The sequence below is a fragment of the Allosphingosinicella sp. genome (assembly GCF_046295735.1).
In the GTDB taxonomy this organism is placed as follows: Bacteria; Pseudomonadota; Alphaproteobacteria; order Sphingomonadales; family Sphingomonadaceae; genus Allosphingosinicella.
Map to the genome: position 1 here is coordinate 51,977 of NZ_JBKBMQ010000009.1, position 52,368 is coordinate 104,344.

Genomic DNA, 52,368 nt, shown 5'->3' on the forward strand with positions numbered 1-52,368 from the left:
CTTGGTCTGCGTGACGATGCGGTAGGACAGCGGATGCGGGCCGAGACCGCCGGGGGGGTGGAGGCGGTTGCTGGAGTGTTCAGCGCGTGGAAGTCCGCCGGCAAGCTGTCCGTCGAAGCCGATCCCGACCAGCTTGCGGCGCTGCTCGCTGCGATCGTTCGCGGGCTTGCTGTGCTCGCTCGGGCCAGCCCCGACCGCGATGTGATCGCGCACGCAGTTGACGGCGCGGTCGCGGCGCTCAGTCCTTTCCTCACGCAAACGCCCGAACCTGAGGGGTCCAGCTGATGAACTTACGAAACCGCATGCTTTTGCTCGCTCTGATCCTCGGACTTCCCGCTGCTGCCCAGCCGAGCACGTCGGCTCCTGCCACAACACAGCCGTCTGTGGCCCGGATCAGCATCGGCACCTATGCCTCGCAGCCCGCACTCGTCGACTCGGTCAACACGCACTGGATCGAGACGCCGTCCGGTATCATCGTCATCGACACACAACGGATCGTTCCCGAGGCGATGCGCGCGATCGGGCACATCCGGGCGGTCGGAAAGCCAGTCCTGGCGATCTTTGTCACCCATCCGCACACCGACCACTATGGCGGGCTCCCGCTCTTTCGCGAGGCTTTCCCCAGCGCGACGGTCTATGCGTCGGCCGACACGATCCGCTCGATGCGCGAGGACAGTAAAGGTTACAACGCAGCGCGCCGACAGCGCCATGGCGAGATATTCGTCACGCAGCAACAAATCGCGGACTCGCTTCCAAACGCCGTGCTCCGCGACGGGCAGGAGCTTGATATCGGCGGCGTGATGCTAAGTATCGCCGAGCTTCGGGGCAGCGAGGCAGAAGTCACGACCTTGCTCCACATCCCCGAAGCCAATGCCTTGTTCGTCGGCGACTTAGTGAACGATGGATATGTTCCGGTGCCGTTCGAAAGCACCAGCGCATGGCTGCGCCAGCTCGACACGATCAGCGCCGGCTACTCTGGCATGACCACGGTTTACATGGGCCACGGTCGACCCGGCCCGCTGCGCGAGCGCGTTGCCGCCCAGCGGGCTTATCTGAGCGATCTCCTCACGTCCGTGCGCGCAAGGATCGGCGATGGCAGTCTTTCGAAGGCCGACGCGGAGCAGGTTTCGGTCGAAATCGAGCGGCTCTGGCCGTTCTGGCATGGAGTGGGCGGGCAGCCGAGGCAGGAGGTGATTCGCTTCGTCGCCGGCCTCATTGCCAAGCAGGAAGGAGCGACGGTCGAGGGACAGGCACAGTTCAGATGACCGCAGAAGACGACGCCCTGCAACACCTCTTTTTAACCAATCAGCTTCCGAGCCGAAGGCCAGCTCCCCGCCCAGCCTTTGCTCCACCTAAGTTCAGTGGTGCCATAGCGCGGCGCAGGTCGGTTGGTGGCGCTAAGTGGCGGTTTGATAGTAGTGCAAAGGGCGAACATATTCGGTATGATTGTCTGGTGCGGGGTGCCGTTTCCGTTCCGTCGCCCTAACCTTGCCCGGTGCAGATCGGAAGAAGGCCCGCTGCTGTAAGCCTTCGCAGACGAGCTAATGTCGTTCCGCCGTGAGGGTGACCGATTGGTGCATGCCCGAGCGCCCGGCCGACAACGCGTCACGCTCCGAAGACTTTGCGGGCTATTGTTGTAGACGCGCTGGATTCAAAATCCAGTTCCGAAAGGAGTGCCGGTTCGACCGCGGCCACCAGCACCAGACTTTGAGGCTAGATCAAGCACCCTGAAGGACGGTGATGAGCGCGCGAAGAGCGGCGGGGGTGTGTCGTCGGCTCGGATAGTACAGGAAGAACCCCGGAAAGGGCGGACACCAGTCCTTGAGCACCTGAACAAGCCGTCCGTCCTCAATGTACGGCGCCAGAATACCCGCCCCTGTAAAAGCCAACCCTACCCCGTCGAGCGCTGCTTGGATCGACAACTCTGGGTCGTTCAGGATTGGGGCTCCGGCCGGCGCGACCTCGATAGCTATACCGTCCTTCTCCAACTCCCATCGGTAGAGAACGCCGCTAGTGGGTAAACGAAAACCGATGCACGGGTGGTGCCTGAGATCTTGCGGCGAGATGGGCTTGGGACGATCTTCGAAATAGGCCGGTGATCCGACGACAGCGAAGCGCTGATCCGGGCTCACGCGCACCGCAATCATATCGCGCTCTACCGCTTCGCCGAACCGAATGCCCGCGTCGTAGCGTCCATCGACGATGTTAACGACGCCGTCATCCACCGTCACTTCTAGGCGCACTTCGGGAAATTCCGCGGTGAAGCGCGCGAGCATGGGCGCAATGACGGTCGCTGCCGCAAGCCGCGGCACGTTGATCCGGACCGAGCCTGCCGGACGATCGCGAAAGCTGTTTACGCCATCGACGGCGGTCGCGACGTCCTCAAATGCGGGTAGAAGTCGTGCGTAGAGTTGCTCGCCTGCTTCAGTGAGGCTGACGCTGCGGGTCGTGCGGTTGAGCAGCCGCACGCCAAGCCGCTCCTCCAAGGCGCGAAGGGCGTGGCTGAGGGCCGATGCGGTGACCCCGAGTTCGGCCGCGGCCCGTCGAAAGCTGCCGAGACGCGCTACCGCCACGAAGGCGGAGAGGTCGGCGAGGTCGCGGCGCATTGATGAACCCTGCTCAGTAGTCCGTAGAACATAGAGTGGCTTATCCGCTGCGAAGCAAGGGGCCATTTGCCGTGTCGCAGCAGGAAAAGGCGAATCGAGAGCCCATGCAACACCAGCAATCTCAAGAGTTTCATGGCAAAACTGTCCTGGTGACCGGTGCCGGTAGCGGTATGGGCGAGGCCGCGGCCCGGCTATTCGCTGCCCGGGGGGCCTCCGTGGTATTGGCAGGGCGGCGATCACCAGAATTGGAGCGCGTGGCGGCTCAGATCTCCGCTGACGGAGGTGAGGCGCTGGCCGTGACCGCCGATGTATCGGACGAAGCGCATGTCCAATCGCTCGTGGCTCAAGCCGTCGCCCGCTTCGGCCGGCTAGATGCCGCATTCAACAACGCTGGCACTGAGGGCGCCTTCGCGCCGATCACCGAGCTGAGCGCAGCCGACTTTGACGCCACCATGGCCGTGAATCTTCGGGGCGTGTGGCTCTGCGCAAAATACGAGATCGAAGAGATGCTGCGGCTCGGAAACGGCGGCGCGATCGTCAACACCTCATCTTGGCTGGCTCATGGTGCCTTCCCCGGCTCGTCAATCTATTCGGCATCGAAGGCGGCGCTCGACGGCATGATCCGGGCGCTTGCCCAGGAAGTTGCGGACCAGGGTCTGAGGGTTAACAATGTAAACCCCGGCATCATCGACACGCCGATGCTCCGCCGGTTCGGCGACGACGCAGCCATGCGCCGTTTCATCGAGCACACGCCAGCGCGGCGGCTCGGAACTCCGGAAGATGTAGCGGAGGTGGTGGCCTGGCTGTGCTCGGACGGTGCGCACTTCATTACCGGCCAGAACATCCTCGTGGACGGCGGGTACGCGATCCCGGGGCACCGTGCTTGGACGGGGGGCGCGGTCTCGGCGAACGGCCGTGCGGCGGCGACCGGCGCGCCCTTGAAGCCATGAGACACCGCAATGTCGCGGCGCGTGATGGCGCAGGCCTGCTAACGCTCAGCTTAACCCTGATCGTAGCCCCCAGCGCGAGCGCGCAGCGGTTGCCCGATGGCTTTTCCCCGAAAAGCATCACCGCGTCTCGCGATGGCGCGCCCTTCGTCGGAAGCGCCGTCGAAGGTACGATCGTGAAAGTCCCTCCCGGAGCTGACGCAGCCCTGCCGCTCGTAATGGCGGGCACCGGCGGTTCGCCGCGCGACCGTCTCGCAGGTGAGCAGTACCTGCCGGAAGGTACGCGCTATCCGAACGGGATCGCCCGTGGGCGGGACGGGACGTTCTACATTGGGCAGGTGACCAGCGGGCGCGTACTGCGAAAGCGGGCCGGTCAGGACTGGGACGTGCTGTTTCCTGGATCAGCCGAGATTTATGCTGGCACTAGCCTGCGGCTCGACGAAACACGTGGCCTGCTCTGGGGTGCCTCACCCGATTTCCTGCCCGGGGCCGACGCGCGTCCGCACCGGATCTTCGCTCTCGATGTCCGGACGGGTGCTGTGCGGCAAACGCTCACCTTGCCGGAGGGCGGCTTCGGCAACGACCTCGCGTTGGCGCCCGACGGGACGCTCTACATCACCGACAGTCGGCTTGGCCGGGTCCTGCGCGTCCGGCCCGGCGCGCAAACCTTTGACGTGGTGGTGGAAGATCAGCGCCTGTCGCATGTTGACGGCATCGGGGCAGGCGGAATCGCGCGGGCCGCCGACGGTACGCTGGTTATCGGCAACTACGGCGCCGGCAACCTTTACGTGCTCGAAGGGCCCGAGACAGCGCGACCCAGCCTGCGCGCGCTTCCCTTGCCGCGCCCGCTGGAGAACCCTGACGGTATGGCCTTTGCGCCCGGCGGTGCGCTGATCGTCCTCGAGGGCGCCGTCACCAGCGGGGACGGCAAGGTGCTGCGGATCGCCGATCCGCTCGCGCCCGGGATGCGAACCCTTGAAACCCTGCTGTCGGGGCTGGAGTCGCCGGTCAACCTGACCCTCGCGCCGGATGGTCGCGCCTGGGTCACCGAGGCGCGCATCCGCCACCGCCTGATTGCCGGGCGCGAGCAGGATGTGCCGACCAGCTTCCGCGTCGTCGAACTCGACCTCGAAATAGGAGACCAACAATGAAGCGTCGCGCACTCGGCCGCTCCGGCCTGACCGTCTCCGCGCTCGGCCTCGGGTGCATGGGCATGAGCGAATTCTACGGCCCCTCCGACGACGCGCAGAACCTGCGCGTCCTCGACCGGGCGCTCGAACTGGGCATCGACTTTCTCGACACGGCTGACATGTACGGACCTTATATCAATGAGGAACTGCTGGGCCGCTTCGTCAAGGGCCGTCGCGATCGGCTCACGATTGCGACGAAGTTCGGCATCGTGCGGGCCGGCGACCCAGCGGTCCGGGGCGTCGACAATCGCCCCGAGTACATGCGGGCGAGCGTGGAAGGATCGCTCAAGCGCCTGGGGGTCGACACGATCGACCTCTATTATGTTCACCGGGTCGATCGCGAGGTGCCGATCGAGGATACGGTCGGTGCGATGGCCGACCTCGTGCGGGCCGGGAAGATCCGCGCCATCGGTCTGTCCGAGGTGTCCGGCGCGACCCTCCGGCGCGCGGCATCTGTTCATCCGATCGCGGCCGTCCAGAGCGAATACTCGCTGTGGTCGCGCGAGCCCGAGGATGCGGTTCTGCCTGCCTGCCGCGAACTCGGCATCGCCTTCGTAGCCTATTCGCCGCTAGGGCGTGGCATGCTGACTGGCGCACTCGGTGCGCCGGAAGCACTCGATCCGAACGACTTCCGCCGCTGCATTCCCCGCTTCCATTCCGACGCCTATGCCGCAAACCTGCCGCTGGTCGAGGTCGTGCGCGCTGTCGCTGACAAGGTTGGAGCGACACCAGCGCAGGTGGCGCTCGCGTGGCTGCTGAGCCGGGGCGACGGCGTCGTGCCGATTCCAGGGACGCGCCGGGTCCAGCGTCTTGACGAGAATGCGGGCGCGGTGGACCTGACTCTACCGGCGGATCAACTTGCCCGCCTCGACCTCGCCTTCCGTCCAGGCGTCGCTGCTGGGGAGCGCTCATCGCCCCAGGGCATGCTGCTTCTCAACGCTTGATTTGAAAGACCTCTGCAAGCCTGTTGCCGCAGCCAAACTTGTCTACCGACGAAACCGTGCAAAACACGCATCCCGGCCACCCGCACCATAAGCTTGATGCTTACTTTCGATCGGGAGCTGGTCCGAATTCTGGTTGCGGGAGAAATGCAGGTTCGAGTCCGACCCCGGGCAGCATCTCTTTCGGCAGTTTCGCAAGGAGTATCGGTTCGAGCGTGACCGCCCGCACCACCAAGTAACCGCGGCGGTGGCCTGGAGCAGCTCGAGCAGGTGGGTGCCGAGCGCTTCGGGGTCCTCTGGCGGATGCCTCCCGATCCAGTCGTAAAGGGCGTCGTTCTGCCGCTCCATCAATCGTCGGGCGAGCGCCTCGAGGAGTGCGAACTTGTCGCAGAAGTAGCGGTAGAGCGTAGGCGGCACTTCATCTCGTCCAGGCCCTCGATCAGCTGGAGGAAGGTGCCGTCGGGAGGGCGAAAGGCAAAGCTCCGAACACCGCGTCGTCGACGCGGAAGGCGAGCCGGTTAAGTCCAAGGCTGTTGAGCGACGCGTAGGCCGCTCCTTCGGGAGGCGGGTCCAGCTACTGGACGAGGTCGATGAGCACCGGCCCGTCCGTGCCCGGCGGCGCGAGATGGACGACCGTAAGATGGCCCCGCGGCAGACCGAAGGCGGCCGCGACGCCGTGGCTGTCCAGCACACCGATGCGGCGGACCACCTGAAGCCCGATCTTCTCGTAGAATGGCACCGAGCGCCCCAGGTCCGAGCAGCTGATCGTGACGTGGGAGAAGTCCCGGATCATCGCCGCTCTCCTGCTCCGCCCGCCGCGAGCGGCGATGGGAGGAGCGTGCAGAGGGTGGGCGGATCCATCGGTCTTGCCGTTATGGTCGGTCTCCACCAGGAAAGGCTTCATCCGCCGTTCGATGTGATCGTCGAAGTGCATCCTCGTCGGCCAGCGTTCGTAGGCGAAGAAGCTCAGGCCGTCCTGCCATTGCGAAATCTCGAAGATGTCAGGACCGTCCTCGCCTACCGCGGCGACGGCATAAGCCGCCAGCCGTCGCCGATACTCACCAGTCCGCTCCGTGATGGCGACCTGGCGTCAGGCGCCGGTCGGCCGCGCGGCACGGGTTGCGGTTACCCGAGAGGGATTGCTGCGGAATCAGCTCCGCTAATGGCGCGTGCCGTCAGGGCCTTGCGCACTGCGTCTCAGGTCGATGACCACGCGACCGCGGAGCTCGCCCCGCCCGCAGCGCACGCGAGGCTTTGATCGCATGCTCCAGCGCCACGATCGTGACGAGCAGCTCGAGAGCCGGTGCCGGGCTTCTGGTGAGCAGGCTCGCCCATCGCTCCCAGGCGTCAAGCCGGCGTGATCGTCCGGGCCCCACGGCATCGATGCCGACCAGCGTGAGACGGCGGTCGGTCAGGATGACGACATTGCCGGCCATTGTTGCACCGCTAACGTCGCCGATGACCGCCACTACGCCCGAGCGGCTGGTCGTGGCGATCAGGGCCGCGAGCACGTCTCCTCCCGGGCTGTCCACGGCGCCCGCCCATTGCTCGGAGCTGAGCACGGCGGGTGGCTGGAGCGTCTGGCGGGAGATAACGTCCGTCGCTCCGAGTGCGCGCAGGTAGCCTTCAAGGTGTGGACGTCCGGTGGCGGCGGTGACCGCGAAGCCTGCATCCTTCAGCGCGACGATGGCGAGCGAGCCGACGCCGCCGGCGGCGCCCGTGACGATCACGGGGCCGGCCTCGGGCGCAACGCCGTGATCCTTGAGCGCGATCACCGCCTGCATGGCCGCCAGTGCCGCGGTGCCGATGGCCATCGCGGACCTGGGGCTTATCCCCCGAGGCTGCGCGAGCAGCCAGGCGCCCGGCACCCGGGCGCGCTCGGCCCAACCACCGTGATGCGTGCGGCCCAGCCGGTGATCGGTGGCCAGCACCGCATCGCCCGGTCCCCAGCGCGCGTCCGGGGAGGCGAGCACAGTGCCGGCCAGGTCCATCCCGAGAATAACCCTGGGTACGTCCTGCTGAAGTAAACCCGAGGTTAGAAGCGCGTCACCGCGACCGATGGCGCTGAATTCGACAGCGACCACGACGCCCTCCTCGGTGAGATCATCCGCGGCCATCGCAAGCATGCGCGCGCCGCCGTCGCAATCGTGGCGAATGGCGCGGAAGGTAGGCATGATCAGACCTTCTCGGCACGACGAGGCGAGTCGTCGGACGTTCCGGCCGTCTGACCGCTCGGGTCTACGCTCTTGCCGAGCGTGATTCTGGTAACCGATTGCTGTCGTTCGAGACGGATTGCTCCGAAACAGCCGCTGCGGCCCATCCTTGGAAGTCATTCAGGAATAGTTGCGCTACAGTGCAAGCGCGACATGCGATGCGTTGACGCAAAGGGAGCTGACTGGGCTGAGAGACCGGGCGATGCACCGAGGGTGGAAGGACGCGGTTGTGAAGATAATCGGCGACGGTGGCCGAAGGGGCTGCAGCGCCGGTCGTTTGACGCTCTTTGAGCACGTTGAGGATCCGCGATCATGAGACATCAATGGATTGGCAGCTTCGGCAAGTTGCATGTCCAGCTGTTCGAGGATCCGCTGATCCGCGCATCGACGACGCGATTGTGGGACGAGGCGGCCAACGGCTCGCCCGAGGAGGCATTATTCGGAGATAGCGCTATTGAGACCATTATACTCGCCCTGCTGTCCATATCGGGAGAGCGGATCGATGGAGGCCGCGCGCGCGGCGGCTTGGCACCGCGGCAGGTCCGTCACGTCATGCGGTATCTCGATGAACGTCTTGCGGAGGACGTCACGCTCTCCGATCTGGCCACGCTCACGGGGTTAAGTACCTTCCACCTCTGCCGCACGGTTAAGAAGTCGACCGGCCTGCCGCCGCATCGGTGGCGGCATCAGCGCCGCATCGAGCGCGCGCGCGAGCTCCAAGAAGATACGAACCTGCCGATCACAGAGATGGCGGCGGCGGTCGGCTACGACGACCCCAGCCAACTCGCCGCGGCGTTCCGTAAGGCGCTGGGTGTGAGCCCCAGCAAGTACCGGCGAGAGCGCCTGTCGTGAGCATCCGCCTCAATGAGCTGGGCTACCGTAGTTATGCCGAGTTTTATCGCCATACCTATGGACAATCAATCGTCCAGACGGTCGAGTTTGCCCGCGGCGCCTTGCTTGAGTCGGCGCAGTCCGCAGGCGACTGGTCGGACGCTGCGACACCTGACCTGTCGTTCGCCTGGCTCGCGCGGGGAGACGCCCGGTTAAGTTGTGATCTCGGCGCGGGTCGGTTCAAGCAAACCATGCGGCGCGGCGATGTGGTCCTGACGTCCCCTGGGGCAGGTTCCTTTCTCGAGATCGCCGATCCTCATCTCGTCCGAATACTCGCCGTTCCGTACCAATCGTTGATCGCCCTCGCCAATTCAAACGACCTGCCATCAGACGGGTCCTTTGGCCGGCTACACGCCGGTCTTCTCCGCGAGCCGAACTTAATTCGCTTGCTCGAAATGCTCTGGGCTGAGGCCGTCGGAAGCGAACCCCACTGTGCGCTATCTACGGACGGCCTGTTGCTGCAGATCGCAGCTGTGCTGCTTCGTTCGCGCGATCGGACAGACGTAGTGGTGGCGCGTGGCGGCCTGGCCCCTTGGCAGGTCAAGCGAGCGGCCGAGTATATGGCTGATCGACTCGCCGAGGACGTCAGCCTCGATGACCTATCGCGCCTGCTCGGCCTGTCTACTTTCCACCTCTGCCGCGCGTTCAAACAGTCCACTGGTCTGCCGCCGCACCGCTGGCGCCATCAGCGCCGGATCGAGCGCGCCCGGGAGCTACTGGAGGAAACGGAGCTGCCGATCACGGAAGTGGCGGCGGCGGTCGGTTACGACGACCCGAGCCAGCTCGCGGCGGCGTTCCGCAAGGCGCTCGGCGTCAGCCCGAGCCAGTACCGGCGGGAGCGGCGCAGCTGAGCCGATTGCAGCAATCTGCCTCGGATCAGCGCAACCGATTGCGAGATGAAAAGACGGCCGGCGCGTAGAGCAGGAGAGCACCTAGCCTTCAAGGATCTCGGCCCATGCTCGATGAAAGGACGGCCGTCTCCGAGTTTCGCCACCGGGTGGCCAAAGATTTTGCGCTCATCATCGCCGTTTTGTCCCGGCGTCGCCGCCAGATGCACGTTCTCAGCTCCGGCGAAATCCTGGACGAGGCGATCGACGCGGTGGGCAGCCTTTCGCTTCTTTATCGGCAGCTTCACGAGCGTTCATGCAACGACGATCTCGTTGACGTCGGCCGGCACCTTGCGCGCATCGAGTCGCGCATGGACACTGGCTACCTGTCGGGGTTCGGGATCGCGCTCTATGTTAAGGCTCCTGCGGCGCTCGTCCTATCGTCGCTGGCCCATGACCTTGCTTTGATCGTGCTTGAGCTCGTCACGAAGGCCGCGCGGCACAGCGAGGCGCGGCGCGTCGGTGTCGAGCTTTCCACGCAGGGCGAACGCTGGAACTGCTCGGTCCCGGACGGCGGAATCGGGCTGGGCATCGTAGAGCACCGAGAAGCCATCACGATGAAGCAGCCGGATACGGTGCCGTCGCTCCACGCCGCTGGTCGGGGTCGCCGAAAGCGCAAGGTCGGCGTCACCGGAGTCGAGGCGGCCGAGAAGCGTTCGGAAGTCGGATGGAAGTACGACGAGGCGGATGCTGGGCGCCTCGGTCTCGAGCCGCTCGCGAAACCGCGGCACGAGCACGAACTCCAGTTCGTCGGGTGCCGCGAACCGGATGATCGCCTGCGCCGTCGCGGGATCGAAGGTGCGATGACCCCGCACCGCGATCTCGATCGAGCTAAGCGCCAGCTCCAGTTCGGACCAAAGCGCGGGGGATCGCGGCGTCGGTTCCATTCCCGTGCCCGCGCGCACGAAGAGCGGGTCGCCGAGCGTGTCGCGCAAACGTGTGAGCGCCACGCTGACTGCGGATGGTCCAATGAATAGACGACCTGAGGCACGGCTGACACTCCGCTCGCGCATCAGCGCCGAGAACACCAGGAGCAGGTTAAGATCCAGGCGCCGAAGCTCAATTTCGCTGAATTCATCCTTCATGAGGACCAACTTGGATGAAGCCGCCCGAGAATTTCACCTTCCAACCGTCAACAAAGGAGGCCCGCCATGTACCGCCGCAATCTTCTCCTCTCCGCCGTAGCGGCGCTGCTGGTGAGCACCATCGCCCCTGTGGGCCCCGCGCTCGCACAGTCGGGCGATCGGACCGGCCTGTACACCTACCCGGGTCCGGGCACCGTCAACACGCACTGGATCGAGACACCTGGCGGCGGGCTCGTGGTCATCGACGTGCAGCGCGACCTGGCACACGCCCGTGAGGCGCTCGCCGCCGCCAGGGCCACCGGCAAGCCGGTGCGCGCGATCCTTGTTACCCACGGCCACCCCGATCACTACGTGGGTCTGGGTGTCTTCAAAGAGGCGTTCCCGAACGCGGTGATCTGGTCGTCGGAGACGACGTCCGAGACGATCCGCACCGACCCGTACGGCTTCAACAAGCTTGTCCAGGAGTTCGACCCGGCGAACGCCCCGACGGTGTTCACGCTGCCTGATCGCACCTTTGGTGGCGACACGACCCTGGAGATCGACGGGCTGCAGATCGTCGCCCGCGAGATGGGCAAAGCGGAAGCGAACTCCGGCACAGCGTATTACGTGCCATCGACCGGCGACCTCTACGTGGGGGACCTCGTACTCAATCGCCTGCACGCGCTCTTCGGCGAATCGTCGACGAGCGAGTGGCTGACGGCCCTCGACCGGCTCGACATTCTATTCCCGAACGCCCGCGTCGTGCACCCCGGCCACGGCGCGTCGGGACCGAAGGAGCGCCTGCTCGCAGACCAGCGCGACTACATCGTGACGACCCGCCGTCTGGCTCTCGCCGAGTATGTGCGAGCGGGCGACACGCCGGCCGCAAAGGCGGCTGCGAACAGGGCGATCATCGCACGCTTTCCCTACGAAAACCCGGCCGGCCTGCGCGACATCGTCGCCATCAGCGTCGACGGGCTCTTCGCCGAGTTCGCCAAGCCCGCGCTCGCGCCGGTCAAGTGAGGGGGGCTCGCCATGAACGACCATCCCTTCTCGCTCGCCGGCCAGACCGTGCTCGTGGTCGGCGCCTCCTCGGGCATCGGCGCTGCCACGTCGGCGCTCGCCAATCGCCTTGGCGCCCGCGTGATCCTCTCTAGCCGCTCTGCCGACGCGCTCGCCAAGGTGCAGGCCGAACTCGACCACCCAGCTGAGGCGGACGTGGTCGCGTTCGACTACCGCGACGTGGAGGCCGTACGCTTAGCACTCTCGCCGTTCGAGCGGATCGATCATGTCGTGATCCCGGCGGTCGCCGACGAGAACAAGAAGCGCGGCGCCTTCCTTGAGCTCGACGATGCCACGATGCGCGCGAGCTTCGATAAATTCTGGGGGCAAGTGAACGTGCTGCGCGCGGCCGTCCCGAAGATGCCCGCGGGCGGCTCGGCGACGCTCTTCGCCAGCATCGCGGGGCTGAAGCCCACCGGCAAGGACGCGGGCCTGTCAGTGATGAACGGCGTGCAGGCCGCCGTCATCCAGACGGGACGCTCGCTCGCGGTCGAGCTGGCACCCGTACGCGTCAACGTGATCGCGCCAGGTGTGGTGCTAACCAATGTCTGGAATGATGTAGAGCGCGCCAATCTCGCGGATTGGATGGAGCGCACGCTCCCTGCGCGCCGCGCCGGACTTCCGGAGGATCTCGCGAAGGCCGCTGTGTCTTTGATTGCGAACCCCTACGTCACCGGCGCCGTGCTGACAGTCGACGGCGGCCTCCACCTCGTTTGAGGGAGATAGGCAATGACAAACCTCACGACTCAGAAGGTGCTGATCCTCGGCGGCTCGGGTGCGATGGGCTCCGCGGTCGCGAGACTCGTCGCAGCGGCGGGCGGCGACACGATCATCGTCGGGCGCGACGAGGCGAAGCTCGCCGGTGCCGCCGTCGGGCTCGGCTCCCGTGCCCGTGCGCTGGTCGGCGACTTCGCAATAGAGGCGGAGGCGGCGCGTATCTACGCACTCGCCGGGCGGGTAGACCATGTCGTCGTCGCGTTGTCGACGGGCGGTAGCCGGGCGTCTTCCATTCCAGGCACCGATCTGGCCGGCTTCAAGAGCGCGCACGCGAGGTTATGGGCCTCATACAACGCGTTGCACCTCGCGCAGCGCTTCGTTGCGCCGGGCGGCTCCATTGTGCTGGTGTCGGGATCAAGCGGGCGACGCCCCACCCACGGCTTCGGCGTCTGGACGACGCTTCACGGCGGCATTGAGGCGCTTGCGCGCGCCGCCGCGGTCGAACTCGCGCCCATTCGCGTCAACGTCGTCTCGCCGGGCGGGATCGGGATGCGACCCGACCGTCAACTCGCCGCCCATGCTGGCACCCCTGAAGACGTCGCCACGGCCATTCTGGCGCTCATCACCAACCCTGCGGTCACGAACGCGGTGCTCGACGTCGACGGCGGCGAGCGGCTCGGCCGCTGGTCGGGCGGCGCTCGTGCCGCCTGACAGAAGGAGCACTCAGATGAAGATCGGGATTATCGGTTCGGGCAACATGGGTCGTGCGCTGGGGGTTCGCTTGGCCGCAGTCGGTCACGACGTCATGTTCGGCGCGCGCCGGCCCGAGCAGTCGCAGGCGGCGGTCGAGCGCGTCAGCGGCGGCGCACAGGCGGGCAGCAACGATGAAGCGGCCGCGTTTGGTGAGGTGCTCGTCTGGACGATGCGCGAGCCCGATCCGGCCGCTGTGCTTGCCAATCCTGCGCTGCTCGACGGCAAGGTCGTCATCGAGATCAACAACCGCGACTACGCCAACGAGGCTCGTGCCGGAGTCTGGTTCGAGAAGGCAATCGCGGAGCGGCTGCAGGACAACGCGCCGGCGGCGCGGGTCGTGAAGGCGTTCAATACGATTGCGATGGAGAGCTTCGACACCACTCCCGAGGCGCTTCGGGAGTCGAGCGCTCAGACCTTTGTCGCCGGTGGGGATGGCGATGCGAAGGCGGCGGTCGCCAAGCTCGCCGGAGATCTTGGATTCCAAGCGGTCGACGTCGGGTCCGGCCCGGCGGCATTCCGTGGGGTCGAGGCGCTCGGGGATGTCATCCGCATCATCATGATTGATGCAGGTCGCGGTGGGCGGGCTCACCTGAGCCTTAACACCCTACCTGAGCCTAACCTTCAATCTGTAGGTGCCCGCGAGGCGTCCACTTACAGGTGATTTGATCGGCGAAGATGCTTGCAGCCATAGTCATAAGACAACGATGCGGGGAACCTGCGTAAGCGCAGCGGATCCAGAGTCCGCCGTAGCAATACGTTTCGGTTCGAGCCCGACCGCCCGCACCACCTGATATAGCGGCCGTAATGCGCTTTCGCGATCAGGTTGTGCTCGGCTACTGGACCGGCCACGCGCTGGCCAGATCGACGGAGAGGCCGAGTACCGCGACCGCGAGCGCTTCAGGCCACGAGGTGTATATGCCGTCCGCGAGCAGCGCCATCGAGCCGAACAGGGTGCCCGCAACGATCTCGGCGAGCATGGTGACGCCGGTCAGCACCACCACCAGCCAGACGCCGCGGCTGTTCCGGTCATGATCGGCGGGTAAGAAGTCGTGGCTGTGGACGTGACGCTCGAAGTCGTGGACCATCCTGTTCCTCCTACTCGGCAGGCTGCAGAACAGCGGGAGGCTCCCGCCGCCGCTGGCCCAAGCGCCGGACGAGCACGTAGCAGACCGGCGTCAGAAGAAGTCCGAACACAGTTACGCCGAGCATGCCGGTGAACACCGCCGCTCCCATGGCGCGGCGCATCTCCGCTCCGGCGCCGGTCGCGAGCACGAGCGGCACCACGCCCGCGATGAACGCGACAGAGGTCATCAGGATGGGCCGGAGGCGCAGGCGGGCGGCCTCGATCACCGCAGGCAGGGTCGGCGCGCCTCCCGCTTCCCTGTCGCGTGCGAACTCGACGATGAGGATCGCGTTCTTCGCGGCCAGCCCGACCAGCACGATGAAGCCGATCTGGGTGAAGATGTTGTTGTCACCGCCCGAGAGCCAAACGCCGACAAGCGCGCCGAGTACAGCCAGCGGCGCGATCAGCAGCACCGCGAGCGGCAGCGACCAGCTGTTGTACTGGGCGGCCAGAAACAGGAAGGCGAGCAGCACCGAGAGGGGGAAGATGAGCAGCGCCGTATTGCCGGCCTGCTTCTCCTGATAGGCGAGTTCAGTCCACTCGTAGGTGAAGCCCGGCGGGAGAGCGGTGGCCAGCACCTGCTCCATCGCCCGTGTCGCCTGGCCCGAGCTGACGCCGGGAGCGGCGTTGCCGGCGACGTCGGCAGACGGGTAGCCGTTGTACCGCGTGACGCGGTCGGGTCCGGCGCCCTGCTCGACGCGGACGAGCGCACTCAAGGGCACCATGTCGCCCGCGGCGTTCTTCACCTGCAGCGCCCCGACCGCGCTCGCGTCCTGGCGGAAGCGCGCGTCGGCTTGGAGGATCACCTTGTAGGTGCGGCCGAACCGGTTGAAGTCGTTGGCATAGATCGAGCCGAGGTTCGCCTGCAGCGTCTCGAACACGGCCGCTATCGGCACACCCTGCGCGTTCGCTCGGTCACGGTCGAGCTTCAGATCGAGCCGCGGCCCATTCGCCTCGAAGCTGCCCAGGAGGCCGACGAGTTCCGGCCGCTTGGCGGCTTCGCCCAAAACGGCCGCGGTCGCGGCAGCCAACGCCGCAGGGCCGGCGCCCTCGCGGTCCTGAATCTGCAGCCTGAACCCACCCGTGTTGCCAAGGCCCGGCACCGGTGGCGGCGGGAACACGCCGAGGAAGCCGTCCGGTATCTGCGAAAGCTTGCCCATAAGGCGGCCAGCGATGGCGTCGGCGCGAAGCTCGGGCGAGGTTCGCTCCTCAAACGGATCGAGGATGGCAAACACCACGGCGGCGTTGGGCAAGTTCGCGAAGCCGTTCACCGACACACCGGGAAAGGCGACCACGTTCGACACGCCCGGCTCCGCGAGCATCACCTCCGACATGCGCTGCACGACGGCGTCCGTGCGATCGAGGGACGCGCCAGCGGGCAGCTGTGCGATCCCGACGAGGTAGTATTTGTCTTGGGCCGGCACGAAGCCGGTCGGCGTCTGGCTGAAACCGAAGGCGGTGAAGGCGAGAAAGCCAGCGTAGAAGATCATCACCAGAGCGCCGACGCGGACCAGACGTCCGACGAGCCGGCCATACCCCTCCGCGGCGCGTGCGAATCCGCGGTTGAAGGCGCGGAATAGGAACCCGAAGAGCCGGTCGACGCCGCGCTGAAGGAGGTCCGGACGAGATCCGTGGGGCTTCAAGAGCATGCCCGCGAGCGCCGGCGACAGGGTCAACGAGTTGACTGCAGACAGCACCGTCGAGATGGCGATAGTGAGCGCGAACTGGCGGTAGAACTCGCCCTGGAGCCCCGAAAGGAACGCCGTCGGCACGAAGACGGCGGCGAGCACCGAGGTGATCGCAACGATGGGGCCAGTGACCTCGTCCATCGCCCGGCGCGCGGCCTCGCGTGGCTCCTCGCCGAGCTCGATGTGCCGTTCGACGTTTTCGACCACGACGATCGCGTCGTCGACGACGATGCCGATCGAGAGCACCAGGCCGAAAAGCGATAGGGTGTTGAGCGAGACGCCGAGAAGATGAAGCACCGCAAAGGTGCCGATTAGCGACACAGGCACCGCGACGAGCGGGATGATGGAGGCGCGCCAAGTCTGCAGGAACAAGACGACGACGAGCACCACCAGCAGCACAGCTTCAACCAACGTGTGCGATACGGCCTCCAGCGAGGCGCTCACGAAGATCGTCGGGTCGTAGGCGATGCGGTACTCGAGCCCTTCGGGGAAACCGGCCTCAAGCCGATCCATCGTACTCCTGACCGCAGACGACACGTCGAGAGCGTTGGCGCCCGGTGCCTGCAGGATCTGCATCGCGACGGCCGGCTCTCCGTCGAGTCGGGCGCGGAGCGAGTAAGCGTCCGCGCCGAGCTCGATGCGCGCGACATCGCCGAGCCGCGTCATCCGGCCGTCTTCACCGCTCTTGACGACAATCTGACGAAACTCGTCTTCGGTCGTCAGGCGTCCTTGCGCGTCGACTGCGACCTGGAAAGCCGCGCTCGCTCCAGGCGATTGCCCGACAGCGCCGGCGGCAGCCTCTATATTCTGCGCGCGGAGGGCGGCGAGCACCTCGCTCGCGGTCAGCTGGCGCGCCGCGACCTTTGCCGGGTCGAGCCAGATTCGCATCGCATACTCGCCTGCGCCCCAGACTACGACGTCGCCGACGCCGGGCAGGCGTGCCAGCTCGTCACGAACCTGAAGCAGGCTGTAGTTCGAAATGTAGAGGGGGTCGTAGCGCCGCTCGGGCGAGACGAGATGCACGACCATAAGGATGTCGGGCGTGGTCTTCTGCGTGACGACGCCCTGCCTTTGCACCTCCTGAGGAAGCCTGGGCAGCGCACGCTGGACGCGGTTCTGCACCTGTATCTGCGCGACGTCTGGGTCTACCCCTTGCCCGAAAGTCGCGGTCAGGGTCATCCGCCCATCGGTGGCGGACTGGGACGACATGTAGATCATGCCCTCCACACCAGTCAGCGCCTGCTCGAGGGGTGCTGCGACGGTCTCTGAGATAACCGATGGGCTGGCGCCCGGAAAGGCGGCAGTGACCTGGACGGTCGGCGGCGTGACCGCGGGATACTCGCTAAGCGGCAGGCGGAAGAAGGCGAGCGCGCCCCCAATCACGATCAGTACCGACAGCACAATCGCAAAGATCGGCCGGTCGACGAAGAAGCGTGGAAAGCTCATCGCACGGCTGGAGTAGAGGTGGACGCGGCGGCCGATTGCATGGGAGTCGGCTGCGGCTCGACCTCCATACCTGGACGGACGAGCCCCTTGAGAATGATCCGGTCCCCGGAGCCAAGGCCGCTTTCCACAACGCGCAGCCCGTCCACCAGCCCGCCCACTTGCACGGCGCGGTACTGCGCCACACCATCGCTGCCGACAGCCAGCACGAACCGCCGGCCCTGATCGACGCCGATCGCCTCGTCCGCAACGAGTGTGGTTGGCTGGGACGGACCGGTGTCGATGCGCACTCGCGCGAACAAGCCGGGCTTGAGCTCTCCCGTCGGATTCGGAACGACGGCGCGCACCCGCACGGTCCCGGTGCCTCGGTCGGCTTCAGGCGCGACGAAGTCGAGGCGGCCCGCGAACGGGCGTCCGCTTTCCGCTGCCAGCGCGACCTGCACGGCGCGTCCGGTTCCTGCAGGCGCCAGCTGAAGGTAGGTCGCCTCGTCCATGTCGAAGTAGAGATGCAGCGGATCGACCCGCACGATGCGGGTGAGCCGGGTCGCGCCGGCCGCATCGCCGCCCGACACGAGATTGCCGCGCGTGGCCTCGATGCGCCCGACGCGCCCGGAGATCGGCGCTATCACCTGTGTGAAGCCCAGGTCGAGTTCGGCTTGCCGCAGTTGAGCTTCAGCGGCGCGTACGGCCGCCGACTGCTGCTCGACCTCAGTCCGTGCATCATCGACAGCCCGGCGCGGTATGAACCCCTTGGGCACGAGCTCAAGCCCCCGAGCGAGGTCGCGCTCCGCCTTGGCAAGGCTCGCTCTCGCGGTTGCGAGCGCCGCATTGGCGGCGGCAACGCGTGCCAGGAACGGCGCGCGATCCAGCTGGAACAGGACCTGACCGGCGCGAACCATCGCGCCTTCCGGGACGGCTGTACTGATGATCTGACCGCCGACGCGCGGCGCCAGGTCCACAGCCTCAGTCGCCTCGAGGTAGCCCGTGAACTCCGCGCGAGGAGCTACCTCACGCACGACGACGGCCGCCACGGGCACCCGAGGCGGCGCAGTCGGCGCGGCCGCTGCGGCCTGATCCCCGCGCTCGGTGAAGATCCATGCGCCTAGCGAGGCGGTTCCGAGCGCGGCCGCCAGGCCCAGCGCTGCACCCCGCTTACCTATGCGCATCAGACTCGCTCCGCCGAAGCGCCCGGCGCTTGGCCCCAGGGCGCACCGCCTCGAACTCACCCGGCACGCCGAAGCGGCGGGGCGCAAGCTCGTCGACCGCTGGGGTGCCCGTCGCGAGGTCCTTCAAGATCGGGCAATCGGGCCGGTTATCGCCCGAGCAGCACTCCGCCAGGGTCTGGAGCGTCGCCGCCATGCCCTCCAATTCGGCGATCTTGCGCCTCAAGGCCGCGACGTGGCCGAGCGCCATTTCCTTGACGTCCGCGCTCTGGCGCGAACGGTCGCGCCAGAGGGAGAGCAACTCGGCGATGCCTTCCACCGTAAAGCCGAGGTCCCGCGCGCGGCGGATAAAGCGCAGGGTATGGACGTCGTCATCCGAATAGGTGCGGTAGCCCGCGTCGGTGCGCGCCGCCGGGCTGATGAGCGCGGTCTGCTCGTAGTAGCGGATCATCTTGGCGGAGACGCCCGACGCTTCGGCGGCTTGTCCGATGTTCATCGTCTTCTCCTCTCAGGCGTGGGCCGGCTGGGGCCTTCTGACCAGCGCTGCGGCGGGCGCGTCGGCGCCGCTGGCCTCGCTGGCAAGCGGCGCGCGAAAGCGCTTGAGGCGCAGCGCGTTCCCGAGCACGAACACGCTTGACAGCGCCATGGCGCCGGCTGCGAACATCGGCGAGAGCAGCGTCCCGCTCACCGGGTAGAGCACGCCCGCCGCCACCGGTATGAGCGCGGCGTTGTAAGCAAAGGCCCAAAATAGATTTTGGCGGATGTTGCCGATCGTGGCCCGGGAGAGCGCCACTGCGTTGGGCACGCCCTTCAGGCTCCCGGACATCAGCACGACGTCCGCAGCCTCGATCGCCACGTCCGTGCCGGTGCCGACCGCCAGCCCCACATCAGCCTCGGCGAGTGCGGGTGCGTCGTTGATTCCGTCGCCGACATAGGCGAGCCGTCCGTGCGCCCCCTTCAGCCGGCGAACCGCCTCGACCTTACCTTCGGGCAGCACTTCGGCCGCCACTTCGTCGATGCCGAGCCGGCGCGCGACCGCCTCGGCCGTTCGCCGGTTGTCGCCGGTGATCATCGCCACCTTCAGGCCGAGACCATGCAGCGCCGCGATGGCTTCGGCGGTCGTGGCCTTGATCGGGTCGGCGACCGCGAGCACGGCGGCAATCCGTCCATCGACTGCGGCATAGAGAGGTGTCTTGCCTTCGTCCCCGAGGCGCTCGGCCGTCTCCCCGAAGTGGCTCGGGTCCAGGCCGAGGCGCGTCATGTACCTGTCCGCGCCAATCTCCACATGGACGCCGCCGACAGTGGCGCGGACGCCGAACCCGGTGACTGACTCGAAGTCTGTCAGAGCCGGAAACGGCAACCCCTGTGCCTCGGCCGCCGCAACGATGGCGCGAGCGATCGGGTGCTCCGACTTCTCCTCTACAGCGGCGATTTTCGCGAGCACGTCGGCGCCGTCGAACCCGGGCGCGAACTCCAGGTCCGTGAGCGTCGGCTTGCCCTCCGTCAGGGTGCCGGTCTTGTCGAAGGCGACGATCCTCGCCTCTTTGAGGAGCTGCAGCGCCTCGCCTTTGCGGAACAGCACGCCAAGCTCCGCGCCCCGGCCGGTGCCGACCATGATGGAGGTGGGTGTCGCCAGACCCATGGCGCAGGGGCAGGCGATGATCAGCACCGCGACCGCGTTCACCAAGCCGAACGTCAGCGACGGCGCCGGTCCTAAGAGCAACCAGACGAGGAAAGTCGCGGCGGCGAGCGCCATGACCGCCGGCACGAACCACAGGGTGATCCGATCGACCATCGCCTGGATCGGCAGCTTGGATCCTTGTGCCTGCTCCACCATCCGAACGATCTGCGCCAGCACTGTCGCCGAGCCGACGGCGGTCGCGCGAACGGTAAGCGCGCCGGTCTGGTTGACCGTGCCGCCGACCACCGCCGCCTGGGCGCGCTTCGCGACGGGCACGGGCTCGCCCGTGATCATCGACTCGTCGACGTAGCTGACGCCCTCGACCACTTGGCCGTCGACCGGCAGGCGCTCGCCCGGTCTCACCTCGACGAGGTCCCCCGATTTCACCTCGCCGACCGGCACCTCCAGAGCCAGTTCGCCCCGGCGCACGCGCGCGGTCTTGGCCTGCAGGCCGATCAGGCGCTTGACCGCCTCCGAAGTCCGGCCCTTGGCACGGGCTTCGAGCCAGCGGCCCAGCAGGATGAGCGTCACGATGACTGCGGCCGCCTCGTAATAGACATGGACGGTGCCGGGCGGCAGGAACGATGGCGCGAAGGTCGCAACCATGGAGAAGGCGTAGGCCGCCGTTGTACCCACGGCGACCAACGAGTTCATGTCCGGGCCACGCCGCAACAGCGCGGGCCAGCCCTTCTCGTGGAAGCGTAGCCCAGGACCGAACAGAACGGCTGTGGTGAGCGCGAACTGCAGCCACCAGCTCGTTTGAACGCCGATTGTGGTCGCGACCGCCCTGCCGAACGCCGGCACGAGGTGCGACCCCATCTCGAGCAGAAACACCGGCAGGGTCAGCGCGGCTGCGACGAGGAGGTCACGTCGCAGTGTCGTCTCTTCGGCCGCGCGGCGCTCAGCCTCCGCGTCCGGGTCAGTCTCCGATCCGCCGAGTTCGCGTGCGTCGTAGCCGACTGCTCCGACCGCGTCGATTAGGGCAGCCGGCTCGACCGCGCCCGACACCTCGACCCGCGCGCGCTCCGTGGCGAGGTTCACACTCGCAGCGCGGACGCCGGGGATGGCTGCGAGAGCACGCTCCACGCGCCCAACGCAGGACGCGCATGTCATGCCCTCGATCGCGAGATCGACCGCTCCGCCCCTGACTTCGTAGCCGACGCTCTCGACTGCTTCGACCAACGCGCCGCGCGCCACGGGCGCCGCCAGCGTCACGGCCGCGCGCTCGGTGGCGAGGTTTACGGACGCGTCCGCGACCCCGGGCACCGCCTTCAGCGCTCGCTCGACGCGTCCCACGCAGGACGCGCAGGTCATGCCTTCGATCGCCAGCTCTGTCCTTGTTCCGCTCAGGCGAGCGGCGGGGAAGTTGTCCATCCGACCACTCCTTTGTCGTTGCTTGGAGGTCAGATGCGGCTTCCAACGGTGGCAAGGTCAAGGGCCAAAAAACAGTGAGGCGAAACCTCTTGACCTTCCAACGGTGGCAAGCCCCAAGTCGTGCAGCGACCCGGAACTTGAAGAGGAGGTCGCCATGCAATTCCGTATCGACAACATGACCTGCGGCGGGTGCGCTCGCGGCGTTACCAAGGCGGTCCAGTCCATCGATCCACAGGCGGAGGTCTCCGCCGACGTGCCCGCACGCCTCTTAGAGGTGCGCTCAGAGCGTCCGGCCGCGGAGATCGCGGCGGCGCTGGACAAGGCTGGCTTCCCGGCCGCGGTCCAGGGCTGAACGGAAGGAGCACGCGATGAAGAAGAACACCCTCATCCTGACCGGCATCGCGTTGACCGCGGCGGCCGGTCTCGCCTTCGCCCAGATGCAGAAAGGACCCGACGACATGCCGAGCGGCGCACACGCTATGTCACACGGGAGCGCTCATGCGACCACGCCATCTAGCGATCCGGTGATCCGCGCCTACCAGGCCACCAATGACAAGATGCATGCCGACATGGCGGTGGCATTCACGGGTAACGCGGACGTCGACTTCGCCCGGGCAATGATCCCGCACCACGAGGGCGCCGTCGCCATGGCGCGGATCGCACTGGAGCACGGGCGCGACCCGGAGATCCGCCGCCTCGCCGAGGACGTGGTTAAGGCGCAGGAGGCCGAGATCGCGACGATGAGGAGCTGGCTGGCGCGGAACGAGCCCCCGCGCGGCTGATCACCTTGCCTTGGACCGCTGACTGGAAGGGACCGACGATGCACAAACTGAACGATGAGATGCGCGCCTGCATCGAGGCGTGCCTGAGCAGTCATTCCGCCTGCTACGGCATGGCGATGAACCACTGCCTGGAAGCAGGCGGCCGGCACGTAGAGCCGGCGCATTTCCGGCTGATGATCGAGTGCGCCGAAGCTTGCGCGACAGCGGCCCGCTTCATGATGATTGGTTCGGAACGGCACACGCAGATGTGCCGCCTCTGCGCTGATGTTTGCGAAGCCTGCGCGGCAAGCTGCGAGGCAACCGGCGACATGCAAGAATGTGTGGTTGCCTGCCGTCGCTGCGCGGAGCACTGCCGTCAGATGGCCGCTTGATCGGTCTCGGGGGGTCAGCACCGCCCGGCCCGGCACCCCACTCGGCGCTCGGGCACTCGACCCCGAAGGCCTTCGCCCGGAAGGTCGCCGAAGCCCGGGAACTCGCATAGCAGGCGGACCAAAGATCGGGGCAAGACCAATCATCGCCGGACTCTCGTAATGGCTGGATGAAAGGCCGACGTCAGGTCAGGTCAACAGCATCGCGGTGCGGGGCAGGCCGGTAGCTGATGCTACGCGGCGGTTCTATAGTAGTACAAACGGCAAAATATATTCGTTATGTTTATCGTGCACGGGGCGCGATTTCACATTGGATGACCCAAGTGCCTGTTAGGTGCGGACACGACGGGGCTTCGCCGGGGTAAGCCTTCGCACCCAACAAGATATCTGGTCGCCTTCAGGTGTTCGGTAGCTCCACACATGATCGCACGGACAGCCAAATCATCGCGTCCCGAGATGCGGTACTGGCTACCGTGGACTAGACGCGCGGGATTCAAAATCCGCCGTAGCAATACGTGTCGGTTCGAGTCCGACCGCCCGCACCAAATCGACTTACGAGCGTAGGCTCAAACATCCCTTTTCTTCTCAAGCCGCTCGGTCGAACGCACCACGGGCTTTCTCGACCTCGTAGTAGTTGTCGACCACCCACTGGTCCAGCGCCGCCACCACCTTGCCCAGCGAACGTCCGAGCTCGGTCAGCTCGTACTCGACGCGCGGCGGCACCTCTTGGAAATCGCGCCGGACCACGAGCCCGTTGCGCTCCATGTCGCGCAGGGTTTGCGTCAGCATCTTCTGCGACACTCCCGCTAGCGCGCGGATCAGCTCCCCATTCCGCTTCGGACCGTCGGCGAGCTTGGGCATGAGGAGCAGGGCCCATTTATCGCCGACCATTGCCAGCACCTCGCGCGAGGGGCAGGCGGCGTCCCAGGGGTTCGGAACGAGGCGTACGCGTTCGGCCATGACTTTCTCGATAGTTACCGACAGGTGCGTACTTTACCATTGGTGACGGAAGGCGCAAGTCTCATCGCGTCGGGGGGGAACAGACCCCGGAAGACATCGATGGAGATCGTCACCATGAACAGAGCACTACCCGCCATGGCCGTTCTTGCGGCGCTGGGCGCCACCGCCCCCGCCTTGGCCCAATCCCCCAGCTGTCAGCCTATGGGCGGCACCGCCATCTTCGAGGCAGTGCCAGGCACCGGCGGCTTCATGGTCGCCATGTCGGGCGACTTCGAAGGCGGCGTGTTCGCCCGCGTCATCGGTGAGCCGCGCCAGCTCGGCAACGGGCGCACGGGCTACGACCTCGAGCATTTCTTCGCCCGCGCGGATGGCTCGACCATCTCGACCAAGGACGAGAGCGTGTGGGTCACAGTGCCCGGCGACGACCGGGTGCTAGCGGCCACGACCTACCGCGTGCAGCGCGCCACCGGCTCACTTCAGGGCTCGACCGGCGAGTTCCGCTCCTGGGGCTCGATCAACGCCAAGACGGGCCAGGGCGTGCTCCGCTTCTCGGGCGAGATCTGCCGCCGCTGAGCGGCCCGACCCACCCCCGACCTCAAGGAGACCTAAGATGACCAAGCGCTTTACCATGGGTGGCACCGCCACCTTTGACTTCGTCGAGCCCATCAACGGCTATGTCGTCGCGATGTCCGGCGACTTCGACGGCGGCGTGTTCGCCCGTGTCGTCGGCGAGCCACGCGTCGAGGGTGCCAAGACGTACCTCGACCTTGAGCACTACTTCATCCGCAAGGACGGCTCGACGATCCACACCCGCGACCAGTCGGTGCTGACCGCCATCGAGGGCGAGGCGCGCGTGCTCGCGGCCACCACCTACCGCGTTCAGAAAACCACGGGCGCCTTTGCTGGGATGACAGGCAAGTTTCGCTCCTGGGGATCGATCGACACCTCGAATGGTCAGGGCGTGCTCCGCTTCTGGGGTGAGATCGCCGATGCCGAATCCCAGCTGGCCGAAGCGGCCTGATCCGCCCCCCCTCAGAAGGAAACGCTTTATGCGCATCGAACGCATCCGGACGTCGCCCGACCCCTACGAGCCCTACCTGCTCAGCCAGGGGCTCGGGATCGGCGACCTCATCTTCATCTCAGGGCAGGCGGGCTACACCGATGCCGGCCCGATCATCGAGGGCGGCTTTCGCGCGCAGATCGATCAGGCCTTCGCCAATCTCGGGCGCGCCTTGGAGGCGGGCGGGTCGAGCCTCAGAAATGTTGTCAAGGTGACGATCTTCGTCACGGACATGGGCCATTTCGGCGAAGTGGTCGAGGCGCGGCGTCGCCACTTCGCTGAGCCGTACCCGGCGGACACCATCGTCGAGGTCAAAGGCCTCTATACGCCCGAAGCCATGATCGAGATTGAGGCGATCGCGCTTCGGTCCGCGGCGCGGGAGGGCTGAGCCATGACCCGGAACAACGCTGCGCCGCTGGATGCAGGCGCGACGATGGAGAATTCTCTTTTCCAGCATTTCTCCCTGGGTCCGCTCCGGCTGACGAACCGCGTCGCGGTCGCGCCAATGACCCGCGTCAGCGCCACGTCGGACGGCCGCGCTACGCCGGAGATGGCCGACTACTACGCCGGCTTTGCCGCCGGCGGCTTCGGCCTGATCTTCACTGAAGGCGTCTACACGGATAAGGCCTACGCTCAGGGGTACCTCAACCAGCCCGGTTTGACCGACGCCGACCAAGTCGCCGCTTGGCGAGCCGTCACAGATGCGGTGCATGCGGCAGGTGTGCCGATCATCGCGCAGCTCATGCACGCAGGCGCTCTGGCGCAGGGCAACATTCACCGTGCCGACACGATCGGGCCGTCCGCCGTGCGCCCGGTGGGCAAGCAGATGGCCTTCTACGGCGGCGAGGGTGCGTACCTTCTGCCCCGTTCAGCCAACCTAGACGATCTTGCCGAGGTGATCGCCGGTTTCGCCGCGGCCTCCGTGAACGCACGCGAAGCCGGATTCGACGGCGTCGAAATTCACGGGGCGAACGGCTACCTGCTCCATCAATTCCTGAGCGAGGACGCAAACCTCCGCGATGACGACTACGGGGGTTGCACGGCGGCGCGGGCGCGCCTGACCGCGCAGGTCATCGCAGCAGTGAGACGGGCGGTCGGTCCAAGCTACCCTTTGGGCGTCCGCGTGAGCCAGTCCAAGGTGAACGACTTTGGTCACCGCTGGTCGGGCGGTGTGGTCGACGCCGAGACGGTGTTCCGGGCTTGTGCAGAAGTCGGTTCGGACTTCATTCACACCACCCAATTCGAGGCTTGGGCGCCCGGATTTGGCGAGGGCACGCCGACCATGGCCGCCATGGCGCGGGCCGCGACGGGGCTACCGGTGATCGCCAACGGCAGCCTGCATGACCCCGGGCGGGCGCGCGATCTGCTCGCGTCCGGCGACGCCGACCTCGTCTCGCTCGGGCGCGGCGCTCTTGGTGCGGCTGATTGGCCCGACCGGGTGCGCGCGGGCCAGTCGCCCGAGCCGTACGACGCGGCGGTTCTGCAACCCCGAGCGACACTCGCCAACGCCGACGCGTGGCGGCGAGGGCGCGCCGAGACGACCTCGTGACGGAGGCCGACATGCTTGAAACGGAGCGTAGAGCGATCGAGTCGCTGATCCGCTCGCAATTCGCGGCCCTTGCGTGGGGCGGCGGACGAGAGGCGGACTGGCCGGGCTTCGCGTCGGGCTTCCTCGCCGGAGCGACGCTCTACCCGGCGGCGCGGCCTGTCAGGCCATGGACGGTCGACGGCTTTGTGCGACGCATGCAAGATCTTGCCGCCGACGGCGCGCTGAGTAGCTTCTCGGAGCGACCGCTGGGCATGGAGGTGCTCTGCTTCGGCAACGTCGCGGTGGCGCTGGCCGGCTGCGAGATGCGCGAGAACAGCGCGGCGACCACCCACGACGTCAACGCCGTGCTCCTCGTTAAGAGCGACGAGGATTGGCGCATCGCCGCCCAGGCCTGGGACGCCGTACGCCCTGAGTCACCGCCTCTTCAGAACTGGCGTCTTGGCAGCTTGCGTACCGAGAACGAGGAACGGCCGTGAACCGCAGATGCCATCCTTATCCGCGTGGTCTTCTGGTGGCCGCCCCCTTCATCCTTGCGGTGCTCTCGACGAGCCTCCCCGCGCTAGCTCAGGACGATCATTCCATGCCCCGAACCCTTCACGCTCAAGACGTCGCGGTGCCGCCGGTGCCGGCGCTCACCTCCGGGCTCGTCGACGGCTCATACCTCCACGTCACAGGCCAGCTCGCCTTTGACCCGACGGTAGGAGGCATTCCTCCGGGACTGGACGCGGCCGGTCAGACGGAGGTCATCATGGGCCGGATCGACGCCCTGCTGCGCGCCGAGGGGCTCACGACCGCCGACCTCGTCAAGGTGACCATCTTCGTCACCGATCCAGCCGACATTCTGGCGATGAACGAGGTTTACACCCGCTGGGTGAAGGAGCCATACCCGGCTCGCTCCACCATCGGCGTCGCCTTTCTGGCGCTGCCGGGCGCCAGGGTCGAGATCGAGGGGATGGCGCGGCGCGGCCGCTAAGATCCGTGCATGCTCCATCAACTCTCGTTGAACAAAGCCGACTCAATATCCCGCTGATCCGCGCCGGGCCTTACCAAACGCCCGATCCGTAGCCATGAACCGTGCCAGCATGGGCGCGACCAGTTTTGATGGCTCGGCTGCTTGACCGGTTTCCACGGCGAGAGCTTCTGCATAGGCGACCAGATCACGATGAACGGTGGCCGGGAGCTCGACGGTGAGCCGCACCGGCTTATCATCGACGAGAGGGCCGAGTTTCAGCTTCGCCATGTCAGCTCTCCTCAGCCGGACCAGGGCTCGAGCACGAGATCGCGGGTCAGGATCACCCGCACCGGGAAACCTGGCCTGACGGTCAGGGTCGGCTGAACGTTCAGCGATCGTCCGACCAGTTGCCGGCCGACCTGGCTGATGCTGTCCGCGCTGCCGCGCCGGATCGCGCGGATCAACTCGCTCTCGTCGGCGCCGGTCCCGGCTTCCGACCCGACCGCAAGCAGTGTGGAGATCGCCGCAGCCCGGAAGATCTGGCCCCAGTGGTTGTCTACCCCGTCTTCGAGACCGGCGAAGCCTGCTGCGTCCGCGCCGGGCTGGCGCTCCAGCACGACCGAGCGCCCGTTCGGCATGATGAGCCGGGTCCAGACGAGCAGCGCGCGGCTCTGCCCGAAGGACACCTGAGCATCGTACTGGCCGATCAGCCGCGCGCCCTGCGGGATCAGGAGCGTTCGCCCCGTCGGCCCGTCATAGACGTGCTCCGTGACATGCGCCGTGACCTGGCCCGGCAAGTCGGAGCGAAGACCGGTGATCAGGGCGGCGGCAATGACCGCGCCAGCCTGCACGACGTGCGGACTCGCCGGCCCCTGCACGCGATCGGCACTCACGGTGCGACGGTTGGCGGGCCCGTCCAGGAAGGCGAGGCGGCGCTCGTTGTCGGTCGGCAGGGGCTGCGGCGAGCCGAGAGCGGGCAATCCGAACGGGTTAGACAGCGCCGGTAAGCTGGTCTCTTGCCCATCACCCGCCTGCTGCACGGGCGAGCCCTGCGACCGTGTTTCGGCCGCGAACAGGCGACTGGCGCGCGCCGCCTCCATCTCCTGGGCGATGCGTCGACGCTCCTCCGCCAAACGCTGGGCTTCAGGATCGACCGGCGCTGCTGCGGGCGCGGCTGGCACGGGGGCGCCCGGCATGGGACCGGGCTGGACGCCGGCGTCAAGCATCGGCCGGCCGAGATCGCCGGGAAGCGGCGGTCCGAGCTGAGGGACGTTCCGCGGAACGCCCGCATAGTCCTGCGGCAGGCGGGCGAGCCCGTCGGCCGTCGTGCGGTTCTCGGTGTTGTAGAGCTCGGCCGGCGCTTCCGGCCGGCTCGTCTGGAGCGCCCAGATCAGCGCGCCCCCGAGCGCCGCGGCCGAAATGCCGGCGAGCAGGCCGAGCACACGTCGGGACAGGCGCACAACGCGCGGCCGCTCGGGCCGCAGCCGGAGCTCGGCGGCGACCTCCCGCTCCGGCCGCGGCGCGGCCGGCCGCTGCTCTTGCTCGTCGGCGCTCATGACGCGGGCCGCCCATCGGTGCGCACGATGCGCACACGCCGCTGGCGCTCGCCGCCGAGGCGCAGCTCGGCCCCGCCGAACAGGCGGTCGACGACCATGTAGCGGCCGCGGACGCGGTAGTTGACGAGCTCGGCGCCGCCGCCTGAGCCGATGATCCAGAGCGGCGGCATCTCGCCCTGGCCGATGCCGGCCGGGAACTCGATATAGACCTGCCGCCCGTCGTCGAAGGCGCGTAACGGACGCCAGGCAGGCCGGTCGCCCTCGATCGCGTAGCGGAAGTTCAGGTTCTCGATCGCCGGCAGGGTCGAGGTCGCGACCGGCTGCGCCGCGTCCGCCGCGTTCTGGCGGCGAAGGGCGATGAGCGTGTCCTGCGGGTAGGACCAGGAGACCGAGGCCATGTAGGTCCGCTCGGCCGAGCGCAGCTCGACGTGGTAGGTGCGCCGGTCGGTGTTGATGACGAGATTGGTCTGGAGGTCGGGCCGGGTCGGCTTTACGAGTATGTGGACGCGCCGGGTCGGGCCGGCGCCGCTCTCCGTGTCGCCGATGATCCAGCGCACCGTGTCGCCGGCCGCGACCGGGCCGGAGCCGACCAGCTGTTCGCCGGGCTGGAGCGCGATGTCGGTGACCTGCCCGGGTGCTGCGTAGACCTGGTAGAGCGCGCCTTCCGAATAGGGATAGACCTGGACGGCGTTGAAGTAACCGGTGCGCGATGGCTGGACGCGGGCGACGCTGTTCGCCGCCTCGACGCGCGCACGCGGATCCGCGGGCTCCGGGGGCGCGGTGCGCGCCGGCGGCACGCGCTGAAGCTGACCCGGAAGAGGCAGGGGCGTGGGCACGGCCACGATCTCGACGGGTCTCGGCGGCTCGGGCGTCAGCACGGCGGGCTGCGGGGTCGCGGCTTCGTCGTACGCGATCTCGGGCGGCGTCCAGTCCGTGGTCGAACAGGCGCTAAGGGCGGCGGACGCCAGCAGCGCCGCAGGCAGGGTCAGGCGGCGCATCAGCCGAGCTCCTTCGACCAGTTGAGGGCATGGACGTAGACGCCGAGCGGGTTCTTCCGCAGCCGCTCGACGTCGCGCGGGGTCTGGATCGTGACGGTGAGGATGGCGGTCCACCGCTCCGTGGCGGCGAGCGACCCGTCGACATAACGCCGCTCCACCCAGGCGACGCGGAACGAGTCGGGCGAGGCGCGGATGACCGAGGAGACCTCGATCGCGCGCTGCTCCTTGCCGAGAAGCGCGAACGGGTCGTTGGTGCGCGCGAAGTCGTTCAGCGCCAGGGCGCCGCGGTCGGTGGTGTAGTCGTAGGCGCGCAGCCAGTTCTGGCGGAGCACGATCGGATCGGCCGGCACGCCGCGGGTCTGCTCGATGAAGCGCGCGAGGTGCCAGGCGATCTGCGGGTCGGTGGGGCGATAGTCGGCGTCGGCGGGGGCGATCGCCTGCGCTTGACCCAGCCGGTCCACCTGCACGACCCAGGGCACGATGGTGCCGGAGGCCGATTGCCAGACGAGGCCGGCAGCCAGCCCGGCCGAGACGAAGAGCGAGCCGACCGCCATAAGGCGCCAGTTCTTCGCCTGGACGCGCGCGGAGCCGATCCGGTCGTCCCAGACCTGGGCGGCGCGCTGATAAGGGGTCTCGGGCTCGGGCGTCTTGCCGTAGCGGATCGAGGCTCGCTTGAAGAACATCTATTCTCCTTCCCGGACACTGACGGAGGTTCCCGCGCCGCCGCCGTCACCCGAGCGCAGCGCGTGAGCGGCGGTCTGGACACCGTGGGCGGCGGACTGGCGGCGGCGCATCGACCTAGCCCAGGCGGGCTCGCCGGACGCAGCGGCGCCGTCGTTCGCAGACGCGGAGGCGGCGGCTCCGCCCGAGGCGGTCCCGCCGGTCCTCTCGAAGGCGGCGCGGCCGCCGCGCTGGAAGTCCTGGCGCAGCGTGTCGGCGGCGCGGCGCAGCGGGCTCGTCGCGGCGGACGCGCCCGCCTTTGCCACGCCGGACAGGCCGCCAGCGACGCTGCCGCCGCTCGCTTGGGCGCCGAGCTGGTAGGCGGTGGACGCGCCACCGGCGACAGAGGCAGCACTTCGGGCGCCGCCGCCCGCCGCCCCGGCGACACCGCGCGCGACGAGACCCGTGGCGGCAGCTCCGGCCATGACCGCGCCACCGGCGGCGAGGCCCGTGCCGACGGCGGCGCCGGCGCCGAGCTGCGGGCCGCCGGAGACGATGCCGTTGGCGATGCCGGGCGCGAAGATGCCGAGGCCCAGCAGCGAGAGCGCGGCGAGCACCAGCGCCATCGCGTCCTCGATCGTCGGCTCGCCTGTGAACCCGCGCGTGAACTCCCCGAAGAGCGTCGAGCCGATGCCGACGATGACGGCGAGGACAAGCACCTTCACGCCGGAGCTGATGACCAGCCCGAGCACCCGCTCGGCCATGAAGGCGGTCTTATTGAAGAGCCCGAACGGCACGAGCACGAAGCCGCAGAGCGTGGCCAGCTTGAACTCGATCAGGCTGATGAAGAGCTGGATCGCCAGCACGAAGAAGGAGAGCAGCACGATCCCCCAGGCGAAGAGCAGGATCGCGATCTGGATGAAGTTCTCGAAGAAGGAGACGAACCCCATCAGCCCGGAGATCGACTCCAGGATGGGCCGGCCGGCTTCCAGGCCGGTCTGCGCAATGCGGCCGGGGCGCAGGAAATCGGCGGCCGACATGCCGGTGCCGGACGCCTGGAGGCCGAGTCCCGAAAAGCTCTCGAAGACGATGCGGGCAAGCGTGTTCCAGTTGCCGATGATGAAGGCGAAGGCGCCGACGAACAGCGTCTTCTTGACGAGCCGCGCGAGGATGTCCTCGTCCGCGCCCCAGGCCCAGAACAGGGCGGCGAGCGTCACGTCGATGACGATGAGCGTCGATGCGAGGAACGCCACCTCGCCCTGGAGCAGGCCGAAGCCTGAATCGATGTAGCGGGTGAAGACCTCGAGAAAGCGGTCGATCACGCCCATGCCGTTCATCGGGCCGGCTCCTTTCCTTCGGTGGCTGGACGGCCGACGAAGAACCGGCGCCGGTTCTCGGCCCAGGCCGCGCGGCACGTCGGATCGTCGAGCGCCGCCTGGCCCATGCCGTTGCAGCGGTGGAGCGCGGACTGGAGCGGATCGGCTGGGCGCTGGACGACCGCCGGCACGGGTCGGGCGTCATAAGTCGCATCGACGCCCGTGAGCCACGCCGCGACGGCGGACAAGAGCGCGCCGACGGCCATGACAAGGACGACCCGGCGGCCGTTCGGCCCGTCGTTCAGTCGCTCCCGCATGGCCCGGCGCAGCATCGGCTCGCCTTCAGCGCTTGTGGAACATGGTGACGGTCGAGGGCTGGTAGCCCTGACCCGGGGTGAGGAAGCGGCGCAGCTGCTCGCGCCCCTGATCGGCCGCGGCCTGCCGCTGCGCCGCCTCCAGACTCGCCGCGCGGCCCTGCGCGGCGACGGCGGCGGTCAGGTCGGCGAGCTGCTGGGCTTGGAGGGCCAGAAGCTGGTTGCCGGCCTGTGTCGCCTGGAGGGCGCCGGCTGCCGACTGGCTCGATGTAACGAGCGCCTGCATCTGCGCGCGGTTGGTGTCGATGTTGCCGACGACGCCGGCCTGCACCTTCAAGGCGTCCTGGAGCGCCGCGACCGACGTTTCCCAGCGCTCGCGGGCCCCGGCGATCATGTCGGCCTGGCTGGCGCTCGGCGTCGCCCGCCCGTAGGTGGTGGTGAACGCCCGGTCGATCTGCTGGACGTCGTAGGCGATGCGCTGCGCCTGGTTGAGGAGCTGCTGGGTGCGCTGCACCGACTGCTGAAGCTGCTGGAGCGAGGAGTAAGGCAGGCTCGCGAGGTTGCGCGCCTGGTTGATCAGCATCTGGGCTTCGTTCTGGATGCTGGTGATCTGGTTATTGATCTGCTGGAGCGCGCGAGCGGCCTGCAGCACGTTCTGGACGTGGTTGGTCGGATCCCAGACGGTGATCTGGGCCTGGGTCGGGGCGGACGCGCAGGCCAGGACGAGCGCGGCGACGCCGGCGGTGAGGGCGGAACGGGAGCGGGTCTTCATCGGGCGGTCTCCGGCTTGGGTTGAGGGTCAGCGATGAGGTCGACGGCCCAGGCGACGCCGCGGGCCTGGAGCCAGGCGCGGGCGAAGCCGTCGCGGCCGTGTTCCGCGTACAGGCGGGCGATCAGCGCCTGGTCGGACTTCGAGGACGCGGCGGTGAAGGCGAGCGCGACCTCGCCGAGGCCGAGTTCGAACAGCCGGTTGCCGCGGCGGCTCTGGCAGTAATAGTCGCGCTTGGGGGTCGCCCGGCTCAGGATCTCGATCTGGCGATCGTTGAGCCCGAAGCGCTCGTAGACGCGCGCGATCTGCGGCTCGAGCGCGCGCTCGTTCGGCAGGAAGAGACGTGTCGGGCAGCTCTCGATGATGGCGGGCGCGATCGCCGAGCCGTCGATGTCGGCGAGGCTCTGGGTCGCGAACACCACGCTCGCGTTCTTCTTGCGGAGCGTCTTCAGCCACTCCCGGAGCTGGCCCGTGAAGCCGTCGTCGTCGAGCGCCAGCCAGCCCTCATCGACGATGAGGAGGGTGGGACGGCCGTCGAGCCGGTCGCCGATCCGGTGGAAAAGGTAGGCGAGCACGGCGGCCGCCGAGCCGGTGCCGATCAACCCTTCCGTCTCGAACGCCTGGACATCCGCCTCGCCGATCCGCTCGGCCTCCGCGTCGAGCAACCGTCCCCAGGGCCCGCCGACGCAATAGGGCTTGAGCGCCTGCTTCAGCGGGTTGGACTGGAGGAGGACCGACAGGCCGGTGAGGGTGCGCTCCGTGGCCGGTGCCGACGCGAGACTGGCGAGCGCCGACCACAGATGCTCCTTCACCTCCGGGGTGACCTGCACCTCTTCCCGGGCGAGGATCGCCGCCAGCCACTCGGCGGCCCAGGCGCGCTCCTCGGGCTGGTCGATGCGGGCGAGCGGCTGGAGCGCCACGGGCTCCGCGACGTCGTCGGCGAGCGAGCCGCCGAGGTCGTGCCAGTCGCCGCCCATGGCGAGGGCGGTCGCGCGGATCGAGCCGCCGAAGTCGAAGGCGAACACTTGGGATAGCGCGTAGCGCCGGAACTGCAGCGCTATGAGCGCCAGCAGGACGGATTTGCCGCCGCCCGTCGGGCCGACGACGAGCGTGTGCCCGACGTCGCCGACATGGAGCGAGAAGCGGAACGGGGTCGACCCTTCCGTCTTCGCTACGAACAGCGGCGGCGCGTCGAGATGCTCGTCGCGCTCAGGCCCCGCCCACACGGCCGAGAACGGTATCATATGGGCGAGGTTGAGGGTTGAGAGCGGCGGCTGGCGGACGTTGGCGTACGCATGGCCGGGTACGCTCCCGAGCCAGGCCTCCACCGCGTTCACGCGTTCGGTCATGCAGGTGAAGTCGCGGCCCTGGATCACCTTCTCGACGAGGCGCAGCCGCTCGTCGGCGACGCGGGCGTCCTCGTCCCAGACGGTTACTGTCGCGGTGACGTAGGCCGTGCCGACGAGGTCGGACCCGAGCTCCTGGAGCGCGAGGTCGGCGTCCGCCGCCTTGTTCGAGGCGTCATTGTCGAGGAGCGCCGAGGCCTCGTTGGTCATCACCTCTTTGAGGATCGCGGCGATGCTCTTGCGCTTGGCGAACCACTGGCGGCGGATGCGGCCGAGCAGCTTCGCCGCGTCGTTCTTGTCGAGGAGGACGGCGCGGGTGACCCAGCGATACTCGAACGCGAGGCGATTGAGGTCGTCGAGAAGCCCCGGCCAGGTCTGCGACGGAAAGCCCATGACGGTGAGCGTGCGCAGGTGGGCCTGTCCCAACCGCGGCTCCAGCCCGCCGACCAGCGGTTCATCCGCCAGGATCGCGTCGAGGTACATCGGCGTCTCGGGCACGCGCACCCGGTGACGGCGGGTCGAGACGGTTGAGTGCAGGTAGGTGAGCGTCTCGGCGTCGCCCAGGAAGCGTGCCTCGGGCATGAAGCCCTCGACGAGGTTCAGCACGCGGTCGGTGCGATCGACGAAGCCGGCGAGGAGCTCGCGGCCGTCCACCCCGCGCCCGTCCCGGCCTTCGTAGAGCCAGGCCTCGGCGCGTGAGGCGTCCTCGGCGGGCGGAAGCCAGACGAGGGTCAGATAGTAGGCGCTCTCGAAGTGGCTGCCGCTCTCCTCGAACGCCGCTCGGCGCTCGGCATCGACCAGCGCCGACACGCCGTCGGGGAAGCGGCTGGACGGGTAGGCGCCTGCCGGCAGCCTCTGCGCCTCGACGAAGATCCCCCAGCCGGAGCCGAGCCGTCGGAGCGCGTTGTTGAGGCGCGACGTGGTGGCGACGAGCTCGGCCGGCGTCGCCGAGTCGAGGTCGGGCCCGCGGAACCGCGCCGTGCGCTGGAGCGAGCCGTCCTTGTTGAGGACGACGCCTTCGCCGACCAGCGCCGCCCAGGGCAGGAAGTCGGCGAGACGCTGCGGGGTCGAGCGGTACTCGGCGAGGTTCAGCACGGCATGACCTCAGGCGCTCATGTGGGTGGGATAGCGAAGGTGGCGCCGGACGACGTCGACGAAGGCGGAATCGCGCTTCGCCGCCCACACCGCCGCCATGTGCCCGACGAGCCAGATGAGGAGGCCGGCGAGCCACAGGCGGAGACCGAGGCCGAGCGCGGCGGCGAGGGTGCCGTTGATGATGGCGAGCGACCGCGGCGCGCCGCCGAGCAGGATCGGCTCGGTGAGCGAGCGCCGGACGGGCGCGTAGAAGCCGGCCGCGGGCTCGTCGCCGACCAGCATCAGACCAGCGCTCCGCCGCCGAACGAGAAGAACGACAGAAAGAAGGATGAGGCCGCGAAGGCGATCGAGAGCCCGAAGACGATCTGGATCATGCGGCGGGCGCCGCCCGACGTGTCGCCGAAGGCGAGCGTCAGGCCGGTGACGATGATGATCATCACCGCGATGATCTTGGCGACCGGGCCTTGGATCGATTCGAGGATGGACTGCAGCGGCGCTTCCCAGGGCATGTTCGAGCCCGCGGCCAAAGCCGGACTGGCGACGCAGGCGAGGGAGATGGCGGCGGCGCCGAGCAGACGCGATTGGGTGCGGGTCACGGTTGGTCTCCTGCTGGGGTGAGGACGTAATCGCCGGAGGGATTGAGCCCCTCGACGCGGGCGAGCTCGGTCAGCCGCCGGGCGGAGCCCCGGCCGGACAGGACGGCGATGAGGTCGATCGTCTCGGCGATCAGCGCACGGGGCACCGTGACCACGGCCTCCTGCACGAGCTGTTCGAGACGGCGGAGCGCGCCGAGCGCGCTGCCGGCGTGGAGCGTGCCGACGCCGCCGGGGTGGCCGGTGCCCCAGGCCTTGATGAGGTCGAGCGCCTCGCCGCCGCGCACCTCGCCGATCGGGATTCGGTCGGGACGCAGGCGCAGGGCCGAGCGCACGAGATCGGTGAGGGTCGCCGCGCCGTCCTTGGTACGCAAGGAGACGAGGTTAGGCGCGGCGCACTGGAGTTCGCGCGTGTCCTCGATCAGCACCACGCGGTCGCCGGTGAGCGCCACCTCGGCCAGGAGCGCGTTGACGAGCGTCGTCTTGCCCGTGGAGGTGCCGCCGGCGACGACGATGTTGTGGCGATCGTGCACCGCTCGGCGAAGCACGTCGGCGTGGGATCCCGACATGATGCCGGCATCGACATAGTGGCCGAGCGTGAACAAGGCGACGGCGGGCTTGCGGATCGCGAAGCTTGGGGCGGCGACCACGGGCGGGAGCAGCCCTTCGAAGCGCTCGCCGCTGTCGGGCAGCTCGGCGGAGACGCGCGGGGAGCCGGGATGGACCTCGGCTCCGACATGGTGGGCGACCAGCCGCACGATCCGCTCGCCATCGGCGGCGGAGAGCCGGCAGCCGGTGTCCTCCAGGCCGCCGGACAGGCGGTCGAGCCAGAGCCGACCATCGGGATTGAGCATCACCTCGACCACGGCCGGATCGTCGAGGAAGCCGGCGATTGCGGACCCGAGCGCCGTGCGCAGCATGCGGGCGCCGCGCGCATGGGACTCGGATCGAAAGGCGATGGTGGTCACGAACTCGACCCCGTGTTGGTGGCCGGCGCGGATGCGGCCGGCTCGACGGAGTCGACTAATGAGCGGGTGAACGGCCGGCGTTCAACAAGCGCGAGGGCGTAGTAGCGGCTTGGCGTATAGCGGCAGGAAAAAGAGGGAGCTGCCTGGGCGCTCCTGATTGCAGGATGGCCCGCATCTCGGGAGGCGGGAGCGGTCTATGGTGTTTCGCGCGTTTCAGCTCTCGCCCGGCAAACGGGCCAGTGCTGCTAAGCACCGTGAGTGTCCCGCAGCTCAGCTCCGACGTTGATGGTAAAGGAAGGCGGCGTCGGTGCCGCCACCCGCGAGGGCCACGGCGATATTGAGATGTGCCATGGCCTCGAGGTGGCGGGCGGACCGAAGCGGTCCGACGTCGAGAGCCGCGAAACCCGCATCGCTGGCGATGCCAGCCACCACCCTGCGGATGTCCTCATCGTCTCCGGCGACAAAGCACGTGATCCGCTGCCCGTCGCGCTCCAGTTTCGAGGGCGTCATCACATCGGCGAACACGGTGTTGAAGGCTTTCACGACGCGCGAGCGTGGCAGAATGCGCGCGATCTCCTCGGCGGCCGAATTCTCCTGGCCGAGAAGCATCGGCGACCAGTCGGCAGCCACGGGGTTGGTGACGTCCACCACGATCTTGCCGGCAAGCGCCTCGGCAAGCGGGGGCAGTGCCTCGGCGCAGGCGTCGTAGGGAATCGCCAGCACAGCGAGTTCGCCATGGACGGCCGCGTCGCGAGCGCCGGCGCGGCCCGCCGTCACGACGTCGTGGCCCGCGCTTGAGAAGAGGTCCTTGAGCCTCGAGCCGACCTGGCCCGCTCCGATGATGCCGATGCGCATGATTGTGTCTCCCGTCTTGCCCGAAGCGGGCAGACGGACCATCGTGCCGCATAGTCACCATCGTCAATTAGGTACCCAGGGGTAACTACCCGTGACCACGCCCGCTCCAGACGCTTTCCTCAAGGCCTGCCCCTCGCGGGCGCTGCTCGCGCGCATCGCGGAGAAATGGACGTTGCTCGTGCTTGTGGCGCTGGAGCACGGGCCCGTGCGCTTCGGAACTCTGCGGCGGCAAATCGAAGGGGTGAGCCAGAAGATGCTCACCCAGACGCTGCGCGCTCTCGAAAGCGATGGGCTTGTATCGAGACGGCTCTACGACGAAATGCCTTTGCGTGTGGAGTATGCCCTAACCCTGCGCGGAAGAAGCCTCCTCCCGCTTGCCGCCAGCCTGAAACATTGGGCGGAGGAAAACTTCCTACCTCAACCCACGCCCTGATCTGGCAGGCGGTCGGGGTCGGGGGCGTCTGCGACATCCGCCACGACTTCCTTGGCGAGGCTCTGACCTTTGGCGAGCCTGCGCCCGAGCGTCTCGACGAAGCCTTCGTAGCGCTCGCGTCCCTTAGCTTGAGCGGCGGCCTGCATGGTGTCGGGCAGCGGCGGGGTTGTGGTGAGCCAGAACCGTACGAACAGGGCCAGCGCCTCGGTCGAGATGGACACGTCCCGTTCCAGCCGCTCGACCTGGCGGGACAGCCGATCCAACCGGCGCACGAACGCGGCCTCCCGCCGGTCGGCGCCGTCGGGGGAGAGGTAGGAGGCGACCGCCGCCTCCACGATCGCCGACTTTGTCACCTTGCGCCGGGCGGCGAGCGCGGCGAGCTCCGCCGTGAGGCCGGCCGAGAAGTAGACATTCAGACGATCCTTGCGCATGGGGCGGACCTCAGAGCTGGATCCCGTCGTCGGGATCGAGCGCGGCCTGACGCGCCATGGTGCGGAACCGCCCCTGGAGCTGGCGGGCGCGCACCGCGTCGTCGTCCGGCTCGTCGTCGAGCGCCGCGAACTCCTCTCGGCCGCTCCGCGCCACCTCCGGTGCGATGGCCTCGTGCTCGGGCAGCTCGGGCTCGCGCCGAATGCCGCCGTTCGGATCGTCGACATCGCCCGCCTCCGGACTGCCTCCGGTCACCGTGATCGGAGCGGCGACCGTCGTAAGGCCCGTCCAGTCATCCCGCAGGGCGCGTACCTGTGTGCCTGCCGTGAGCTCGGGCGGTGGCAGGATGCGAGCCTTGAGCTGCCGATCCTCATAGTAGCGGGCCTTGGTGGCGCGGATCGGGTTCACGCCCGAGACCAGGACGATCTCCTGCGTGGCAGGAAGCTGCATCACCTCGCCCGGGGTGAGCAGCGGGCGCGCCGTCTCCTGACGACTGACCATCAGGTGCCCGAGCCAGGGGGATAGCCGATGGCCGGCGTAGTTCTTCATCGCCCGCATCTCGGTCGCGGTTCCGAGCGCGTCCGACACCCGCTTGGCGGTACGCTCGTCGTTGGTGCTGAACGCCACCCGGACGTGGCAGTTGTCGAGGATGGCGTTGTTGGCGCCGTACGCCTTTTCGATCTGGTTGAGGGACTGGGCGATCAGGAACGAGCGGATGCCGTAGCCCGCCATGAAGGCGAGCTGCGACTCGAAGAAGTCCAGCCGCCCGAGCGCCGGGAACTCGTCGAGCATGAGCAGCAGCCGGTGGCGACGGCCACGCGCCTGCAGGTCCTCCGTCAGCCGGCGGCCGACCTGGTTCAGGATGAGGCGCACGAGCGGCTTGGTGCGGCTGATGTCGGAGGGCGGCACGACGAGGTAGAGCGTCACGGGCCGCTCGGCCTCGACGAGGTCGGCGATCCGCCAGTCGCACCGGCGGGTCACCTTCGCCACCACCGGGTCGCGGTAGAGGCCCAGGAACGACATGGCGGTGGACAGCACGCCGGAGCGCTCGTTCTCGGACTTGTTGAGGAGCTCGCGCGCCGCCGACGCGACCACGGGGTGCGGACCGTCGCTGCCCAGATGCTGGGTCGTCATCATCGCGCGCAGCGTCGTCTCAATCGGGCGTTTGGGGTCGGACAGGAAGGTGGCGACGCCGGCCAGGGTCTTGTCCTCTCCGGCGTAGAGCACGTGGAGGATGGCGCCGACGAGGAGCGAGTGGCTGGTCTTCTCCCAGTGGTTACGCCGCTCGAGCGCGCCTTCCGGGTCGACCAGGATGTCGGCGATGTTCTGGACGTCGCGCACCTCCCAGGGCCCGCGCCGGACCTCCAGCAGCGGGTTGTAGGCGGCGCTCTCCGGATTGGTCGGGTCGAACAGCACCACCCGGCTGAACCGGCCGCGCCAGCCGGCGGTCAGCTGCCAGTTCTCGCCCTTGATGTCATGAACGACGCAGCTGCCCGGCCAGGTCAGGAGGGTCGGAACCACCAGCCCCACGCCCTTGCCGCTGCGGGTCGGGGCGAAGCACAGCACATGCTCGGGGCCGTCATGGCGCAGGTAGCTCCGCCCCAGCCGCCCGAGCACGGCGCCGTCGGGGCCGAGGAGGCCTGCGGCGCGCACCTCCCGCTCGCTCGCCCAGCGGGCGGACCCGTAGGTGCTGACCTCCTTCGCCTCGCGGGCGCGCCAGACCGACATGGCGATCGCGACCGCGATGGTGACGAAGCCGCCGGCGGCCGCGATCAGCGCGCCCTCGTGAAACACCTCGGGCGCATAGGCGTCGAACCAGAACCACCAGGCGAAGAAGGCCGGCGGCGGGTAGACGGGCCAGCCGAGGACCTCGCCCATCGGCGGTCCGAGCTGGGACTGGTAGCCGAGGCGCCACGCCGTCCACTGGGTCGCGCCCCAGACGAAGGCCAGCGCGATGGCGCCGACCAGCAGGACCTGGCCCCACAGGATACGCGTGGCGGACATAGGGCTCCATTCACCGTCGAGGCCCTGATTACTCAGGTAGCGCGTTGTGAAATCGCAAGAGCTTGAGCAATCGCGGAGAGCTTCCGGTCATCATGGCGTGCAGATCGGCGGGTTAAGCTCGATCCTTCAGCTCGCCTTTACCTAAGCGGGTGCAGCCTCTGCACTTGGACCTACGGTTTTGCGAGGTTCGATGCTGGAGCTTCGACAGCTGCGATATGTGATCGCTGTCGCGTCGCACCGCAGCTTCCAGGCGGCGGCGAAAGCTCTGAACATCTCCCAGCCGGTCCTGAGCCGCGCGATCCAGAACCTCGAGGACGAGCTCGGCGTTTCGCTGTTCGAGCGTCGAACGACGGGCACGCGGCCCACACCAGCAGGTTTTCGCCTGATCGAGCGCGCCCGCACCATCATCGACGAGGCGGACCGAGCCGTCGCGGAGCTCGCGCAGGCCGCCCGCGCCGAAAGCGGGGCGGTGAGGCTCGGGATCACCGAAGCGCCGCTCGACCACCGCGCCCGTTTGCTGTTCGCGAGCTTCCGGGCCGAGCACCCGAAGGTTGATCTGACGCTCAGCGACATGCACGCCAACGACATCCTCGACCGGATCCGCGACGGCGAGCTCGACGTGGGCTACATCGCCGACGAACTCGTCCCGCCGGGGTTCGAGGCGCTTCGGCTCTGGCGACAGAGGATGGTGGCGGTGCTGCCCGCCGATCACCGGCTCGCGACCCGTGGCGCGTTGAGCTGGGCCGATCTCGGAGGGGAGCCTCTGATCACTCGCGGGCGGTCGGACGCACGTGGCTACCGGGACTTCCTGGTGGCGCGGCTCGGCGGGAGCGCCAAGATCGGCCTGTTCAACAGCAGCGCGCAAGGTCTGGCCGACCTGGTCGAGCTGCACGGCTGCGTGACGATCCTACCCGATGGCGTGGTCCGGGAGAGCAAGAGCATCGCGGTCCGGCCCATCCTGGAGGAGAGCGCCTGCCTCACGCGCGTTCTGGTCTGGACGCCCCAGACGGAGAACCCTGTCTTCGGGCGGTTCCTGTCCTTCGTCCGTGACCGTGTTCGCCAGCCGGCGGCGCCGCCCGCCGAGGCGCCCAGCTAGAGCGCCAGGCCGCGCTTGCGCCCGAAGCTCCAGTCGATCCCGCCGCCCGGGGCGACGACGCCCGAGACCTGCCGCCCGAGATGCTGTTCGAGCGCCGGGCGCCATGGGACCAGCTGGAAGCCGAGCCCATCGTCGAGCATCGCGAAGCGCCCCGATGCGAGGTCGAGCCGCTGCCGGTACACGCCGGCGACCTGGTCGCCGTCCTTCGCCGGGCGAGGCTCGAGGCCGGTCCGCTGTGCGATCGAGCCCGCGGCGGCGTCGAGTTCGCGCGCCTTCAGGGTCCCGAGAAGGTCGCGGGCGAAGATGACCCGCTGCCCCTGTCGGCGAGCCAGTCCCTCGGTCACGAGATGATCGGCGCGCTGCTCCAAGGCGGCGCGGACTTCGGCGCCGAACCCACCGCCGGCCAGCGGCACGGGATCGCGCGCGACCTGGACCCGGTCGAGCCAGGTCGCGCCCGACGATGCGACCTGCCGGTCGATGGGCAGGTCTGACCGGCCGACGATCGCGAGACGCCGCCCACCGTCGCCTAGGTCGCGAAGGCTCGCCTCGACGATGCCGCCGACCGGCGTGTCACCGGTCGCCTCGAGGTCCGGGAGCCGGAGGTGGTGGACGCGCCCGTCGACGCCGTCAATGACGACATAGGCCGTGCCGGCGAGCTCGTCGTGGAGCCCCCGATCGGCGAGACGTCCGACGATCGCCGCGTCAGGATGGTCGTGGACCGCGAAGTCGCCGAGCGCGCGCTCGCCATGGCTGGCCATGGCGCGGTGCATGGTCTTGATGATGTCGCCCTTGATCGACAGCTCGCGCAGCGTCTCTTCGGCGCCCGGCCGCAGGGTCCACATGGCCGGCGCGATACGCTCGGAAAGGCCGAACCGCTCCAGCGTCTGCGCACGGCCGACGAGCAAGCGCCGCAGCTCGGGGTCGGCGGGTTCGGGCAAGCCGGGTCTCAGGTCGGCCACCCCGGCGTTCTCGTCGGCGAGGCTCCGCAGCGCCTGGTCGAGACCGGTCCAGCGCTCGGCGCCGACCTCCGCCTCAAGGGTGGTGCGGATCTCCTGCCCGCTACGCTGGCCGAGCTCCAGCGTCACCAGCTCCTCGGCGCGGCCGCGCAGGCCCTTGCTGATATAGTCGCGGCTGATGACGAGGTCGGCGCCATCGTCGTCGCGACCGCGGATCAGGACATGGACGTGAGGCTGGTCAGTGTTCCAGTGGTCGATGGCGACCCAGTCGAGGCGGGTGCCGAGATCGTGCTCGGCCTGGGCCATCAGGTCGCGGGTGAAGCCGCGCAGGTCCGACATGGCGGGCGCGTCCTCGGGTGAGACGATGAAGCGGAAGTGGTGGCGGTCCTCCCCGCAGCGTTCGGCGAAGGCGCGCGCGTCGGCCGCCTCGCCCTCGCGGTCGAACAGGCGGGCGTCCGCGCCGTCGCGGGTGACCCCTTCGCGCTTCAGATAGGCCAGGTGCTTGTTGAGCGGCGCGGCGCGGAAGCGCTGGCCGCGGTGCCGGACCACGCGAGCCTTCACCACGACGCGCCGGGCGCTGCTCGACAGCCGCCGCGCCGTGCCGGCGAAGCGGCCTCGCCCGAAGGTCGAGCGGCCTCGGCCCGCGCGAACGCCGTTCAGCCGGTAGCCGGTGTGCCCGGCCTTGCGCGCGGCGGTCATCACCTGGGCGACGAAGCTCTTCGCCTTGCCGCCCGCGCCCCGGCCGTCGCGGATGCGCCCGGGGCGGATCCGGAGGTCGTCGTCGCCCCTGCTCACAGTCGGTGGCCGCCATGCCGAAACGGCGTAGTGCCGCGGATTTTGAGGCAGAGCCTGAGTTTGCCGGAGTCTGCGGCACTGCGCGCGGCGCGGCGGCACGACAAAACGCGTACAAAAACAACAACATGACCCCGCTGCGCGCCGCGGCTTTTATCTCGCGCTCCTCTGTTGATCTTCCCTCCGTCCCGGCTCCTCCCGCACAAGAGCACGCCACCACACCCCAGACCGCGACCGGCTGCGACGACCCTCATTGCGGCCTCCGAACGGCGAACAGGCTGTCGGTGGAGCGCTCCGGGGCACGGTGATCAGGCGCGGCTCCAGCACTGGAGCGCTGCCTGCCGATCGCGTCGGCGACATCTGTTTCCGCTGCTGACGGGAGCGTTTCCGGCAGCACGGAAGGAGCCGACAGCGCAGTCTCCGTGTCGGTCGGCTGCATGCTGCTCAGCGCCACGAAGAGCGGCGCGCGGGTCCAGGCCAGAAGGTCAGGGCGCGTGTCGGCGGCTACTGCGGCTGCGCTTCCGCCGCCGGTGAGCGGACCCAGGCGGGCGACATAGGCGACCGTCTCGGCCGGCAAGTTGCGGCGGCCGGCGAGGTATGCGTCGTAGCGGCCGGGCCCGGCATTGTAGGCCGCCAGCGCGCCCGGCATGCCGTAGAGATCGTGCATCCGGCGCAGATAGGCCGTGCCCGCCAGCACGTTCTCGCGCGGGTCGAACGGGTCCGTGCCGAAGCCGTACCGGGCGCGCAGTTCGGCCCAGGTCGCCGGCATGATTTGCATGCAGCCCATCGCGCCCGCTCGGGAGACGGCGCGTACCTGGCCGGCGCTCTCCACGCGCATGACCGAAACGATCCACGGCTCCGGCACGCCGAACCGGCGCGACGCCTCGGCGACATGGGCGGTGCAGGGCGAGCGCAGCGGGGTTGCGGCCGAAGCGGCGTCCTGGGCGAAGCCCGGCGGCGGTGCGGCGGCCAGTAGGACCGGGAGGGAGAAGAGGATGAGGTGCAGCTTGGGCGAGGGGGCGCAAGCGGCGGAAGACCGGCGACGCGGCATGGTCAGCGCTCCTCGTCCGTCCAGAGCGGCACGGCGCGGCCGACGATGCTGGAGCGCGGCAACGGTCCGAAGTAGCGGCCGTCGAGCGAGGCCGGTTCCTCCCAGTTGAGGAGCAGGACCTCGCTTTCGGCGAGCGTCAGGCAGCCGCTCCAGACCGGCATCGGCCGCCCGTGGCGATCACGGTCGCGCGCCACGGCCCAGGTCTCTCCGTCGACCGTGACGACGGGGCCGACGCGGCACACCGTCTGCCCGGGCAGCGCCGCGACCCGCTTCAGGAGCGGCGCGCCCCGGCCGAGATAGCCGCCGTCCGCCAGGAACGCGGCGAGCGGCTCGGGCGGCTGCGACACGACGAGATCGGCGACCTTCAGTTCACCAATCGGGCGCACGGCGTAGAGCCCGAGCGGCACGCTCTCGGTGACGTTCCAGACGAGGCGCGTCGGCATCGTGATCACGGTGCTCAGCACCAGCGCTGCACCAGTGATGCTCGCCATGGCGAGCGTCCGCCATGCCAGTGGGCGTGCGATCCTCATGCCTCGATCCTCCGTCTGAAAAGCCAGGCTCGATGACGAGCCGGCGTGTAGGGGCGCGGCTCGAAGCCGGCGGCGATGCGGTTGCCGACGTGGCGCCAATGGTCGGAACAGGCGTCGGCGGGATCGACGCCCAGGCGCTCGACCGCGTCGATGGCCGCGAGCACGCGTTCGACCTTCAGCCAGCCGGCGATGCGCAGCAGGCTCTCGCCGCCGGGCGACACGAACGGCACGGTCGAGAAGGCCTCGCCGGGCCGAACCGCGCGCAGGATGTCGATGTGGGAGGCGACGGTGCCGTAGTCGTTCGACGCCCAGCGCACGAACGCGAAGATCTGGCCGGGCGCGAACGACAGCACGCGGGCGCGGCGGCCGACGATCCGCTCTTCGGCGACGCGGCCGAAGCGGATCCAGCGCTCGATCCGGCCCTCCAGGTGCAGGAGCTCGACCCGGGTGAGCGCGCTCATGCGCCGCCTCCAGTGCCGCCGCCGTCCGCCGGAAACTCGCGTTCGAGCAGCGTGCGCAGCATGTCGGCGACCGTCTGCCCGCGGCTGAAAGCGGTGACCTTGATCCGGCCGCGCAGCGCCGGCGTGACGTCGATCGTCAGCCGGGCGGTGTTGGCGTCCTTCGCGGCGCCGGGCCTGTCGGCCGCTCGGACCCAGGCGTCCGGCCCGCTTGGGCGGGACGCGAAGGCGCGTTTGCGTTCCCCGCCGCTCATGCCGCGAGCCCGTCGATTTCGGCGGCGACAGCGGCGATCTCGCCCGCGGCGACGAGCCCGGCGGGGACCTCGTGGACGAGCCGGCCGGAGCGCGCCGTATCGGCGAAGGCGATGCGCTGGCCCACGCGCGCGACGAGCGCCGGCGGGTCGTGCTCTGCGAGCGCCTCGGCCGTCTCACGGGCGATCACCGTGCGGGCCGCGCAGCGGTTGAGGAGCAGCCGCGCCGGCAGGTCGGGGCGGAAGACGCGGGCTTCACCCAGCAGCCGCAGCATCTCGGCCGACGCCCAGCCGTCGAACGGCGAGGGGGTGACCGGGATGAGGACGAGGTCGGCGGCGAGCAGCGCGGAGCGCGCGATGCCGGTGACGCGCGGCGGCCCGTCGATTACGACGCGGTCGTAGCCGCAGGCGATGTCCGGCAGCTCGCGGTGGAGCATGTCGCGGGCGAGTCCGACGACGGCGAAAGAGCGCGCCAAGCGCTCGCGCGAGCGCTGCCCGGACCAGTCGAGCGCCGAGCCTTGCGGGTCCGCGTCGACCACCAGCGTGCGCCTGCCCGTTCCGGCCCAGGCGCCCGCCAGGTGCAGCGCGAGCGTCGTCTTGCCGACGCCGCCCTTCTGGTTGAGGAGCGCCACGATCATGACGCTCGCCCCATCGAAGCGGCGAGGCGATCGGCGGCCGGCGCGAGCGCCGGTTCCGTTAGCAAGATTCCGAAGGAATCTAGGTTAGCACAGTTAGGAGGCGGGTAAGCCGCTGTTGCGGCGCGGTTTTTCGGGCGTTCCGGTCCCCGATAGCACGAGGATCGGGTCCCCGATGGCACGATAGGGGCGGTCCCCGATAGCACGACGGGATTCACAGCTTATCCCCACGGCCGAGCCCGGCGACGCGGCGGGCCGCGCGCTCGAAGCCGTCTTCGGGAAGCGGCGCGAAGGCGAGCCGCTCCTGGCCGCGGGCGCCGCGCTCGAGCGCCAGGCTGTAGCCGGGCAGCGTCTGGGCGGCGACGATGGCGCGCAGGTCATAGGCGAAGTGCTTGAGCGGCGAGAGCGAGCCCGACTTCTGGTGGAGGTGCTCGACGTCGAAGCTCCAGCCGCCGGCCTGCCGACCGCCATGCTTGCGCACGAGCCGGTACAGCCAGCGCTCGAGCCCACCGGTCAGGTCGAAATAGGTGCGGTCGATCGTGAGGACGAGCGCGTCGTCCATCACGCCGGCGTAGAACCAATCGGGGAGGATCAGCTCGAGGCCGAGCGGCCGGCCCGAGGCGTCGGCGCGCTCCTTCCACTCGTTGATCCAGGAGAAGCGGTGGCGCCGCCGCTCGCTCGGCTGGCGGATGGTGGTGGCGACGGTGGTCGACTGGAGCCGGTCGAGGCCGGCCTTCAGGCGATCATAATCGCGGGCCGAGGTGCCGCGTCCGACGAAGGTCAGGATCTCGTAAGGGGTCGCCGCCATGAGCCGCGAGGGCGCGGCGCCCCGGTCGCGCGCCTCGACGATCTGCGAGGCGGCCCAGATCAGCACGTCGGCGTCCCAGATCGTCGCCATGCCGTGCTCGGGCACCGCCTCGACACGGATGGCGATCGCGCCCATGCGGAAGTCGATCGGCTTTACGCGCGGCGTCTTGGAGAGGCTGAAGAACGGGTAGGCCATGAGGTCCTGGCTGTCGCGGGCGGCGAGTTCGCCGGGGATCGCCTTGAACAGGTCGAGCTGGTCGCGCTCGCTGGGGCGAAGGCGGCGGGCGGGCATTGTTGCGCTCAGCGGCGCGCTTGGCCGGCATAGGCCGGCGAGACGGCCGCGTGGCGCTTGGCCGGCAGCACGGTCTCGCCGGTGTCGTCGGAGGTCGAGCTCTTGTTGCCGCGATTGACCCAGGCCTGAAGGTCGCTGACCGCATAAACGACGCGGCCGCCGAGCTTCGAATATTTGGGGCCGGTGCCGTAGGTGCGGTGCTTCTCCAGGGTCCGGCCGGACAGGCCCAGGAAGCGGGCGGCCTCGGGGGTGCGGAGATAGCGTGGCGGAAGTCCGGCGTTCGGGTCGGGCATGATCGTGCCTCCTCGGGCTTCGCCGCGCCGCGGGACTGCGGCGGCGGGCTGAGGGCGAAGATCGCGGAGCGCGCTGGCGTAGGGGGATGACGAACGCCTACGCCGGCGTTCGTCACCAAGAACTCGGATCCGTTGGGCTATGACTGCTTCGATCTCGCGATGTGCTGCAGCGATGGTGCGTGGTGGAGATCGGTTGGTGGCCGGACGAAGCGCATCGCTCTGCGTCGCCCGAACCGGCGGGATCAGGGTCGGGCCCCGACTCGGTCCCGCCCTCGTGGACCGGGTCTCCCTAGCCGGACCGCGACGGCGGCGAGTTCACGCCCCTGGAGTTCGCCGCCGCTTCGCTTGCCCGCTCATGGCCGCCGCCGCGGCGATACCCGGAGGCGCAGCAGGTCGCGATAGCCGCCGCGGACCATCGCGCGGCCGGCAGCGGTGAGCCGCGCGGTCGTGGCCTTCAACGGGCTCGTCGGCCAGTGCTCGGCCGCCACGCGCCTGCGCCCGAACAGGACCTCGGCGATGGCGCGGTACGACGCGCCGCCGGATCGGCCGTCGAGCGCGCAGAGGGAGCGGGCCAGGCGCCAGCGTCGCGTCGGCGTGAGGAGGCCGGGCGCAGGCTGGTCGCGCAACGCGCGCCAGAGCCGGAGCGTCGCTTCGAGCCGGATCGGTAGATCGTCATCGAACGGCACGAGCGCCGCGGCTGTGGCGGAGCCTGTCGGGGCGCCCAGCACAAGGGCCTGCCCGCCTTCGAGCCTCCGCCACTCGCCTTCCGTTCCGGTCCGGCTCTGCACGGGGCGGAGGTCGTCGACCCGGGGACCCGTAGTCATCGTCGGCGCGGCGGCGATCATCGCCACGACGGCCGGTGCGATTTCCGGCAGCCAGAAGACGGGAGCGTCAGGAGCGGCGAGGTCAGGATCGACCGGGAAATCGCAACCCCCAACGCGCAGGGAAGTCGGCTAGGCCGCCAGCGCTCCCCTGGAACTCCGAGACGTAGGCGGGGTTACGCCGCAGCGCTTCCCACGCGAAGCCCGACGCATCCAGAGCGTCCAAATAGGTGTAGGCGTCGTCGTCGGTCCAATCTCGGGGCGGCATGGGTCTACTCCTCACGCGAAGCCGCGGCGTGCGGCGCATGAGGGTGAGATTCGTCCAGAGGTGGTGCGGCGCTATCGTCGTCCACGGCATAGGCCGATGCCTGACCGAGCGTGGCACCGGATGCGAGGATGGCCGTTGAACTCGATTCGGCCGCCGCGTTTCGCCCGAAGCCTGGAATCTTCAGCCGCTCTTCTGCAGCAGGTCCCGATAGCCGAACTCGCTGACCCAGCGCGCCCGCGCCAGATGGCTGGCATGCAAGCGCTGGGCGCGGTCCCGGTCGGTTGCGGGATCGATGCTCATCAGACGCCGCACGACCTCGGTCCAGGGGGCGCCGGCCTTTTCGGCGTCGAGCAGCCGCATGTAGAGCTTCAGGTGGGCGCGGTCGTAGTCGGTGAGCTCCGAGCGGTCTGGAGGAGGGTCGGTGAGTGGCGGTGGAGTGGTCGGCATCATGGCCATGTCCTGCTCAGACGTGCCTCGGGAGGCTCAGAAGCGCGAACCGCGACGCCGTTCAAGATGGAAACCTCATCTGGCCGGTGACAACGCCGAAGCGGCGAGCCTGCTCTGGGCTGTATACAGCGTAGCACTAAAAAGCCCACACGTGGCCTACCCTGCGGATGGACATCCGCAAGCTCTTCGGCGCCAACATGCGCCGCCATCGCAAGGCGGCCGGCTACAGTCAGGAGGCTGTGGCCGAGCGCATGGGCATCGACCGGGCGCATGTCGGGGCGATGGAGCGGGGTGAGAAGAACGTCACGCTGCTGACGATCTGGCTCGTGTGCCAGGCGCTGGAGCTGAAGCCCGCGCAGCTGTTCGAGGAGAGCGCTGGCGAGGTCGGAGCGCCTTGAGCCCGGGATGCGCAACCGACCGCAAGGTTGGACCACTCCGATCTGCGGGTGGCCTGATCATGACGCGAGCGCCCCGCCCGGGTGGCCCGGGCGGGGCGTCGGCCGGCCGTCTCAGTCGCCGCGGCGGCCGTTGGGGCGGGACCAGATGAGGGAGTAGGTGTCCTGGCCCTCGTCGTCGAAGAGGTTGGCGTAGATGGGAGCGGTGAAGCTGGGATCGTCGAGCTTCAGGCCGAGATAGTCGCGGCCCTCGTTCGAGCGCTTCTCCCAGGCGGCCCCGATCTCGGCCCGGCCGACGAAGACCCGGTGGGAGGGCGCGTTCTCGTTGGCGCGGTTGGCTTCGGGGACGATGCGGACGCCCTTGGCCTGGACGCTGAGGGTGACGATCTCGCCGGTGAACTCGCTGCCGGACTTCTTGAAGGTGCCGATGGTCGCCATGGTAGTCTCCTGTCTCGCTGTCTCGAGCCCGCGCCCATCGCGGCCTCGATGGCGATCGCAAGGCCGGGGGCGATCGACGCCGCAGCCCGGAGGGCCCGCAGCATAACGAAGGACGGAGAAGACGCGGCTTTCTTGCCTCGCGAGGAATGACCGCGTGCGGTCAGGGGAAGAAAGTTGCGGATCTCCGTTGCGGCTCAGGCGATCGAGGCGAAGCCGACCCTCGGCCAGATCGAGCCAGAGAGAGGCCGCACTGGGCCGCGGACCGACAGCACCTTGGGGCAGAGACGTGGCCGATCCTCCAAGCCGCCGCCAAGGGCCGGGCACCGCCGCTCGCGCGAAGACAGGCAACGACGTGCAGACAGGTGGGTGCACTCTCCCGACTGGCGCGGCCGCAACGACCGGCGCACATCCCGGCAGTCGACTCGGCCGGGGGATCTATGGGGACCAGGTGAGAGCTGACGATCCAGGGGCGCAGATGCCTGGCGTCGCCGACGATCTCGCCGCCTGCCGCGCGCACGGCCAGCGCTGATGACCGGGGGTAGACGAGCCTCACCCGTCGTTGGCCGCACCCATGTGCCGGAAGCTGGAGTTTCGAGGCGGCCCGGCCTGCCTCGCCTCGTGGCCCGGGTGGAGAGCGCTCACGCGCACCCAGGCGACACCGGCCACGATTACCGCGCCGACCGACGCGAACAGGATGCGCCAGACCTCGCCGGTGCCGCCGATGCCCGAGACGCCATAGACGGCGAAGTAGCCCGCCACGCCCGCCGGTCCGGCATAGACCGCCGCGACCAACGCCCGGCGCCATGGCGATCGCAGCGTGGCGAACAGCCCCTGGCCCATGCCGAAGGTCAGGCCGGCGACGACCAGGCCGACAAGGGCGGCGCCGATGAAGCCGGCGTCATGCTGGTAGGCCCACATGGCGGCGGACAGCCCGGCATAGAAGGGCAAGGCGTAGACCGCGAGGTTGAAGAGGAGCCAGAGCAGGAAGCCGGTCGCGGCGAGGCTCAGGGTAATGGCGATGAACATGGGCGTCCTCCATGGGCATGGTCAGGACGCGCTTCCACCACCTCCACAGCGCGCGAGCGTAGAATAGCAAAGGATCGGCGGCGCCGGAATCCGCATCGAACGCCGGCGCCGCGCATCGAGCGACACCGCCCGTCAGCTGAACGGGTCGTATTCGTGAACGATCGCATCGGCCGGTCCGTCGAACTCGGCCGTGGGCATCACGCTGTACCCGTCGGCGGTCTGGATCAGGACGACGCAGACCATGAGGCTCTTGGCGAGATCGAAGGCGCGACGCTGAGCGAGGGACAAGGACATCGGACCGGCTCCTGTTCGGGAGCGGGGACCGCCCCCGCTCGACAGGCGCCCGACGTGTCCGCGCAGGGCTGCGATCACCGGCAGCATCGCTGGCGGCGGTAGCGTCAGCGTACCGACCCCTCGCGGGTTGATCGTCACGAGGTCCTGGGCCGGACCAAGGATCAGCGCATCGAGAGCCGGGGTGGTGCTCGCTGGACGTGGGGCGGACGCCAGAGAACCGATGCTGTGAGAAACGCTGGTTGAAGGACGGCAGTTGCCGTTAGTGAGCTACGGCTTACAAATGCTAGCTCGACCCCGACAAGGAGGTCACATGCTGGATTATCTGAACCCCGACTGCCCGCTCAGCCTGCGTAAAGCCATCGCTCAGCTGAGAGAGGAGGATGCAAAGGAGCGCGACGTCGCGCCCTCTGTCGCGCCCGAAGTGGAGCGATCCATGACCGCGCACGACGCCGTGCATGTGATCTTCGCGTGCGACACGTCGGACCGGGGCGAGGCGATCGCGCACGCCTGGATGCTGCTCGGCACCACGGTCACCCACCGGCAGCTCAGCGAAGTCATGGGCACGGGGGACCACCGGACGTTCGTGCGGGAGATCGGCCACGCGCGCCGGATGCGCGCGCTGCTCTCGGCCCTGCCCGCGGTCGCCGTGGCGGCGTTCAGGGCGCGGCGAATGACGAAGCGCTGGTCGTGGACGGACTATGACCGCTATCTCGACACGCCGCTCGTCGAGATACGACGCGAGTTTGGGGTGCGGGTCTCGCCTCCGCC

The 52,368-nt window shown here is 68.5% G+C and carries 62 protein-coding genes (2 of these 62 only partly in view); 24 read left to right on the forward strand and 38 right to left on the reverse strand.

Annotation, left to right across the window (positions count from 1 at the left end; all coding sequences use genetic code 11):
* Positions 1-285, forward strand: the end of a protein-coding gene (locus ACK4K7_RS09920) for a TetR/AcrR family transcriptional regulator (RefSeq protein WP_431865643.1). Its footprint begins 372 nt before the window's first position; the window shows 285 of its 657 coding nt (coding positions 373-657); its start codon lies beyond the left edge, outside the window; it ends in the stop codon at positions 283-285.
* A 98-nt stretch (positions 286-383) separates the two neighbouring features.
* Positions 384-1,265 carry an MBL fold metallo-hydrolase gene (locus ACK4K7_RS09925; RefSeq protein WP_431865644.1) on the forward strand — a complete coding sequence of 294 codons (882 nt, stop codon included), beginning with the start codon at positions 384-386 and terminating at the stop codon, positions 1,263-1,265.
* A gap of 453 nt (positions 1,266-1,718) precedes the next feature.
* Here the strand turns inward: ACK4K7_RS09925 and ACK4K7_RS09930 are convergent, their stop codons facing one another.
* Complete coding sequence (locus ACK4K7_RS09930) at positions 1,719-2,606, reverse strand: LysR family transcriptional regulator (protein ID WP_431865645.1); 888 nt, start codon at positions 2,604-2,606, stop codon at positions 1,719-1,721.
* Positions 2,607-2,641: 35 nt separating this feature from the next.
* On the opposite strand from ACK4K7_RS09930, the gene ACK4K7_RS09935 reads away from it, so the two are divergent.
* From ACK4K7_RS09935 to ACK4K7_RS09945, 3 genes are read left to right on the forward strand one after another with little or no spacing between them, the layout of a single operon-like run.
* Positions 2,642-3,556 (forward strand): SDR family NAD(P)-dependent oxidoreductase, encoded by a 915-nt coding sequence (locus tag ACK4K7_RS09935; protein ID WP_431865647.1) that lies wholly within the window; start codon positions 2,642-2,644, stop codon positions 3,554-3,556.
* A complete protein-coding gene (locus ACK4K7_RS09940; RefSeq protein WP_431865648.1) occupies positions 3,553-4,704 on the forward strand; it encodes a Vgb family protein in 1,152 nt (383 codons plus the stop codon). The genes ACK4K7_RS09935 and ACK4K7_RS09940 overlap by 4 nt, the downstream gene beginning before the upstream one ends.
* Positions 4,701-5,687 (forward strand): aldo/keto reductase, encoded by a 987-nt coding sequence (locus tag ACK4K7_RS09945; RefSeq protein WP_431865650.1) that lies wholly within the window; start codon positions 4,701-4,703, stop codon positions 5,685-5,687. The genes ACK4K7_RS09940 and ACK4K7_RS09945 overlap by 4 nt, the downstream gene beginning before the upstream one ends.
* A gap of 571 nt (positions 5,688-6,258) precedes the next feature.
* Here the strand turns inward: ACK4K7_RS09945 and ACK4K7_RS09950 are convergent.
* The gene (locus ACK4K7_RS09950; protein ID WP_431865651.1) at positions 6,259-6,618 is read right to left on the reverse strand and encodes a VOC family protein; all 360 of its coding nucleotides are present in this window, start codon (positions 6,616-6,618) and stop codon (positions 6,259-6,261) included.
* Between the two features lie 241 nt (positions 6,619-6,859).
* On the reverse strand, positions 6,860-7,858 hold the full coding sequence (locus ACK4K7_RS09955) for an alcohol dehydrogenase catalytic domain-containing protein (protein WP_431865652.1): 999 nt from the start codon (positions 7,856-7,858) through the stop codon (positions 6,860-6,862).
* Positions 7,859-8,209: 351 nt separating this feature from the next.
* On the opposite strand from ACK4K7_RS09955, the gene ACK4K7_RS09960 reads away from it, so the two are divergent.
* Positions 8,210-8,749, forward strand: coding sequence for a helix-turn-helix domain-containing protein (locus tag ACK4K7_RS09960; protein ID WP_431865654.1), 540 nt, complete (start codon positions 8,210-8,212; stop codon positions 8,747-8,749).
* Entirely contained in the window at positions 8,746-9,639 is an 894-nt protein-coding gene (locus ACK4K7_RS09965; RefSeq protein ID WP_431865656.1) for a helix-turn-helix domain-containing protein, read from the forward strand. The genes ACK4K7_RS09960 and ACK4K7_RS09965 overlap by 4 nt, the downstream gene beginning before the upstream one ends.
* Before the next feature lie 413 nt (positions 9,640-10,052).
* Here ACK4K7_RS09965 and ACK4K7_RS09970 read toward each other — a convergent pair whose 3' ends face one another.
* Complete coding sequence (locus tag ACK4K7_RS09970) at positions 10,053-10,760, reverse strand: LysR family transcriptional regulator (protein ID WP_431865658.1); 708 nt, start codon at positions 10,758-10,760, stop codon at positions 10,053-10,055.
* 66 nt (positions 10,761-10,826) lie between these two features.
* On the opposite strand from ACK4K7_RS09970, the gene ACK4K7_RS09975 reads away from it, so the two are divergent.
* Genes ACK4K7_RS09975 through ACK4K7_RS09990 form a run of 4 tightly spaced genes read left to right on the forward strand, consistent with a single transcriptional unit; the run spans position 10,827 to position 13,932 of the window.
* The gene (locus tag ACK4K7_RS09975) at positions 10,827-11,762 is read left to right on the forward strand and encodes an MBL fold metallo-hydrolase (protein ID WP_431865659.1); all 936 of its coding nucleotides are present in this window, start codon (positions 10,827-10,829) and stop codon (positions 11,760-11,762) included.
* A gap of 12 nt (positions 11,763-11,774) precedes the next feature.
* A complete protein-coding gene (locus ACK4K7_RS09980; protein WP_431865660.1) occupies positions 11,775-12,518 on the forward strand; it encodes an SDR family oxidoreductase in 744 nt (247 codons plus the stop codon).
* A 12-nt stretch (positions 12,519-12,530) separates the two neighbouring features.
* Positions 12,531-13,229, forward strand: a complete 699-nt coding sequence (locus ACK4K7_RS09985) for an SDR family oxidoreductase (protein ID WP_431865662.1) — start codon at positions 12,531-12,533, stop codon at positions 13,227-13,229.
* 16 nt (positions 13,230-13,245) lie between these two features.
* Complete coding sequence (locus ACK4K7_RS09990; protein WP_431865663.1) at positions 13,246-13,932, forward strand: NADPH-dependent F420 reductase; 687 nt, start codon at positions 13,246-13,248, stop codon at positions 13,930-13,932.
* A gap of 172 nt (positions 13,933-14,104) precedes the next feature.
* Here ACK4K7_RS09990 and ACK4K7_RS09995 read toward each other — a convergent pair whose 3' ends face one another.
* From ACK4K7_RS09995 to ACK4K7_RS10015, 5 genes are read right to left on the reverse strand one after another with little or no spacing between them, the layout of a single operon-like run.
* Positions 14,105-14,356 (reverse strand): hypothetical protein, encoded by a 252-nt coding sequence (locus ACK4K7_RS09995; protein WP_431865664.1) that lies wholly within the window; start codon positions 14,354-14,356, stop codon positions 14,105-14,107.
* Positions 14,357-14,366: 10 nt separating this feature from the next.
* Complete coding sequence (locus ACK4K7_RS10000) at positions 14,367-17,528, reverse strand: efflux RND transporter permease subunit (protein WP_431865666.1); 3,162 nt, start codon at positions 17,526-17,528, stop codon at positions 14,367-14,369.
* A complete protein-coding gene (locus tag ACK4K7_RS10005; protein ID WP_431865668.1) occupies positions 17,525-18,691 on the reverse strand; it encodes an efflux RND transporter periplasmic adaptor subunit in 1,167 nt (388 codons plus the stop codon). The genes ACK4K7_RS10000 and ACK4K7_RS10005 overlap by 4 nt, the downstream gene beginning before the upstream one ends.
* Entirely contained in the window at positions 18,678-19,184 is a 507-nt protein-coding gene (cueR, locus tag ACK4K7_RS10010) for a Cu(I)-responsive transcriptional regulator (protein ID WP_431865670.1), read from the reverse strand. Before cueR ends, ACK4K7_RS10005 begins: the two co-directional genes overlap by 14 nt.
* A 12-nt stretch (positions 19,185-19,196) precedes the next feature.
* Complete coding sequence (locus ACK4K7_RS10015) at positions 19,197-21,743, reverse strand: heavy metal translocating P-type ATPase (protein ID WP_431865672.1); 2,547 nt, start codon at positions 21,741-21,743, stop codon at positions 19,197-19,199.
* Between the two features lie 154 nt (positions 21,744-21,897).
* Between ACK4K7_RS10015 and ACK4K7_RS10020 the strand changes: the two genes are divergently transcribed.
* Genes ACK4K7_RS10020 through ACK4K7_RS10030 form a run of 3 tightly spaced genes read left to right on the forward strand, consistent with a single transcriptional unit; the run spans position 21,898 to position 22,896 of the window.
* The gene (locus tag ACK4K7_RS10020; RefSeq protein WP_431865673.1) at positions 21,898-22,095 is read left to right on the forward strand and encodes a heavy-metal-associated domain-containing protein; all 198 of its coding nucleotides are present in this window, start codon (positions 21,898-21,900) and stop codon (positions 22,093-22,095) included.
* Positions 22,096-22,111: 16 nt separating this feature from the next.
* Complete coding sequence (copM, locus tag ACK4K7_RS10025) at positions 22,112-22,525, forward strand: CopM family metallochaperone (protein WP_431865674.1); 414 nt, start codon at positions 22,112-22,114, stop codon at positions 22,523-22,525.
* A 38-nt stretch (positions 22,526-22,563) separates the two neighbouring features.
* Positions 22,564-22,896, forward strand: coding sequence for a four-helix bundle copper-binding protein (locus tag ACK4K7_RS10030; RefSeq protein WP_431865675.1), 333 nt, complete (start codon positions 22,564-22,566; stop codon positions 22,894-22,896).
* A 582-nt stretch (positions 22,897-23,478) separates the two neighbouring features.
* Here ACK4K7_RS10030 and ACK4K7_RS10035 read toward each other — a convergent pair.
* The gene (locus tag ACK4K7_RS10035) at positions 23,479-23,853 is read right to left on the reverse strand and encodes a winged helix-turn-helix transcriptional regulator (RefSeq protein ID WP_431865676.1); all 375 of its coding nucleotides are present in this window, start codon (positions 23,851-23,853) and stop codon (positions 23,479-23,481) included.
* 114 nt (positions 23,854-23,967) lie between these two features.
* Between ACK4K7_RS10035 and ACK4K7_RS10040 the strand changes: the two genes are divergently transcribed.
* The 6 genes from ACK4K7_RS10040 (at position 23,968) to ACK4K7_RS10065 (ending at position 27,435) form a co-directional block, all read left to right on the forward strand.
* Positions 23,968-24,426, forward strand: a complete 459-nt coding sequence (locus ACK4K7_RS10040) for a hypothetical protein (RefSeq protein WP_431865678.1) — start codon at positions 23,968-23,970, stop codon at positions 24,424-24,426.
* Positions 24,427-24,463: 37 nt separating this feature from the next.
* On the forward strand, positions 24,464-24,874 hold the full coding sequence (locus ACK4K7_RS10045) for a hypothetical protein (RefSeq protein WP_431865679.1): 411 nt from the start codon (positions 24,464-24,466) through the stop codon (positions 24,872-24,874).
* Positions 24,875-24,902: 28 nt separating this feature from the next.
* Positions 24,903-25,301 (forward strand): RidA family protein, encoded by a 399-nt coding sequence (locus tag ACK4K7_RS10050; RefSeq protein ID WP_431865681.1) that lies wholly within the window; start codon positions 24,903-24,905, stop codon positions 25,299-25,301.
* A 3-nt stretch (positions 25,302-25,304) separates the two neighbouring features.
* On the forward strand, positions 25,305-26,462 hold the full coding sequence (locus ACK4K7_RS10055) for an NADH:flavin oxidoreductase (RefSeq protein WP_431865683.1): 1,158 nt from the start codon (positions 25,305-25,307) through the stop codon (positions 26,460-26,462).
* 11 nt (positions 26,463-26,473) lie between these two features.
* The gene (locus ACK4K7_RS10060; RefSeq protein WP_431865684.1) at positions 26,474-26,938 is read left to right on the forward strand and encodes a hypothetical protein; all 465 of its coding nucleotides are present in this window, start codon (positions 26,474-26,476) and stop codon (positions 26,936-26,938) included.
* A 104-nt stretch (positions 26,939-27,042) separates the two neighbouring features.
* Positions 27,043-27,435: a RidA family protein gene (locus ACK4K7_RS10065; RefSeq protein WP_431865685.1), complete on the forward strand. Its 393-nt coding sequence runs from the start codon at positions 27,043-27,045 to the stop codon at positions 27,433-27,435.
* A gap of 42 nt (positions 27,436-27,477) precedes the next feature.
* On the opposite strand, the gene ACK4K7_RS10070 is transcribed toward ACK4K7_RS10065, so the two are convergent.
* From ACK4K7_RS10070 to ACK4K7_RS10125, 12 genes are all read right to left on the reverse strand, one after another.
* Positions 27,478-27,702, reverse strand: coding sequence for a DUF2274 domain-containing protein (locus ACK4K7_RS10070; RefSeq protein ID WP_431865687.1), 225 nt, complete (start codon positions 27,700-27,702; stop codon positions 27,478-27,480).
* 11 nt (positions 27,703-27,713) lie between these two features.
* The gene (locus ACK4K7_RS10075; protein WP_431865688.1) at positions 27,714-28,970 is read right to left on the reverse strand and encodes a TrbI/VirB10 family protein; all 1,257 of its coding nucleotides are present in this window, start codon (positions 28,968-28,970) and stop codon (positions 27,714-27,716) included.
* Positions 28,967-29,968: a P-type conjugative transfer protein TrbG gene (gene trbG, locus ACK4K7_RS10080; RefSeq protein ID WP_431865690.1), complete on the reverse strand. Its 1,002-nt coding sequence runs from the start codon at positions 29,966-29,968 to the stop codon at positions 28,967-28,969. Before trbG ends, ACK4K7_RS10075 begins: the two co-directional genes overlap by 4 nt.
* Positions 29,968-30,651 (reverse strand): conjugal transfer protein TrbF, encoded by a 684-nt coding sequence (gene trbF / locus ACK4K7_RS10085; protein ID WP_431865692.1) that lies wholly within the window; start codon positions 30,649-30,651, stop codon positions 29,968-29,970. The genes trbG and trbF overlap by 1 nt, the downstream gene beginning before the upstream one ends.
* Complete coding sequence (gene trbL / locus ACK4K7_RS10090; protein WP_431865694.1) at positions 30,652-31,965, reverse strand: P-type conjugative transfer protein TrbL; 1,314 nt, start codon at positions 31,963-31,965, stop codon at positions 30,652-30,654.
* A complete protein-coding gene (trbK-alt, locus tag ACK4K7_RS10095) occupies positions 31,962-32,276 on the reverse strand; it encodes a putative entry exclusion protein TrbK-alt (protein ID WP_431865695.1) in 315 nt (104 codons plus the stop codon). The genes trbL and trbK-alt overlap by 4 nt, the downstream gene beginning before the upstream one ends.
* A gap of 10 nt (positions 32,277-32,286) precedes the next feature.
* A complete protein-coding gene (gene trbJ / locus ACK4K7_RS10100; RefSeq protein ID WP_431865697.1) occupies positions 32,287-33,030 on the reverse strand; it encodes a P-type conjugative transfer protein TrbJ in 744 nt (247 codons plus the stop codon).
* Entirely contained in the window at positions 33,027-35,468 is a 2,442-nt protein-coding gene (trbE, locus tag ACK4K7_RS10105; RefSeq protein WP_431865698.1) for a conjugal transfer protein TrbE, read from the reverse strand. Before trbE ends, trbJ begins: the two co-directional genes overlap by 4 nt.
* A gap of 9 nt (positions 35,469-35,477) precedes the next feature.
* The gene (locus ACK4K7_RS10110) at positions 35,478-35,750 is read right to left on the reverse strand and encodes a VirB3 family type IV secretion system protein (protein WP_431865699.1); all 273 of its coding nucleotides are present in this window, start codon (positions 35,748-35,750) and stop codon (positions 35,478-35,480) included.
* A complete protein-coding gene (locus ACK4K7_RS10115; RefSeq protein ID WP_431865701.1) occupies positions 35,750-36,064 on the reverse strand; it encodes a TrbC/VirB2 family protein in 315 nt (104 codons plus the stop codon). Before ACK4K7_RS10115 ends, ACK4K7_RS10110 begins: the two co-directional genes overlap by 1 nt.
* Positions 36,061-36,981: a P-type conjugative transfer ATPase TrbB gene (gene trbB / locus ACK4K7_RS10120; protein ID WP_431865809.1), complete on the reverse strand. Its 921-nt coding sequence runs from the start codon at positions 36,979-36,981 to the stop codon at positions 36,061-36,063. The genes ACK4K7_RS10115 and trbB overlap by 4 nt, the downstream gene beginning before the upstream one ends.
* A 318-nt stretch (positions 36,982-37,299) precedes the next feature.
* A complete protein-coding gene (locus ACK4K7_RS10125) occupies positions 37,300-37,884 on the reverse strand; it encodes an NADPH-dependent F420 reductase (RefSeq protein WP_431865702.1) in 585 nt (194 codons plus the stop codon).
* Between the two features lie 91 nt (positions 37,885-37,975).
* Here ACK4K7_RS10125 and ACK4K7_RS10130 point away from each other — a divergent pair, with 91 nt between their 5' ends.
* Entirely contained in the window at positions 37,976-38,317 is a 342-nt protein-coding gene (locus ACK4K7_RS10130) for a winged helix-turn-helix transcriptional regulator (protein ID WP_431865704.1), read from the forward strand.
* Here ACK4K7_RS10130 and ACK4K7_RS10135 read toward each other — a convergent pair.
* The gene (locus ACK4K7_RS10135; RefSeq protein ID WP_431865706.1) at positions 38,302-38,748 is read right to left on the reverse strand and encodes a CopG family transcriptional regulator; all 447 of its coding nucleotides are present in this window, start codon (positions 38,746-38,748) and stop codon (positions 38,302-38,304) included. The genes ACK4K7_RS10130 and ACK4K7_RS10135 overlap by 16 nt on opposite strands.
* Positions 38,749-38,758: 10 nt before the next feature.
* Positions 38,759-40,750: a conjugal transfer protein TraG gene (locus ACK4K7_RS10140; RefSeq protein WP_431865708.1), complete on the reverse strand. Its 1,992-nt coding sequence runs from the start codon at positions 40,748-40,750 to the stop codon at positions 38,759-38,761.
* A gap of 190 nt (positions 40,751-40,940) precedes the next feature.
* Here ACK4K7_RS10140 and ACK4K7_RS10145 point away from each other — a divergent pair, with 190 nt between their 5' ends.
* On the forward strand, positions 40,941-41,846 hold the full coding sequence (locus ACK4K7_RS10145; RefSeq protein WP_431865710.1) for a LysR family transcriptional regulator: 906 nt from the start codon (positions 40,941-40,943) through the stop codon (positions 41,844-41,846).
* On the opposite strand, the gene ACK4K7_RS10150 is transcribed toward ACK4K7_RS10145, so the two are convergent.
* The 11 genes from ACK4K7_RS10150 to ACK4K7_RS10200 all read right to left on the reverse strand — a co-directional run bounded on the left by ACK4K7_RS10150 (position 41,843) and on the right by ACK4K7_RS10200 (position 49,456).
* Complete coding sequence (locus tag ACK4K7_RS10150) at positions 41,843-43,597, reverse strand: relaxase/mobilization nuclease domain-containing protein (RefSeq protein ID WP_431865712.1); 1,755 nt, start codon at positions 43,595-43,597, stop codon at positions 41,843-41,845. The genes ACK4K7_RS10145 and ACK4K7_RS10150 overlap by 4 nt on opposite strands.
* 247 nt (positions 43,598-43,844) lie before the next feature.
* On the reverse strand, positions 43,845-44,645 hold the full coding sequence (locus ACK4K7_RS10155) for a lytic transglycosylase domain-containing protein (RefSeq protein ID WP_431865714.1): 801 nt from the start codon (positions 44,643-44,645) through the stop codon (positions 43,845-43,847).
* Between the two features lie 2 nt (positions 44,646-44,647).
* On the reverse strand, positions 44,648-45,175 hold the full coding sequence (locus ACK4K7_RS10160; protein ID WP_431865716.1) for a S26 family signal peptidase: 528 nt from the start codon (positions 45,173-45,175) through the stop codon (positions 44,648-44,650).
* Entirely contained in the window at positions 45,172-45,636 is a 465-nt protein-coding gene (locus ACK4K7_RS10165; RefSeq protein ID WP_431865718.1) for a DUF2840 domain-containing protein, read from the reverse strand. The genes ACK4K7_RS10160 and ACK4K7_RS10165 overlap by 4 nt, the downstream gene beginning before the upstream one ends.
* Entirely contained in the window at positions 45,633-45,887 is a 255-nt protein-coding gene (locus ACK4K7_RS10170; protein ID WP_431865720.1) for a hypothetical protein, read from the reverse strand. Before ACK4K7_RS10170 ends, ACK4K7_RS10165 begins: the two co-directional genes overlap by 4 nt.
* Positions 45,884-46,522, reverse strand: coding sequence for a ParA family partition ATPase (gene parA, locus ACK4K7_RS10175; RefSeq protein WP_431865722.1), 639 nt, complete (start codon positions 46,520-46,522; stop codon positions 45,884-45,886). Before parA ends, ACK4K7_RS10170 begins: the two co-directional genes overlap by 4 nt.
* A 211-nt stretch (positions 46,523-46,733) precedes the next feature.
* Entirely contained in the window at positions 46,734-47,618 is an 885-nt protein-coding gene (locus ACK4K7_RS10180) for a replication initiator protein A (RefSeq protein WP_431865723.1), read from the reverse strand.
* A gap of 8 nt (positions 47,619-47,626) precedes the next feature.
* Entirely contained in the window at positions 47,627-47,911 is a 285-nt protein-coding gene (locus ACK4K7_RS10185; RefSeq protein WP_431865725.1) for a helix-turn-helix transcriptional regulator, read from the reverse strand.
* Positions 47,912-48,264: 353 nt separating this feature from the next.
* A complete protein-coding gene (locus tag ACK4K7_RS10190; RefSeq protein ID WP_431865811.1) occupies positions 48,265-48,756 on the reverse strand; it encodes a DUF2285 domain-containing protein in 492 nt (163 codons plus the stop codon).
* 61 nt (positions 48,757-48,817) lie between these two features.
* A complete protein-coding gene (locus ACK4K7_RS10195) occupies positions 48,818-49,090 on the reverse strand; it encodes a transcriptional regulator domain-containing protein (protein ID WP_431865726.1) in 273 nt (90 codons plus the stop codon).
* Positions 49,091-49,180: 90 nt separating this feature from the next.
* A complete protein-coding gene (locus ACK4K7_RS10200; RefSeq protein WP_431865728.1) occupies positions 49,181-49,456 on the reverse strand; it encodes a DNA -binding domain-containing protein in 276 nt (91 codons plus the stop codon).
* Positions 49,457-49,614: 158 nt separating this feature from the next.
* Here ACK4K7_RS10200 and ACK4K7_RS10205 point away from each other — a divergent pair, with 158 nt between their 5' ends.
* Positions 49,615-49,845 (forward strand): helix-turn-helix domain-containing protein, encoded by a 231-nt coding sequence (locus ACK4K7_RS10205; protein WP_431865729.1) that lies wholly within the window; start codon positions 49,615-49,617, stop codon positions 49,843-49,845.
* A gap of 111 nt (positions 49,846-49,956) precedes the next feature.
* On the opposite strand, the gene ACK4K7_RS10210 is transcribed toward ACK4K7_RS10205, so the two are convergent.
* The 3 genes from ACK4K7_RS10210 to ACK4K7_RS10220 form a co-directional block, all read right to left on the reverse strand.
* Positions 49,957-50,280: a DUF736 domain-containing protein gene (locus tag ACK4K7_RS10210; protein ID WP_431865731.1), complete on the reverse strand. Its 324-nt coding sequence runs from the start codon at positions 50,278-50,280 to the stop codon at positions 49,957-49,959.
* A 549-nt stretch (positions 50,281-50,829) separates the two neighbouring features.
* Entirely contained in the window at positions 50,830-51,306 is a 477-nt protein-coding gene (locus ACK4K7_RS10215; protein ID WP_431865733.1) for a hypothetical protein, read from the reverse strand.
* A gap of 132 nt (positions 51,307-51,438) precedes the next feature.
* On the reverse strand, positions 51,439-51,600 hold the full coding sequence (locus ACK4K7_RS10220; RefSeq protein WP_431865734.1) for a hypothetical protein: 162 nt from the start codon (positions 51,598-51,600) through the stop codon (positions 51,439-51,441).
* A gap of 310 nt (positions 51,601-51,910) precedes the next feature.
* On the opposite strand from ACK4K7_RS10220, the gene ACK4K7_RS10225 reads away from it, so the two are divergent.
* On the forward strand, positions 51,911-52,368 hold the 5' portion of the coding sequence (locus ACK4K7_RS10225) for a hypothetical protein (protein ID WP_431865736.1). 16 nt of this gene lie beyond the right edge of the window; only the first 458 of its 474 coding nucleotides appear in the window; the start codon lies at positions 51,911-51,913; its stop codon lies beyond the right edge, outside the window.

What these genes read in the sequence shown, in the direction of transcription:
- ACK4K7_RS09930 (WP_431865645.1), bottom strand. Translation starts at nt 2,606, where the DNA reads ATGCGCCGCGACCTCGCCGACCTCTCCGCCTTCGTGGCGGTAGCGCGT.
- ACK4K7_RS09940 (WP_431865648.1), top strand. Translation starts at nt 3,553, where the DNA reads ATGAGACACCGCAATGTCGCGGCGCGTGATGGCGCAGGCCTGCTAACG.
- ACK4K7_RS09945 (WP_431865650.1), top strand. Translation starts at nt 4,701, where the DNA reads ATGAAGCGTCGCGCACTCGGCCGCTCCGGCCTGACCGTCTCCGCGCTC.
- ACK4K7_RS09950 (WP_431865651.1), bottom strand. Translation starts at nt 6,618, where the DNA reads ATGCACTTCGACGATCACATCGAACGGCGGATGAAGCCTTTCCTGGTG.
- ACK4K7_RS09955 (WP_431865652.1), bottom strand. Translation starts at nt 7,858, where the DNA reads ATGCCTACCTTCCGCGCCATTCGCCACGATTGCGACGGCGGCGCGCGC.
- ACK4K7_RS09960 (WP_431865654.1), top strand. Translation starts at nt 8,210, where the DNA reads ATGAGACATCAATGGATTGGCAGCTTCGGCAAGTTGCATGTCCAGCTG.
- ACK4K7_RS09970 (WP_431865658.1), bottom strand. Translation starts at nt 10,760, where the DNA reads ATGAAGGATGAATTCAGCGAAATTGAGCTTCGGCGCCTGGATCTTAAC.
- ACK4K7_RS09975 (WP_431865659.1), top strand. Translation starts at nt 10,827, where the DNA reads ATGTACCGCCGCAATCTTCTCCTCTCCGCCGTAGCGGCGCTGCTGGTG.
- ACK4K7_RS09980 (WP_431865660.1), top strand. Translation starts at nt 11,775, where the DNA reads ATGAACGACCATCCCTTCTCGCTCGCCGGCCAGACCGTGCTCGTGGTC.
- ACK4K7_RS09985 (WP_431865662.1), top strand. Translation starts at nt 12,531, where the DNA reads ATGACAAACCTCACGACTCAGAAGGTGCTGATCCTCGGCGGCTCGGGT.
- ACK4K7_RS09990 (WP_431865663.1), top strand. Translation starts at nt 13,246, where the DNA reads ATGAAGATCGGGATTATCGGTTCGGGCAACATGGGTCGTGCGCTGGGG.
- ACK4K7_RS09995 (WP_431865664.1), bottom strand. Translation starts at nt 14,356, where the DNA reads ATGGTCCACGACTTCGAGCGTCACGTCCACAGCCACGACTTCTTACCC.
- ACK4K7_RS10000 (WP_431865666.1), bottom strand. Translation starts at nt 17,528, where the DNA reads ATGAGCTTTCCACGCTTCTTCGTCGACCGGCCGATCTTTGCGATTGTG.
- ACK4K7_RS10005 (WP_431865668.1), bottom strand. Translation starts at nt 18,691, where the DNA reads ATGCGCATAGGTAAGCGGGGTGCAGCGCTGGGCCTGGCGGCCGCGCTC.
- cueR (WP_431865670.1), bottom strand. Translation starts at nt 19,184, where the DNA reads ATGAACATCGGACAAGCCGCCGAAGCGTCGGGCGTCTCCGCCAAGATG.
- ACK4K7_RS10015 (WP_431865672.1), bottom strand. Translation starts at nt 21,743, where the DNA reads ATGGACAACTTCCCCGCCGCTCGCCTGAGCGGAACAAGGACAGAGCTG.
- ACK4K7_RS10020 (WP_431865673.1), top strand. Translation starts at nt 21,898, where the DNA reads ATGCAATTCCGTATCGACAACATGACCTGCGGCGGGTGCGCTCGCGGC.
- copM (WP_431865674.1), top strand. Translation starts at nt 22,112, where the DNA reads ATGAAGAAGAACACCCTCATCCTGACCGGCATCGCGTTGACCGCGGCG.
- ACK4K7_RS10030 (WP_431865675.1), top strand. Translation starts at nt 22,564, where the DNA reads ATGCACAAACTGAACGATGAGATGCGCGCCTGCATCGAGGCGTGCCTG.
- ACK4K7_RS10035 (WP_431865676.1), bottom strand. Translation starts at nt 23,853, where the DNA reads ATGGCCGAACGCGTACGCCTCGTTCCGAACCCCTGGGACGCCGCCTGC.
- ACK4K7_RS10040 (WP_431865678.1), top strand. Translation starts at nt 23,968, where the DNA reads ATGAACAGAGCACTACCCGCCATGGCCGTTCTTGCGGCGCTGGGCGCC.
- ACK4K7_RS10045 (WP_431865679.1), top strand. Translation starts at nt 24,464, where the DNA reads ATGACCAAGCGCTTTACCATGGGTGGCACCGCCACCTTTGACTTCGTC.
- ACK4K7_RS10050 (WP_431865681.1), top strand. Translation starts at nt 24,903, where the DNA reads ATGCGCATCGAACGCATCCGGACGTCGCCCGACCCCTACGAGCCCTAC.
- ACK4K7_RS10055 (WP_431865683.1), top strand. Translation starts at nt 25,305, where the DNA reads ATGACCCGGAACAACGCTGCGCCGCTGGATGCAGGCGCGACGATGGAG.
- ACK4K7_RS10060 (WP_431865684.1), top strand. Translation starts at nt 26,474, where the DNA reads ATGCTTGAAACGGAGCGTAGAGCGATCGAGTCGCTGATCCGCTCGCAA.
- ACK4K7_RS10065 (WP_431865685.1), top strand. Translation starts at nt 27,043, where the DNA reads ATGCCCCGAACCCTTCACGCTCAAGACGTCGCGGTGCCGCCGGTGCCG.
- ACK4K7_RS10070 (WP_431865687.1), bottom strand. Translation starts at nt 27,702, where the DNA reads ATGGCGAAGCTGAAACTCGGCCCTCTCGTCGATGATAAGCCGGTGCGG.
- ACK4K7_RS10075 (WP_431865688.1), bottom strand. Translation starts at nt 28,970, where the DNA reads ATGAGCGCCGACGAGCAAGAGCAGCGGCCGGCCGCGCCGCGGCCGGAG.
- trbG (WP_431865690.1), bottom strand. Translation starts at nt 29,968, where the DNA reads ATGCGCCGCCTGACCCTGCCTGCGGCGCTGCTGGCGTCCGCCGCCCTT.
- trbF (WP_431865692.1), bottom strand. Translation starts at nt 30,651, where the DNA reads ATGTTCTTCAAGCGAGCCTCGATCCGCTACGGCAAGACGCCCGAGCCC.
- trbL (WP_431865694.1), bottom strand. Translation starts at nt 31,965, where the DNA reads ATGAACGGCATGGGCGTGATCGACCGCTTTCTCGAGGTCTTCACCCGC.
- trbK-alt (WP_431865695.1), bottom strand. Translation starts at nt 32,276, where the DNA reads ATGCTGCGCCGGGCCATGCGGGAGCGACTGAACGACGGGCCGAACGGC.
- trbJ (WP_431865697.1), bottom strand. Translation starts at nt 33,030, where the DNA reads ATGAAGACCCGCTCCCGTTCCGCCCTCACCGCCGGCGTCGCCGCGCTC.
- ACK4K7_RS10110 (WP_431865699.1), bottom strand. Translation starts at nt 35,750, where the DNA reads ATGCTGGTCGGCGACGAGCCCGCGGCCGGCTTCTACGCGCCCGTCCGG.
- trbB (WP_431865809.1), bottom strand. Translation starts at nt 36,981, where the DNA reads ATGCTGCGCACGGCGCTCGGGTCCGCAATCGCCGGCTTCCTCGACGAT.
- ACK4K7_RS10125 (WP_431865702.1), bottom strand. Translation starts at nt 37,884, where the DNA reads ATGCGCATCGGCATCATCGGAGCGGGCCAGGTCGGCTCGAGGCTCAAG.
- ACK4K7_RS10135 (WP_431865706.1), bottom strand. Translation starts at nt 38,748, where the DNA reads ATGCGCAAGGATCGTCTGAATGTCTACTTCTCGGCCGGCCTCACGGCG.
- ACK4K7_RS10140 (WP_431865708.1), bottom strand. Translation starts at nt 40,750, where the DNA reads ATGTCCGCCACGCGTATCCTGTGGGGCCAGGTCCTGCTGGTCGGCGCC.
- ACK4K7_RS10145 (WP_431865710.1), top strand. Translation starts at nt 40,941, where the DNA reads ATGCTGGAGCTTCGACAGCTGCGATATGTGATCGCTGTCGCGTCGCAC.
- ACK4K7_RS10155 (WP_431865714.1), bottom strand. Translation starts at nt 44,645, where the DNA reads ATGCCGCGTCGCCGGTCTTCCGCCGCTTGCGCCCCCTCGCCCAAGCTG.
- ACK4K7_RS10160 (WP_431865716.1), bottom strand. Translation starts at nt 45,175, where the DNA reads ATGAGGATCGCACGCCCACTGGCATGGCGGACGCTCGCCATGGCGAGC.
- ACK4K7_RS10165 (WP_431865718.1), bottom strand. Translation starts at nt 45,636, where the DNA reads ATGAGCGCGCTCACCCGGGTCGAGCTCCTGCACCTGGAGGGCCGGATC.
- ACK4K7_RS10170 (WP_431865720.1), bottom strand. Translation starts at nt 45,887, where the DNA reads ATGAGCGGCGGGGAACGCAAACGCGCCTTCGCGTCCCGCCCAAGCGGG.
- parA (WP_431865722.1), bottom strand. Translation starts at nt 46,522, where the DNA reads ATGATCGTGGCGCTCCTCAACCAGAAGGGCGGCGTCGGCAAGACGACG.
- ACK4K7_RS10180 (WP_431865723.1), bottom strand. Translation starts at nt 47,618, where the DNA reads ATGCCCGCCCGCCGCCTTCGCCCCAGCGAGCGCGACCAGCTCGACCTG.
- ACK4K7_RS10185 (WP_431865725.1), bottom strand. Translation starts at nt 47,911, where the DNA reads ATGCCCGACCCGAACGCCGGACTTCCGCCACGCTATCTCCGCACCCCC.
- ACK4K7_RS10190 (WP_431865811.1), bottom strand. Translation starts at nt 48,756, where the DNA reads ATGATCGCCGCCGCGCCGACGATGACTACGGGTCCCCGGGTCGACGAC.
- ACK4K7_RS10195 (WP_431865726.1), bottom strand. Translation starts at nt 49,090, where the DNA reads ATGCCGTGGACGACGATAGCGCCGCACCACCTCTGGACGAATCTCACC.
- ACK4K7_RS10200 (WP_431865728.1), bottom strand. Translation starts at nt 49,456, where the DNA reads ATGGCCATGATGCCGACCACTCCACCGCCACTCACCGACCCTCCTCCA.
- ACK4K7_RS10205 (WP_431865729.1), top strand. Translation starts at nt 49,615, where the DNA reads ATGGACATCCGCAAGCTCTTCGGCGCCAACATGCGCCGCCATCGCAAG.
- ACK4K7_RS10210 (WP_431865731.1), bottom strand. Translation starts at nt 50,280, where the DNA reads ATGGCGACCATCGGCACCTTCAAGAAGTCCGGCAGCGAGTTCACCGGC.
- ACK4K7_RS10215 (WP_431865733.1), bottom strand. Translation starts at nt 51,306, where the DNA reads ATGTTCATCGCCATTACCCTGAGCCTCGCCGCGACCGGCTTCCTGCTC.
- ACK4K7_RS10220 (WP_431865734.1), bottom strand. Translation starts at nt 51,600, where the DNA reads ATGTCCTTGTCCCTCGCTCAGCGTCGCGCCTTCGATCTCGCCAAGAGC.